We start from the raw sequence: 51,614 nt of genomic DNA on the forward strand, positions 1-51,614 counted from the left end.
TTCATCGGGGATGATTCCGTTGCCATGGTGCTCGGCGACAACATCTTCTTCGGACACGGTCTGAACAAACGCCTGAAAGCAGCAGTAGAAAACGCTGAGACCGGAAAAGGCGCAACCGTATTCGGCTATTATGTAGATGATCCGGAGCGTTTCGGGATCGTAGAATTTGACTCCGAGGGAAAAGCCATCTCCATCGAAGAGAAACCGGAGAAACCGAAATCAAACTATTGTGTTACAGGTCTGTACTTCTATGACAACAAAGTCGTAGAGTATGCAAAGAACCTGAAACCGTCACCGCGCGGAGAGCTTGAGATCACCGACCTGAACCGGATCTATCTGGAAGACGGCAGTCTGAACGTTGAGCTTCTCGGACAGGGCTTCACCTGGCTGGATACCGGTACACATGAGAGTCTGGTAGAGGCAACCAACTTCGTAAAAACCATCGAGACGCATCAGCACCGCAAGATTGCGTGCCTGGAGGAGATCGGTTACCTGAACGGCTGGATCGGCAAAGACCAGCTTCTGACCGACATCGAACCACTGAAGAAAAATCAGTACGGCCAGTATCTGATGGATGTGATGAACGGAAAATATATCGACAAATAAAAGCGAACAGCGTTGAAGAAAACTGCCCCGGAAGAAAAATCCGGGGCAGTTTTTGAAAAAAAATGCTTGACCATGACATAACGTCATCCTTTATACTCATGGTACAAACAGAAAATCAGACTGAAAAACAAGAGACAGACAAAACATAACGATAACAAAATCAGAAAAAAGGAGAACCATTATGAGAGTATTTGTAACAGGTGTAAAAGGCCAGCTCGGCCATGACGTCATGAATGAACTTGCAAAACGCGGTCATGAAGGAATCGGCGTTGATATTGAAGAAATGGATATCACCGATGCAGAAAGCGTAAGAAAAGTCATTACCGAAGCAAACCCGGATGTCGTAATCCACTGTGCAGCATGGACCGCTGTAGACCTTGCTGAGGATGATGACAAAAAAGAAAAAGTACATCAGGTCAATGCAGTCGGAACCGAGAACATCGCAAAAGTCTGCCATGACCTTGACTGCAAAATGATCTACATCTCCACCGACTACGTATTCGACGGCCAGGGCACCCGCCCGTGGGAGCCGGATGATGAGCGTCATCCGCTGAACGTATACGGCCAGACGAAATACGAGGGAGAGCTCGCGGTAGAGAAATGGGTGAAAAAATTCTACATCGTCCGCATCGCATGGGTATTCGGCGTGAACGGAAAGAACTTCATCAAGACCATGCTGAACCTTGGAAAGACACACGATCATCTGACTGTTGTAGATGATCAGGTAGGAAGCCCGACCTACACCTACGACCTGTCCCGCCTGCTTGTCGACATGGCAGAGAAAGAGAACTATGGCCGCTACCATGCAACAAACGAGGGACTCTGCTCCTGGTATGAGTTCGCCTGCGAGATTTTCAAACAGGCCGCTGAGATCGATCCGGCTTACGGAAAAGTAAGTGTATCACCGGTAAGCTCTGACCAGTACCCGGCAAAAGCAAAACGTCCGTCCAACAGCCGCATGAGCAAAGAGAAACTGACCGAGAACGGATTCGAAAAACTGCCGACCTGGCAGGATGCGCTGCACAGATATCTGCGCGAGATCGAATTCTGATAGCAAACCCCGAAAATAACGCAAAAAGCAGTTCTGAATTTTTTTATCCTCTTCCGGCAAGAAGACACGTTCTGCGGTGGGAGATGAATTTGGTTTCTGAGATTGCTATAAACATTTCCAATAGGCGGAGCCCCAGGTAAAACGGGGGCTCCTTTTTCTTATGCAAAACCCATGCATTCAACAGGGAGAATCCCCCTTTTTCTTTTGTGAATATTGACAGAAAATGCCGTTAAATTTCTCACATCGGATCCGAGTATTTCTGTTGACATTTGAACATGAAATTGCCATTATGAGAGCAGAATCTTTACGTATCCGGCGGGGGCAGGAACGTGAAGACAACAGAAGAAGGTATGGGGGATTAAACAATGAAAAAGAGTCTGTTTTATCGGGTAAAAAAGATGCCGCCATCTGCGCAGACCATGCTGCTGTTTGCCGTCGAGGGTGTATTTCTGCAATATATCACATCGATCAACGGTTTCGGCCTGAATCTGTATGCGACAAACATGGGTGCAACCGACAGTCAGATCGGCATTATCCAGATGGTGCCGAACATTGTAGCGTGTGCAGCACTGCTGCCGCTTGGAATTCTGGCGGATCGTCTGAAGTCGACAAAGACGATACCGATGCTTACGCTTCTTGTGATGTGTGCCGGCTATGCATTTCTTGGAAGTGTACCGGCACTCGGCGAGAGACGTATGGAGCTGTTTTTTGTATCACTGGCATTTACTGCGGGGGCACTTGCTATTTACAATGCGCAGTGGCAGGCAATGTTCGGTGCTGCGGTTTCACTGCGGCAGCGAAACGATGTCTATGCCTTTCGGAATCAGTTCATGTTTGTGATTGGCATTCTTGCACCGGTGATCTGCGGGATTCTGATGGGAAGATGCCACACGGCCGATGGAAAACTTCTGGTACTCCGAAGCTTTTTTTATCTGTGTGCTGTCTGTGTTTTGTTGCAGGCCGCTGCAATCAAAAAAATTCCGGTGGAACAGCAGGAGGAGGGCAAAGCTCCGGCAGAAGCGGGGAAGGCATCCTCACGTTTTTCTGTTTCTGATCTGCTGGAGGCGATCACAAGCGTGGGGAAAAATAAAGCATTGCGCTGGTTTTTCGTGCCGGTGGTCTTTTTCTATATCACCTGGCAGCTTGACTGGAGCATGTGGTATTTAGGACAGGTCAAATATTGCAAAATGTCAGAGATGACACTTTCCATCTGCAACGGTGTTTTCAATATTGGTCAGCTTGCGGCAGTTGGAATGATTGCGAAGGTTGTCCGGAAAAAATCGCCGGATTTTGCACTGATTTTCGCCGGGATCGGTCTTTGCTTCTGTCCGGTTATTATGATTCTGGTTCCACATTTACCGCTGGCGTACCGCGGGGTTACTTTTATTGTTCTGATGACGGTTCTGAATGCTCCGCAGTGTGCCGTCGCACTTTGTACGATACAGATTCTCTTAAATGCCGCGCCGGAAAAGAACCGTTCGCTTTTGATCAGCCTCTTTACGATGATTACAACGCTGACCAACAGTGTTCTGCCGCTGCTCGGTGTCCGGTTGTATACGGCACTTGGGGCAGACCTTACGGCACTGTACCGGTTCAACCTGATAGATCTTGGGGTTCGCATTTTATCCACACTCGGGCTGGTATGGCGTTATCAGAAGGCGAAAAAAGATGGCTTTCTGACAAAGATTTCGGATTGAGACGGGCCGTAAAAGCCGAAAATAACATTTACAACAGGAACGATATCGTGTATGATAAATGTGGCTTTCTTTGCACGTATGGAAAAGAGAAGCGCAAAAAGGAGTTTAAACAATGAAATGGAATAAATTTACATTAAAAACAAGATCGGAAGTGGAAGACATTGTGATCTCCACTCTGGCCGATGTGGGAATCGAAGGCGTGGAAATTCAGGACAAACAGCCTTTGACCGAGAGCGACAAACAGCAGATGTTCGTGGATATCATGCCGGATATTCCGGATGACGACGGCATTGCCTACCTGAATTTTTACCTCGATGTGGATGAGGACAAGGAGAAGGTTCTTGCAGATGTCCGCGCGGCACTTGCAGAAATGCAGGAGTTCCTGGACCTTGGAGAGTGCACCATCACAGAGTCTGAGACAGAGGACAAGGACTGGATCAACAACTGGAAACAGTATTTCAAACAGTTCTATGTGGACGACATTCTGATCATCCCGTCCTGGGAGGAAGTAAAGCCGGAAGACCGGGATAAAATGATCATCCATATCGATCCGGGCACAGCCTTTGGAACGGGTATGCATGAGACAACACAGCTTTGCATCCGTCAGTTAAAGAAATATGTGACAAAGGATACCGAGCTGCTTGATGTCGGAACCGGAAGCGGTATTCTTTCGATTATTGCACTGAAGCTTGGTGCGCGTCATGCGGTCGGAACAGACCTCGATCCGTGTGCGGTTCCTGCGGTTGAGGAAAACAAAGAAGTCAATGGAATTCCGGTAGAAGCTTTTGATATGATGATCGGAAATATCATTGATGACAAAGAAGTACAGGACAGAGTCGGATACGAGAAATACGATATCGTTACCGCCAATATTCTTGCAGATGTTCTCGTTCCGCTGACGCCGGTAATCGTACACCAGATGAAGCCGGGCGCTGTTTATATCACATCCGGCATTCTCGATGTGAAAGAGGAAGTTGTCAAAGAGGCAGTCGTTGCTGCGGGACTTGAAGTAGTTGAAGTTACACATCAGGGCGAATGGGTTTCTGTTACAGCAAGAAAACCGATGTAAATTAAGAAAAGCGAAACACCAGAAGAGAAAGAGAACAGATTCATGTACCGTTTTTTTGTAGAAGAAAGTCAGATTTATGACGGCACTGTCCACATCACGGGCAGTGACGTTAATCACATCAAAAATGTGCTCCGCATGCGGCCGGGCGAAAAAATACTGGTCAGTACCGGAGGCGAAAAGGAATATCATTGTGCCGTTTCGGATTTCCCGGAAGGTGAGGTTCTTGCCGCAGTAGAAGAAGTCACAGCAGCAGACAGAGAACTCCCGTCCGGAATTGTACTGTTTCAGGGTCTGCCAAAAGGTGACAAAATGGAACTGATCATCCAAAAAGCAGTGGAACTTGGTGCGACGGAAATTGTTCCGGTGGAGATGAAACGCTGCGTTGTGAAGCTGGACCGGAAAAAGGCGGAAAAGAAAGCAGAGCGTTGGCAGACGATCGCGCTTGGTGCTGCAAAGCAGTCCAAACGGATGCAGATTCCGACGGTACACATGCCTGTTACATTTCAGCAGGCGCTTGCAATGATGGCAGAATCAGACGTCCGCCTGATGCCGTATGAGAACGCAGAGGGGATGGAAGGAACGAGAAGAATTCTGGAATCCATTGAACCGGGTGAATCTATTGCGGTCCTGATCGGACCGGAGGGCGGCATCGACGAAGCGGAAGTGGAAATGGCCATGAAGGAAAAGGTAGAGCCGATTACGCTCGGAAAGCGCATTCTGCGCACGGAAACGGCCGGAATGACCGTACTTTCCATTCTGGTGTATCTTTTAGAAGGAAGGGAACGAACAAGATAATGGAAGCATATCTGGACAATTCCGCAACCACCTGTGTTTATCAGGAAACCGCAGATCTCGTCTGTGATCTGATGGTAAATCATTATGGAAATCCGTCTGCGATGCATCAAAAAGGGGTAGAAGCAGAACAATATATCAGAACCGCCCAGGAAACGCTGGCAAAGATTCTGAAAGTCAAAGAAAAAGAAATTTTCTTTACTTCCGGTGGCACAGAGTCCGACAACTGGGCGCTCGTCGGAACAGCAATGGCAAATAAGAGAACGGGAAACCACATCATCACAAGCGCGATCGAGCACCCGGCCGTGTCGGCACCGCTGGCATTTCTGGAGGAGCAGGGATTCCGTATTACGCGCCTGCCGGTAAATAAAGAAGGCCTTGTGGATGTGAACGAACTCGAAGAAGCGATCACGCCGGAGACGATTCTCGTTTCGATTATGTATGTCAACAATGAGATCGGTTCTGTTGAGCCAATCGGGGAGATCGGACGCAGAATCAAGGCGAAAAATCCGAAAACGTATTTTCATGTCGATGCGATCCAGGCGTTCGGCAAATACCGGATTTATCCGAAACGGATGGGCATCGACATGCTCTCCGTGAGCGGCCACAAGATCCACGGACCGAAGGGAAGCGGCTTTTTATATATTGATGAGAAAGCAAAAATCCGTCCGCTGATCTTAGGCGGCGGCCAGCAGAACGGCATGCGTTCCGGAACCGACAATGTGCCGGGCGTCGCAGGCCTTGCGAAATCCGCTGAGATCGTTTACAGGCATTTTGACGAGCAGACTGCGCAGATGCGTGCCTGCAAACACCGTCTGATCGAAGGCTTGCGGGAGCTGGACGATGTGGTCATCCATGGCATGCCGGAAGAAGCGGGTGCGCCGCAGATTGTCAATGCATCATTCTTAAATGTGCGCAGTGAAGTGCTGCTGCACACGATGGAGGACCGCCAGATCTACGTTTCCGCCGGAAGCGCCTGCTCATCACACAAGAGAGCCGGAAGCCCGACGCTGACTGCCATCGGCGCATCGAAAGCCGAGATGGAGTCTGCCGTGCGGTTCAGCTTCAGCGAATTTACGACACTGGAACAGATTGATTACACCCTGGATACGCTGCGCGAGGTACTGCCGATGCTGCGCAGATTTACCAGGAAATAATAGAAAGAGGAAAATTATGATTACAATACAGCCGGAAATTGAAATCCTGAGCACCGAATCCTACGAGGATATGCTGCGCCGGATCGAGAAAATCGGAAGAGTCTGCTACAAGAGCGAGGAGCGCATTGGAGAAGGCACTGCAGAGAAATTCATCGCAGGCATCATCAAACGTGGCCATGAATCCGTCATTGAGCACGGCTCCATCACCGTAAAAGTAACGTGCGACCGCGGCGTGACCCATGAGATCGTCCGCCACCGTATCGCAAGCTACAGCCAGGAGAGCACCCGCTACTGTAACTATTCGAAAGATAAATTTGGAAACCAGATCACCTGTATCGATCTGGCAACCGGATTTTCCTATGATCTGGACGACGAGAACGACCGTAAAAAATACGAGGTATGGCAGAAAGCAATGGAAGCTGCAGAGCAGTATTACTTCCAGATGCTCGAACTCGGAGCAAAGCCGGAGGAGGCAAGAAGCATTCTTCCGAACTCCCTGAAAACCGAGATCGTCATGACCATGAACTTAAGAGAGTGGCGCCACTTTATCCGGCTTCGAAGCGCCAACGCCGCACATCCGCAGATGCGTCAGGTATCTGACCTGATCCTGAAGAAATTTTCTGAGGAATATCCTCTGTTCTTCCGCGATCTGGCTGAGAAAAAAGGAGAATAAAAAACGATGATGTACAAAGCATTTCTGGTAAAATATGCCGAGATCGGCATTAAAGGAAAGAACCGTCATCTGTTCGAGAAAGCGCTCTGCGTACAGATGGAGCACGCGCTTGCCCCGGTAGACGGAAATTTCCAGGTCACCCGTGAGATGGGACGAATCTATGTCAACACCGAAGGAGACTTTGATTACGAGGGCGCTGTCGATGCGCTGACAAGAGTTTTCGGTATCGCCGAGATCTGCCCGGTTGTCATTTTAGAGGACACCGGCTTTGAAGATCTGGCAGAGGCAGTGGTTTCCTACGTGAAAGAGCTGTACCCGACCGAGGAGAAAACCTTTAAGGTATGCGCACGCCGTGCGAACAAAAACTATCCGATGCACACAATGGAAGTCAACTGTGAGCTGGGCGGCCGCATCCTCGATGTCTGCCCGAACCTCAAAGTAGACGTTCACGAGCCGGATATCTATCTGAACGTCGAGCTGCGTCAGAAGATTTATCTGTACTGCGAGAGCATCGCAGGTCCTGGCGGTATGCCGGTCGGCACAAACGGACAGGCCATGCTGCTGCTTTCCGGCGGTATCGACAGCCCGGTTGCCGGATACATGATCGCAAAACGCGGTGTTAAGATTGATGCCGTTTACTTCCACGCTCCGCCGTACACCAGCGAGAGAGCTAAACAGAAGGTTGTGGATCTTGCAAAACTCGTTGCACGCTACAGCGGCCCGATCCGTCTGCATGTGGTCAACTTCACCGAGATCCAGCTTGCAATCTACGAAAAATGCCCGCACGACGAGCTGACCATCATCATGCGCCGTTATATGATGAAGATCGCAGAAGCGTTTGCACGTCAGGACAAATGCCTTGGCCTGATCACCGGAGAGAGTATCGGACAGGTGGCAAGCCAGACGATGCATTCCCTCGCCGTTACCAACGAAGTCTGCACCATGCCGGTCTTCCGTCCGCTGATCGGTTTCGACAAACAGGAGATCGTCGATATTTCCGAAAAAATCGGTACGTACGAGACATCCGTTCTGCCGTATGAGGACTGCTGCACGATCTTCGTTGCAAAGCATCCGGTGACAAAACCGAACCTGAATGTCATCAAATGCTCCGAGCGCCATCTGGACGACGTGATCGATGAGATGATGGAACGCGCAGTTTCTACCGCAGAGACGATCGAGGTCTGCTAAGGAAAACTTGCTTTAAAGAACAAAAAGGCCGGATCTTGTTTTGGGGGTTCTGAAAAACAAGATCCGGTCCTGATGATAAACAAAGACAAAAAAAGAGCCGCGGCGAGTGCGCGGCCCTTATGTTCTATCGTAATTATACAATGTACGGAGCAAGAACATCAAGTACGGTCTGAAGAGCATCTCCATCAGCATGGACGTTCAGGTCGATCGGTTTGGAAAGGTCGAGGCTGAAGATTCCCATGATGGATTTTGCGTCGATTACGTATCTTCCGGATACCAGATCGAAATCAAAATCGAATTTGGAAATGTCGTTGACGAAAGATTTTACTTTGTCGATAGAATTAAGAGAAATCTGTACTGTTTTCATGTTTGTAATCCTCCCTGTTATTTGGTTAACATTATTTATTACCCTCATTTAACAGCTTTATCTTACCGTCTGGAGGGGAAAAAGTCAATGCGAAAACATACAAAGATAAAGTGGAATCTTCGTGATTTTTAATAATAAAGATGAAGAAGAAAGGAGTATGGCATGAAAAAAACGGTAGCTTTGCATAATCTTGGGTGTAAAGTGAACGCATATGAGCTGGAAGCCATCCAGCAGCTCCTCGAAAACAGAGGGTACGAGATCGTGCCTTTTGCACCGGGAGCGGATGTTTACATTATCAATACGTGTACCGTGACGAACATTGCGGACCGGAAATCGCGGCAGATGCTGCACAAAGCGAAAAAGATGAATCCCGATGCGGTTGTCGTGGCCTGCGGCTGTTATGTGCAGGCGGCTGGGGAAAAACTCGAAGAGGATACGGCGATTGATCTGATCATCGGAAATAATAAGAAGAAAGATCTTGTGGATATTCTGGAAAACTTTCTGGCAGAACGTGAGGACGGTGGAAAACCATCCAACGCGGAGTGTAAGAGCTTCCTCGTGGATATGACACACAACCGTGAGTACGAGACACTCTCGATCAGCAAAACGGCGGAGCACACCCGCGCATTCCTGAAAGTACAGGATGGATGCAATCAGTTCTGTACTTATTGTATCATTCCGTACGCACGCGGCCGAGTCAGAAGCCGCCGCCAGAGTGATGTGGTGGAAGAAGTAAAACGTCTGGCAGAGGCCGGTTATCAGGAAGTAGTGCTGACGGGTATCCACCTTTCCTCCTACGGACTCGATTTCCCGGAGGGCGAAAAAGAGACGCTGCTCGACCTCATCCGTGCTGTTGATGCAGTGGACGGCATCAGAAGAATCCGTCTCGGATCCCTGGAGCCGGGCATCATCACCGAAGAGTTTGCAGAGGCGATCGCCGCAATGCCGAAGGTGTGCCCGCATTTCCATCTTTCGCTGCAGAGCGGAAGCAATGGAACACTGAAGCGGATGAACCGGAAATATACCGCAGAAGAATACAAACACAAATGCGATCTGCTGCGTAAGGTATATGGAAATCCGGCGCTGACGACCGATGTGATTGTCGGTTTCCCGCAGGAGAGTGAGGAGGAGTTTGAAGAGTCGCGCGCCTTTGTCGAGGACATTCATTTCTTCGAGACTCACATCTTCAAGTATTCGCGAAGAGAAGGCACCCGCGCCGCAGCGATGGCAGGCCAGATTCCGGAGCAGGAGAAGACGAAGCGCAGCCACGTTCTGCTGGAACTGGACGAGAGACGGAGACAGGAATATATGGAAGGCTTCCTCGGAAAAGAGCTGGAAGTGCTCATGGAAGAAGAAGTCGAGATCGACGGCGTCCATTACTGGACGGGACACACGAGAGAATATCTGCGCGTTGCTGTTCTTTCAGAAGAAAATCTCATGAATCAGATGGTGCTTGTCACCCCGGCGAGAATCCATGGAAAAGACTGTCTGATGTAGGAAATGATACCAATCCGGAAGATCTGATAGAAAAAAGAGCCGGAACGAAAAAGTTCGTTGCACTTTTTGAGGGTTCGTGGTAGAATACCCCGTGAGCCTGCAAAAAGGCGGGCAGACGAAGAAGAAAAACAGCGGCTGGCAGAACGAACGAAGAAGTGAGGGATGTCGGCTGCTTTCGCGTCTAAAAAAAGTATAATCTGTAATTCGTAGTAATTCGTAATGAAATGTTCGGCCGCAGATGCGGCAAAGGGTAAAAATCGTGATCAAAGAAGAGATTGTCAGAGAACTTTATGCAATTGCAGGGGAAGATGCGGTACAGACCGCAGAACCGATGAAAAATCATACGACCTTCCGCGTGGGCGGTCCGGCAGATTATTTCGTCGCTCCTCATACAGAAGAAGAAATTAGAAAAATCGTGGCTCTCTGCGAAGAAAAAGAGATCCCGTGGTTCGTCACCGGAAACGGCAGCAATCTCGTTGTAAGTGACGAGGGCTACCACGGTGTGATTCTTTCGGTTTACAAAAACTTTCAGGGAATCGAAGTGGAAGGAAACAGAATCCGGGCGAAAGCTGGAAGCATGCTCGTATCCATCAGCCGGGCGGCAAGAGAAGCCGGTCTTTCCGGTATGGAGTTTGCCTCCGGAATCCCTGGAACTTTAGGCGGCGGCGTCCGTATGAACGCGGGAGCCTACGGCGGAGAGATGAAGGATATTGTACAGAATGTCACTGTACTCACAAGAGAAGGTGAGATCCGGGAACTGGAAAAAGAAGAGCTCGGCTTCGGCTACCGTGCCAGCGTCATCAAAGACAGAGGCTACGTCGTACTTGGAGCAGAACTTATGCTTGTTCCGGGAGATAAAGAAGAAATTCTTGCCCGCATGCAGGAATTGAAAAACAAGCGGGTAGAGAAACAGCCGCTCGAGTATCCGAGCGCCGGCAGCGCATTCAAGCGGCCGGAAGGCTATTTCGCAGGCAAGCTTGTGATGGATGCCGGACTTTCCGGCTATGCAGTCGGCGGTGCAAAAGTATCGGAAAAACACTGCGGCTTTCTGATCAATGCAGGCGGTGCAACCGCATCGGATGTGATGGAACTGATCCGTCAGATCCAGGCAAAAGTAAAAGAACAGTTTGGCGTACAGCTTGAGCCGGAAATCCAGTTCCTCGGGGAATTCTGATTTTCGTTATCCACCAAAGGAGAAAAAACATGCGTTTTGTAATTGTGACCGGCATGTCCGGTGCGGGAAAAAGTACAGCGTTGAAAATGCTGGAGGACGCGGAATATTTCTGCGTCGATAACCTTCCGATCCCGCTGGTTGAAAAATTTGCACAGCTTACCGCCGACGGTACTTCCGGAGAAATCCAGAAAGTGGCAGTCGGAATCGATATCCGAAGCGGCCAGGCGCTCCCGGACCTGCAGAGTGTTCTGGAGTGGATGAGCATCAACGGAATCTGCTATGAGATCCTGTTTCTGGACGCGTCCGATGACGTGCTGGTCAAACGATACAAAGAGACGAGAAGAACGCACCCGCTGGCAGGTCTTGGACGGGTGGATGAGGGAATTAGAAAAGAGCGCAAAGCACTTGAGTTCCTGAAAAAAGATGCGGACTACATTCTCGATACGAGCCAGCTTCTCACAAGAGAGCTGAAAGCGGAGCTCGATAAGATTTTCGTGCAGGATCAGAAATTCAAAAATCTGATGATTACTGTGCTCTCATTTGGATTCAAATACGGAATCCCGGCGGATTCGGACCTTGTTTTCGATGTGCGGTTCCTGCCGAATCCCTACTACGTAGAAGGCATGCGCCCGCTCTCCGGCAACGATGCTCCGGTGCGGGATTATGTGATGGGATTTGAGACAGCGCAGGTGTTTGCGGAAAAATTAGAGGATATGATCCGTTTTCTGATTCCGAATTATATTTCCGAGGGCAAGCATCAGCTCATTATCAGCATCGGCTGCACCGGCGGAAAACACCGTTCCGTAACCCTTGCCAACGAGCTGTACCGGCGTCTTTCCAACGCGAAGGACTATGGAATCCGGATTGAGCACCGGGATCTGGAAAAAGACGCCATCCGAAAAGGAATTTAGAGGTGGAAGGATGTCATTCTCAAGCGAGGTAAAAGAGGAATTATCGAGACATCTTCCGACGGCACGCCACTGCCAGATTGCGGAAACAGCGGCGATCCTGTCACTCTGCGGACAGATTTCCGAGAAGGACGGGACGATACGGATTCAGACAGAGAATGCGTATGTGGCAAGAAAGTACTTTACTTTATTGAAAAAAACATTTAATATAGAGGCAGAGCTTGCAGTTAAGCTGAATCAGAAGGAAAATACGTATCTGATCCGCGTAAATGACAGGGAAGAAACCCGTCAGATTCTGCAGGCAGTGAAGTTACACGAGACAGACCGGCAGTTAGCAATGCCGATTCCGGCTGTTGTGGTACAGCGTCAGTGCTGCAAACGGGCATTTCTGCGGGGCGCATTTTTAGCGTCCGGTTCCATCAGCGATCCCAACCGGTTTTACCATCTCGAAATTGTCTGCCCCGATGCGCCGAGAGCAGAACAGGTGCAGGAACTTCTGAAAAGCTTTGGAATTGATGCACGGATCGTTCTCCGGAAAAACCACCATGTGGTTTATATGAAAGAAGGCGCACAGATTGTGGAGATGCTTGGCATCATGGAAGCCAACATCGCACTTATGAATCTGGAAAACGTGCGGATCTTAAAAGAAATGCGCGGCAGTGTCAACCGAAAGGTAAACTGTGAAACTGCCAACATCAACAAAACGGTCAGCGCGGCGATCCGCCAGATCGAAGATATCCGGTATATCGAAGAAACCACAGGCTTTTCTTCTCTGCCGGAACCGCTGGAGCAGATGGCAAGGCTCCGCTTACAATACCCGGAAGCATCGCTTCTGGAACTGGGCAAGATGTTAACGCCGGTTGTTGGTAAATCCGGAGTTAATCATAGATTAAGGAAACTAAAAGAGATTGCAGAAGATTTGCGAAGGAAACAAGGAGGAGAAGTATTATGATTAAGAAACCAATCACAATTCGTCTTTCAAGCGGCCTGGAGGCGAGACCAGTTGCCATGCTGGTACAGGTAGCGAGCCAGTACGAAAGTGAAATCTACGTCGAGAGCGGCAGAAAAAAAGTAAATGCGAAGAGCATTATGGGTATGATGACACTTGGTCTGGACAATGGCGAGGAAGTTACCGTGACCGCAAACGGAAAAGACGAGAGTGAAGCCATGGACGGCGTTGAAAAATATTTAAGCAGTCCTTCTGCTGAATAATCTTACTGCACTTATAGCATAAACATAGAGCAAAACGGCATGTCAGAAAATTTTGACATGCCGTTTTGCTATGCTTTTTTATGTAAAATCAGACGAAAATCAGACCACGTTCTTCGCGCGGAACCAGTAGGTATAGAGATAGGAAAAACCGAGCGATTTATACAGTGTGATCGCAGGCGTGTTTCCCTCGACAACCTGAAGATACGCTTTCGTTGCACCGAGCCGGATTCCCTCGGAGAGGATTGTGCGGCAGATCGAGGAAGCGTAGTGGCGGTGGCGGTACGCAGGATGCACATGGATGGCATAGACACCGACGTAATCGCGGTCGCGGATGCCAAGGCCGGTGGCAACGATCGTTCCGGTTTCATCCTGGATGGAGGTACAGATGGTTTCTTTTGGAATGGCGCGGTACATCGAAGGAACGACCATGCGGTGCATCACGTTCGTCGTGCTCTTTAAAGCAAAGAGGCTGTCAATCCATTTCGGCGGGATAAAGCTGCTGACGGTCACGGCAACGGCAGGATCCTTTTTGGCAAAGTTCGCCAGATCCATTGTCATGACGTGCGTCGTGTGCTGGACTACATAGCCGCGGTCGGCGAGCATTGCATCAAAGCCGGGATTGACAAGCGGACTGATCTTGAAAATTGCCGGTGTACCCCAGCGACGGTAGATCTCCTCACAGTACTGCACTTTTTCCTCCACCGGAATCGTGGACGGCCCGATCTGCTCGACGCTGTTGGTCCGGTGTGTATAAAAATAAGAAAAACGAAGAATCCATCCGTCGTACAGCTCGATCTGGTGAGACGGCCATGCGTTCAGGGAAAGATCTTCGATGGTTTTGATCAGTGTATTCATATGAAAGTATTCCCCCTTTGGTTATGCATATAGTATAGAAGAAACAGGACAGATCTTCAAGAAAAAATCGAAAAATTCGACACGCGGAACCGGGCGGCCGGGACACGATGCGTAACGTTTTCTTGCATAATCGAAGAAAAGGGGTTATAATAGGGGGCAAAGACTGAGAATACAAGGAGAATTGAATATGTCAAAATTACTGAAGGTAATTGTGAATACGCTGCTTCTGCTTGCAATCCTGTCAGCAGGCGCACTGGTGATTCCGCCGTTTGCCGGCATCACGACACTTGTCTCAGACGGGATGGGAAATACCAACATTTCCCGCGGCGCTGTTACGTACGCAAAGAAGACAGATACGTCATCGGTTGCGACGGGAGACAAAATCCTGGTTGATGACAATTCCGGAAAGTATATCTATACGATACAGTCCCTCGACATCGCTGCCGGAACCGCATCCGTAAAAAATGTGATCAGTGGAGACACAACGGAAATTACCGTGAGAGCAACCGTGAGCAAAGTGATCATCACGATTCCGGTGATCGGCTTTCTGTCGATGGCGGCGCAGAGCAGAGAGGGAATCATGATCATCGGACTTGCCATTCTGTTTCTGGTCATTCTGTTCATCCTTTCCGAGGTATGGAAACGTGATGAAGAAGAGGATGAGGAAGAAGAGGAAGAAGACGAAGACGAGGACGATGAGAAAGTGTCCGAAGAGCTTCGCAGCAGAAAGAAAGCTGCTCTGGAAGAAAAAAAGAAACGGGAAGAACAGGAAATGATCGAACAGTTGAGAGCAGCCGACCAGAAAACGGCAGAAGAAGAGAAACAGGACGAATTTGAAATTCCGGATCTGGAAGAAGAAGAAACGGAGCAGGTGTCCTTTAATACCGTCGATCTGCAGAACCTTGTAAGAGGAGAAGAAACCGAAGAAATTCCGGAAGCCGTGGAAGAAACGGAAATCGTCGAAGAAGCTGCCGCAGAAGAAACAGCGGAAGAAGTGACAGAAGAAACCGAAGAAACGGAATCAGCAGAGCCGGAAACTGTGGAAGAAATCGAAGAGTTTGAAGAAACCATCGAAGAGCCGGAAGAAGAGCCGGAACCGGAACCGTCCGAACCGATCGAACTTGCCATGCCGGTTTACACGGCGGAAGAACTCCTCCAGAAGGCCCACGCAGCCGGAGATGACCCGAAAGTCATTGAAGATCCTGCAACCGGCATCACAATCTTAGATTATTCCGACATTCTGTAACTATTCAGAGCCATGCGAACGAAAAGAACGCGAATCATGCTTGCATGAATGGACGTTCTTTTCTTTTTGTTCATATGGCAAGAAGCCACATCGAGATGCATCGCAGCGGAATCGAGATGGGGCTCTGAATAGTTGGAAAACGTCAAAAAAGAGAGAGATATAGGAAAAGTGCACAACACGGCACCCCTGTATTTCTCTTTTTGCATAAAAACGGATAAATCGAAAAAAATAAAAAAAAACCTTGATTTTTCGCGTGCTTTCTTGTATACTAACAACTGTTGTGACATTGATAGCGTTGAAGCGCGAGGTTGCCGCTGAGAAACAGCGGGTTTTCCGTGGAGCGAATGTCAAGTTAAAGAAACTGGCGACAAGTCACTGTACCCACAATTAAGTCCACCTGTAAGAGTGGAAACGACCGTGTGCAAACATCAGGACACACACGGGTAAGTGTACAGTCACCGCTTGTCGTACTCGTAAAAGTGCGAAAAGGAGGCGACTTTTTTTATGGCAAGTCAAGTAATGAGAATTACACTGAAAGCGTATGATCATCAGTTAGTAGATGCATCTGCACAGAAAATTATCGAAACTGTAAAGAAGAACGGAGCAACGGTGAGCGGACCAGTACCGCTTCCAACGAAGAAAGAGGTAGTAACTATCCTTCGTGCCGTTCATAAGTACAAAGATTCCCGTGAGCAGTTCGAGCAGAGAACCCACAAGAGACTGATTGATATCATCGCACCTACCCAGAAAACAGTGGATGCATTATCAAGACTGGAAATGCCGGCTGGTGTTTACATCGACATCAAGATGAAAAACAAATAAGATCAGCTGCAAAAAGTCCGGGATCAGCCCCCGGCCATCAATTAAGCAAGCAATAGATGATATAGAAGCAACACTCATTCGAAGGAATCAACATCCCTAAGGGTCATAGTGTTCCACTTATATCAACTGTTCGCTAGAATGAACTTCTTTATAATAGGAAGTTCCGCTGTAGATAAAACAGGAGGTAAAAGGAATGAAGAAAGCAATTTTAGCTACAAAAGTCGGAATGACTCAGATCTTCGACGAAAACGGTGTTTTAGTACCGGTAACTGTATTGCAGGCAGGTCCGTGTGTTGTAACACAGGTGAAAACCGCAGACAACGACGGGTACAGTGCGATTCAGGTAGGCTTCGGCGAGAAGAAAGAAAACCGTGTGAACAAACCGATGAAAGGCCAGTTCGCAAAAGCAGGTGTTTCCTGCAAGAGATATCTGAAAGAGTTCAGATTTGAAGATGCCGAAACCTATACATTAGGACAGGAAATCAAGGCCGATATCTTTGGCGCAGGCGACAAAATCGACGCTACTGCAACAAGCAAAGGTAAAGGATTCCAGGGTGCCATCAAGAGACATGGTCAGTCCAGAGGACCTATGGCTCATGGTTCCAAATATCATCGTCACGCAGGTTCCAATGGTGCTTGCTCCGATCCGAGTAAGGTATTCAAAGGAAAAAGAATGCCAGGACAGATGGGTGGAAAGAAAATCACCGTACAGAACCTGGAAATCGTAAAAGTTGACGTAGAGAACAATTTACTGTTAGTCAAAGGTGCTGTACCAGGACCGAAGAAATCCATGGTTACCATCAAAGAGACAGTAAAATGCGGTAAATAAGTTCGTTGAAAGGAGGAACACACGTAATGGCTAACGTATCTGTATTAAATATGGAAGGCAAAGAAGTTGGCAGCATGGAGCTTAATGATGCAGTGTTCGGTGTAGAAATCAACGAGCATCTGGTACATCAGGCTGTAGTGCTTCAGCTTGCAAATAATCGTCAGGGAACTCAGAAAGCTAAAACCCGTTCCGAAGTAAGCGGTGGCGGAAGAAAACCGTGGAGACAGAAAGGAACAGGTCACGCAAGACAGGGTTCAACAAGAGCTCCTCAGTGGACAGGCGGCGGAGTTGTATTCGCTCCAGTACCAAGAGATTACTCTTTCAAAATGAACAAGAAAGAGAAAAGAGCTGCATTAAAATCCGTTCTGACAAGCAAAGTTCAGGAGAACAAATTCATCGTTCTTGATGAGCTGAAACTTGCAGAGGTTAAAACAAAAGAGATGAAGAAAGTGCTTGATAACCTCAAAGTAAACAACGCACTGGTAATCATCGGAGATGACAGCGAAAACGTAGCACTTTCCGCAAGAAATATTGCTGGCGTTCAGACTGCATCTGTTAATACCATCAATGTATTCGACATGCTGAAATACAACACCATCATCGCAACCAAGAGCAGTGTTGCATCTATCGAGGAGGTGTACGCATAATGGCAGATATCAGATATTACGACGTAATCCTGAAACCAATCGTAACTGAGAAGAGCATGAACGCTATGGGCGAGAAGAAATACACATTTATGGTTCACCCGGAAGCAAACAAATCTCAGATTAAAGAAGCAGTTGAGAAAATGTTCGAAGGAACAAAAGTAAAAAGCGTAAACACCATGAACATGGACGGAAAGAACAAACGTCGTGGAATGGTAGTTGGAAAAACTGCAAAGAGCAAGAAGGCAATCGTTGCTCTGACCGAGGACAGCAAAGACATCGAAATCTTCGAAGGACTTTAATTAGCAGCTGTTCGAAATATGCACACATAAGTGCGATACGAAATGAAAGGAGAACAAAGTAATGGGAATCAAAAGCTTTAACCCATATACACCTTCCAGAAGACACATGACCTCCTCTGATTTCAACGAAATCACGAAGAGCACACCGGAGAAATCTCTGGTAGTGTCCCTGAAGAAAAACGCTGGTCGTAACAACCAGGGTAAAATCACTGTAAGACACCGCGGAGGCGGAAGCAGAAGAAAATACAGAATCATCGACTTCAAGAGAAGAAAAGATGATGTTCCGGCAATCGTTAAATCGATCGAGTACGATCCGAACAGAACAGCAAACATCGCTCTGATCTGCTATGCAGACGGCGAGAAAGCATACATCCTGGCTCCGGAAGGACTGAAAGTTGGCATGAAGGTTATGAGCGGCGCTAATGCCGAGGTAAGACCTGGAAACTGCCTGCCGCTGTCCGAGATTCCGGTTGGTACCATGGTTCACAACGTAGAGCTTCATGCAGGCAAAGGCGGACAGCTTGTTCGTGCAGCTGGTAATGGCGCTCAGCTGATGGCTAAAGAAGGTAAATACGCAACCCTTCGTCTTCCGTCTGGAGAGATGAGAATGGTTCCGATCAACTGCCGTGCATCCATCGGTGTTGTTGGAAATGGCGAGCACAGCCTGATCAACATTGGTAAAGCAGGACGGAAACGTAACATGGGTATCCGCCCGACTGTACGTGGTTCTGTCATGAACCCGAATGACCATCCACATGGTGGTGGAGAAGGAAAGACCGGTATCGGACGTCCGGGCCCGTCTACTCCTTGGGGAAAACCGGCTCTTGGCCTGAAGACCAGAGCAAAGAACAAGCAGTCTAACAAGTACATCGTAAGAAGACGCGATGGAAAAGCTTTATCGAAATAAGGAGGTAAACGATGTCTCGTTCATTAAAAAAAGGACCATTTGCAGATGAAAGCCTGTTAAAGAAAGTTGACGCTGCAAACGCTTCAGGAGATAAAACAGTCATTAAAACCTGGTCACGTCGTTCTACAATCTTCCCGTCATTCGTTGGACACACAATCGCTGTTCATGACGGAAGAAAACATGTGCCGGTATACGTTACAGAGGATATGGTTGGACACAAACTCGGTGAGTTCGTAGCAACCAGAACCTACAGAGGTCACGGCAAGGACGAGAAGAAATCCGGCGTCCGCTAAGTAGAATGATTTGAGAGAGGAGGTTTTTTAGCAATGGCTAAAGGACATAGAAGTCAGATTAAAAGAGCAAGAAATGCTAACAAAGATACCAGACCGTCTGCAAAGTTATCCTACGCTAGAATGTCTGCGCAGAAAGCTGGATTTGTTTTAGATGCAATCCGCGGTAAAGACGTAACAACCGCACTTGGTATTGTAACTTATAACCCGAGATATGCCTCCAGCGTAGTGAAAAAACTGCTGGAGTCCGCAATCGCAAACGCTGAGAACAACAACGGTCTTTCCAGAGAAAACCTGTATGTAGCTGAGTGCTTCGCTAACAAGGCTCCGACCATGAAGAGAATTCATCCGAGAGCACAGGGCAGAGCTTACAGAATCCTGAAGAGAAACAGCCACATCACGATTGTGTTAGACGAGAAATAAGGAGGACATGTCATGGGACAGAAAGTTAATCCACACGGCCTGAGAGTCGGTGTTATTAAAGACTGGGATTCCAAATGGTATGCCGAGGGTGATTTCGCAGATAACCTCGTAGAGGACTACAACATCCGCACATACCTGAAGAAGAAACTGTACAGCGCAGGTGTTTCCAAGATCGAAATCGAAAGAGCATCTGACAGAGTAAAAGTTATCATCTACACCGCAAAACCGGGCGTTGTTATCGGTAAAGGCGGAGCAGAGATCGAGAAAGTAAAAGCTGAAGTTCAGAAACTGACTGACAAAAAGCTTATCGTAGATATCAAAGAAGTAAAAAGACCGGACCGCGATGCACAGCTCGTTGCTGAGAACATTGCATTACAGCTGGAAAACCGTATTTCCTTCCGTCGTGCTATGAAGTCTACCATGCAGCGTACGATGAGAGCTGGCGCTAAGGGAATCAAAACATCTGTATCCGGACGTCTTGGTGGAGCTGATATGGCTCGTACCGAGTTCTACAGCGAGGGAACTATTCCGCTGCAGACCCTGCGTGCCGATATCGATTATGGATTCGCTGAAGCAGATACCACTTACGGTAAAGTTGGCGTAAAAGCATGGATCTACAATGGCGAAGTACTTCCAACCAGAACTAAAAAGGAAGGGAGCGAGAATTAATTATGTTAATGCCGAAGAGAGTAAAACGTCGTAAACAGTTCCGTGGTTCCATGAAGGGTAAAGCCCTCAGAGGAAACAAAATTAACTACGGTGAATTTGGTCTCGTAGCCCTTGAGCCATGCTGGATCAAATCCAACCAGATCGAGGCAGCCCGTATCGCCATGACACGTTACATCAAACGTGGTGGTAAAGTTTGGATCAAAATTTTCCCGGACAAACCAGTAACCGCACAGCCGGCTGAAACCCGAATGGGTTCCGGAAAAGGTTCTCTGGAGTACTGGGTAGCAGTAGTAAAACCAGGCCGTGTAATGTTCGAAATCGCAGGTGTTCCGGAAGAAACAGCCCGCGAGGCATTACGTCTTGCCATGCATAAGTTACCATGTAAATGCAAAGTTGTTTCTCGTGCAGACTTAGAAGGCGGTGATAACAGTGAAAACTAACGAATTTGTAAAAGATTTAAATACAAAGAGCGCAGCTGAGCTGAATGACGAATTAGTAGCTGCTAAAAAGGAACTCTTCAATTTAAGATTCCAGAATGCAACCAACCAGCTTGACAATACAAGCCGAATCAAAGAGGTTCGCAAAAATATTGCAAGAATCCAGACTGTTATTGCCCAGAAGGCAAACGCAGCTGAGTAATTAGGAGGAAAATATCGTGGAAGAAAGAAATCTTAGAAAAACTCGCGTGGGCAAAGTTGTCAGCGATAAGATGGATAAGACTATCGTGGTTGCCATCGAAGACCATGTAAAACATCCTCTGTACAAGAAAATTGTAAAAAGCACATATAAGCTGAAAGCACACGATGCAAACAACGAGTGCCATGTAGGTGATACCGTACGAGTTATGGAAACAAGACCTTTATCCAAAGATAAGAGATGGAGACTTGTGGAGATCGTTGAGAAAGCGAAATAAATAAGAGATCAGAATGCTAAAGGAGGAATACCAGCATGATTCAGCAGGAAACTAGACTGAAAGTCGCTGACAACACCGGTGCAAAAGAAATCTTATGCATTCGTGTTATGGGCGGTTCTACAAGAAGATATGCCAACATTGGTGATGTAATCGTTGCTTCGGTCAAAGATGCAACACCAGGCGGCGTTGTTAAAAAAGGTGACGTAGTAAAAGCTGTTGTTGTAAGAAGCGTAAAAGGCGCTCGTCGTAAAGACGGTTCTTACATCAAATTTGATGAGAACGCAGCAGTTATTATCAAAGATGACAAAACTCCAAAAGGAACCCGTATTTTTGGACCAGTAGCCAGAGAGCTTCGTGAGAAACAGTTCATGAAGATTGTTTCCTTAGCTCCGGAAGTATTATAGGAGGACAGCTATGTCAATGAAGATTAAAAAAGGCGATACCGTAAAGGTAATCGCCGGCAAAGATAAAGACAAAACCGGCAAAGTAGTCAGCGTTGACGTAAAGAACAACCGTGTTGTTGTTGAAGGCGTAAACATGATTACAAAGCATGAGAAACCGTCTATGAGCAATCAGCAGGGCGGAATCGTTAACAAAGAAGCTCCTATCGATGCATCCAACGTAATGCTGGTTGTAAAAGGAGTTCCGACCCGCGTTGGAATCAAAGTTGAGATGGTTGAGAAAAACGGCAAAACAAAAGCTGTTAGAACCCGCGTTGCAAAAGCAAAAGAGCTGAACGGCGCAGTAATTGATTAAGGAAGAGAGGAGGCAAAACCGTGAGTAGACTGAAAGATCTTTACAACGAGCAGATCGTTGATGCAATGACCAAAAAATTTGGATACAAAAACGTGATGGAAGTGCCGAAGCTCTCCAAAATCGTAATCAACATGGGTGTTGGTGAAGCTAAGGAGAACGCTAAACTTCTGGACGCTGCAATCAGTGATATGGAAGCTATCACCGGACAGAAAGCAGTTACCACCAAAGCGAAAAATTCCGTAGCAAACTTTAAAATCCGTGAGGGTATGCCGATCGGATGCAAAGTTACCCTTCGTGGCGAGAAAATGTACGAGTTCGCAGACCGCCTGATCAACCTGGCACTGCCTCGTGTACGTGACTTCCGCGGCGTAAATCCGAACGCTTTCGATGGCAGAGGAAACTATGCTCTTGGTATCAAAGAGCAGCTGATTTTCCCAGAGATCGAGTATGATAAAGTTGATAAAGTCAGAGGTATGGACATTATCTTCGTTACCACTGCTAACACAGATGAAGAAGCTCGTGAATTACTGACATTATTCAACATGCCATTCGCAAAGTAATAGGAGGAATTGATTCATGGCTAAAACAGCAATGAAAATCAAACAGCAGCGCAAAGCTAAATTCTCTACAAGAGAATACAATCGTTGCAGAATTTGTGGCCGTCCACACGCATATTTAAGAAAATACGGAATCTGCAGAATCTGCTTCCGTGAATTAGCATACAAAGGCCAGATTCCTGGCGTTAAGAAAGCTAGTTGGTAAAATTTTAGAAGGAGGCAAATTCAAATGAGTATGAGTGATCCGATTGCAGATATGCTTACAAGAATCCGTAACGCTAACACTGCAAAACATGATACAGTAGATGTTCCGGCATCCAAAATGAAAATCGCAATCGCTGATATCCTGGTAAACGAGGGATACATTGCAAAATATGAACTCAGCGATGAGGGTGCATTCCAGAATATGCACATCACCCTGAAATACGGCGCTGACAAAAACGAGAAGATCATCACCGGTCTGAAGAGAATCTCCAAACCGGGTCTGAGAATCTATGTTGGCAAAGATGAGCTGCCGAGAGTACTTGGCGGACTTGGAATCGCTATTCTTTCCACAAACCAGGGTGTTATCACCGATAAAGAAGCTCGTAAGCTGCAGGTCGGCGGCGAGGTTCTGGCATTCGTTTGGTAATAGAAACGAAACAAAGCAACTGAAAACAGAGAGAGCGTAAGGCTCTCTCCGAAAATCTAAGTTAATAGGAGGAAATTGGTATGTCACGTATTGGAAGACTGCCAGTGGCAATTCCTGCAGGTGTAACAGTAGACATCCAGGAAAACAACCACGTTGTAGTAAAAGGACCAAAAGGAACATTAGAGAGAACTCTCCCGTCTGAAATGACCATCAAACTGGAAGACGGACACGTAGTAGTTACAAGACCGAACGATCTGAAGAAAATGAAAGCTCTTCATGGTCTGACCAGAACTCTGATCCACAACATGGTAATTGGTGTTAGCGAAGGCTATACCAAAACACTGGAAGTAAACGGTGTAGGTTACAGAGCTGCAAAACAGGGCAACAAATTAGTTCTGTCTCTTGGATATTCTCATCCGGTAGAGATGATCGATCCGGAAGGACTCTCCTCCGCTGTAGACGGCAACAAGATCATTGTTTCCGGTATCAGCAAAGAGAAAGTTGGCCAGTATGCCGCTGAAATCAGAGACAAGAGAAGACCTGAGCCATACAAGGGCAAGGGAATCAAGTATGCTGATGAAGTGATCAGACGTAAAGTTGGTAAGACTGGTAAGAAATAATTAAGGAGAGTGTGAACATGATTAGTAAAGTATCAAGAGCGCAGATGCGCCAGAAAAAGCATAGAAGATTACGTAATCATATCGTAGGTACTGCACAGCGTCCGCGTCTGTGTGTATTCCGCAGCAATAACCATATGTATGCTCAGATTATCGACGATACGATTGGAAATACTTTAGTTTCTGCTTCTACTCTTCAGAAAGATGTTAAAGCAGAGCTTGAGAAAACCAACAATGTAGATGCAGCAGCATATCTTGGAACCGTTCTTGGAAAGAAAGCTGTAGAAGCAGGTATTACTGAAGTTGTATTTGACCGTGGCGGATTCATCTACCAGGGAAAAATCCAGGCATTCGCAGACGCAGCTAGAGAAGCTGGGCTGGTATTCTAAGAAAGGAAGGAAAAGAACACATGAAGCATACAATTATTGATGCAAGCCAGTTCGAACTGGAAGAAAAAGTCGTATCAATTAAGCGTGTTACAAAAGTTGTTAAAGGTGGTCGTAACTTCCGTTTCACAGCTTTAGTAGTTGTCGGCGACGGCAATGGACACGTAGGCGCAGGCCTTGGAAAAGCAGCCGAGATTCCGGAAGCTATCCGCAAAGGTAAAGAAGACGCTATGAAGAAACTGGTAAGCGTAGCAATCAATGAGAACGGAAGTATCACTCATGACTACGTAGGTAAATTCGGAAGCGCAGAGGTTCTGTTAAAGAAAGCTCCTGAAGGTACTGGTGTCATCGCTGGTGGCCCAGCCCGTGCCGTAATCGAGTTAGCTGGTATTAAGAACATCCGTACAAAATCCCTTGGATCCAGAAATAAGCAGAACGTAGTTCTGGCTACCATCGCTGGTCTGTCTGAGCTGAAGACTCCAGAAGAAGTAGCAAGACTTCGCGGCAAATCTACAAACGAGATCTTTGCTTAAGGAGGATGTGAAAAATGGCAGATAAATTAAAAGTAACACTGGTGAAATCCCCGATCGGATGTGTTCCGAAACACAGAAGAACCGTGGAAGCACTGGGTCTGAAAAAAGTTAACAAGACGGTAGAACTGCCGGATAACGCAGCAGTTCGCGGCATGGTTAATCAGGTTTCTTACCTGGTTAAAGTAGAAGAAGCATAAGGAGGTACCGTAATGGACTTATCTAATTTACAGCCGGCTGAAGGTTCCAGACAGAACGATAACTTCCGCAGAGGCCGTGGACATGGTTCAGGAAATGGTAAAACAGCAGGTAAAGGCCACAAAGGACAGAAAGCACGTTCCGGAGCACCGAGACCGGGATTTGAAGGTGGTCAGATGCCTTTATACAGACGTCTTCCGAAGAGAGGTTTCAAAAACAGAAACTCCAAGGAAATCGTTGGAATCAATGTAGATGCTCTGAATCGTTATGAGGACGGAGCTGTTGTAACCGTAGAAACTATGATTGAGACTGGTCTTGTTTCCAATCCGAGAGATGGCGTAAAAATCCTTGGAAACGGTGAAGTCACCAAAAAACTCACTGTAAAAGCAAATGCTTTCAGCGAGAGCGCAAAGGCAAAAATTGAAGCGGCAGGTGGAACAGTCGAGGTGATCTAATGTTTAAGACCTTTATCAATGCATTTAAGGTCAAAGATGTTCGTCGCAAAATATTTTATGTGCTTATGATGCTTGTTGTCATCCGGTTAGGCTCTCAGATGCCTGTACCGGGTGTCAATACAAGCTTTTTTGCGAATTATTTTGCAAATAATACGAATGAGGCATTCAGTTTCCTGAATGCATTCACGGGCGGCGGTTTCGACCGTTTCTCCATCTTTGCTCTGAGTATTACACCGTACATTACTTCTTCCATCATTATTCAGCTGCTCACCATTGCAATTCCACGACTTGAGGAAATGCAGCGTGACGGCGAAGAGGGAAGAAAGAAAATGACTGCGATTACTCGTTATGTGACAGTAGGTCTTGCATTGTTTGAGTCTGTTGCCATGGCAGTAGGCTTTGGACGCCAGGGACTCCTCACCACTTTTAACGCAGTTAATGTGATTGTTGTAGTGGCAGCTCTGACAGCCGGTTCTGCCTTCCTTATGTGGGTGGGAGAACAGATCAACGACAAGGGCGTTGGAAATGGTATTTCTATGGTCCTGTTAATCAACATCCTTTCCAGAATCCCGCAGGATATGGTAACCCTTTACGAAACCTTCGTAAAAGGCAAAACCATCGCGCGTGGTCTGCTGATGTGGATTATCATCGCTGTTGTGATCATCGCTGTTGTTGTGCTGGTACTGATCCTGAATGGCGCTGAGAGAAGAATTCCGGTACAGTATTCCAAGAAAATGGCCGGAAGAAAAATGGTTGGCGGACAGTCATCCAATATTCCGCTAAAGGTAAATACAGCGGGCGTTATCCCGATCATCTTTGCATCATCCATCATGTCTTTCCCATCGATTATCCTGTCGTTTGTCGGAAAGTCGGATATCAAAGGTATCGGCGGAACGCTGATCAAGATGCTGAATTCCAACAACTGGTTTGACAAAACCAATCCAGTTGCTTCGCTGGGCCTGATTCTCTACATTGTCCTTGTTATTTTCTTCGCTTATTTCTATACCTCCATCACCTTCAACCCGATGGAAGTTGCAGATAACATGAAAAAACAGGGCGGCTTTATCCCAGGCATCCGCCCGGGTAAATCCACGGTAGATTATCTGAACAATCTGCTCAGCTATATTATTTTTATCGGTGCAGCAGGTCTTACCATTGTTGCAGTGATTCCATTTTTCTTTAATGGATTTTTCAAAGCGAATGTATCCTTTGGAGGTACTTCTCTGATCATTATTGCCAGCGTAATTCTGGAAACCTTAAAACAGATTGAATCCATGATGCTGGTACGCAATTACAAAGGATTCTTAAACGATTAAGGCATAAGAGGGACTGTCTGGATAAGACAGGCCCTTTCTTTTGTTTAAAGCGCTTTTAAAGAGGCTTTAACAGAGAAAATTTTTGCTATTGTGGTTTATTTTATGGTATAATAAGGTAAATTACACGCAGTGGATTGCTGCAAATTCAAACATGGGAGGAAAAGTGCATGAAAATTATTATGTTGGGGGCACCTGGTGCCGGAAAAGGTACACAGGCAAAACAGATCGCTGCAAAATATGAGATTCCTCATATCTCTACCGGCGATATCTTCCGCGCAAACATCAAAGAAGGAACCGAGCTTGGAAAGAAAGCGAAAGCATTCATGGATAAAGGAGAACTCGTTCCGGACGAGCTGACCTGCGACCTGGTTGTAGACCGTATCTCCAAACCGGACGCAGCAAAGGGCTACGTACTGGATGGTTTCCCAAGAACGATTCCGCAGGCAGAGGCACTGACCAAAGCCCTGGAAGCACGCGGAGAGAAAATTGACTACGCAATCAATGTAGAAGTACCGGATGAAAATATCGTTCACCGTATGGGCGGACGCCGTGCCTGCATCGGATGCGGAGCAACGTATCATGTAGAATTTAATGCACCAAAGGTAGAAGATGTATGCGATACCTGCGGCGGCGAGCTGGTTCTTCGTGATGACGATAAACCTGAGACCGTACAGAAGAGACTGTCTGTATACCATGCTCAGACACAGCCTCTGATTGACTACTATAAGAAAGCCAATGTTCTGGTGGAAGTTGACGGAACCCAGGATATCAACGTGGTATTTCAGGATATAGTAAAGATTTTAGGAGCGTAAAGGATGTCCATATCAATTAAAACTGCCCGGGAAATTGAAAAAATGCGCCGTGCCGGTGAACTGCTGGAGAAGGTACACGATGAATTAGGCCGCGCCATCCATCCGGGAATGTCAACCTGGGAAATCAACAAGCTCGGAGAAGAGATGATCCGCAGCTTCGGATGCACTCCCAACTTTTTAAACTATAATGGGTATCCGGCTTCGATCTGCGTTTCTGTGAACGAAGAAGTGGTTCACGGAATCCCAAGTAAAAAACGGATTCTGAAAGAGGGCGACATTGTCAGCCTGGATGCGGGACTTATCTATGAAGGATACCATTCCGACGCAGCCCGCACACACGCGGTCGGTGAGATCTCGCCGGAGGCAAGAAAACTGGTGGAAGTAACACGCCAGGCCTTTTTTGAAGGAATCAAATACGCAAAAGCAGGCCATCATCTTCATGAGATTTCGGCGGCGATCGGTGCATACGCAGAGAGCTTCGGCTACGGCGTTGTCCGCGACCTGGTAGGCCACGGCATCGGAACGCACCTGCACGAAGATCCGGCAGTGCCGAACTTCGCACAGCCAAGCCGCGGCGTCCGTCTGCAGCCTGGCATGACGCTCGCCATCGAGCCGATGATCACAGCCGGAGGCTATGCAGTCAGATGGCTGGATGATGACTGGACCGTTGTGACAGAAGACGGCTCTCTTGCCGCACATTATGAGAACACGATTCTGATTACGGAGGGAGAACCGGAAATTCTGACACTTTCGCATACGGAGGAGGATTTATGAAACCGATTGTGAAAGGAATGTTTGCCAGAAGCCTGGCCGGCCACGATAAAGGAAAGCTGTATGTGATTTCGGATGTACAGGAGCCATACGTATTCTTGGTGGACGGAAAAATCCGTACCGCCAACCGGCCGAAAAAGAAGAAGCTGATTCACGTACAGCCGGATTACGAAATGACGGATGCGGTTCGTGATGAAGATATCCGTAAGGCATTAAAAGAAAAAAGTTGCAAAGAGTTGAAGGAGGATTAATCAATGTCTAAGGCAGATGTAATTGAAGTAGAGGGAACTGTCCTCGAGAAATTACCAAACGCAATGTTTAAAGTAGAACTGGAAAATAAACACGTTGTACTGGCTCATATCAGCGGAAAGCTGCGTATGAACTTTATCCGTATTCTTCCGGGAGACAAAGTAACCATCGAGCTGTCCCCATACGATCTGGACAAGGGACGTATTATCTGGAGAGATAAATAAGAAATACGATAAAAAAAGCCATCCGGCATGCCGGATGGCTTTTTCTCTGTATGTGTTTCTCTGTATTCATCCCCAATAACAGTAACCGTTCTACAGAACAAAGATTTCGATCACCGGCCTTCAGATTTCTGACAGCCACAAAGCAAGCACCAGTCTGCAAACCCTGCAGCATCCGCGGCGGCGGGCATCTGAATTTCTTTTCAGTCCCTTTTGAAACCTTCCAGATGTATTATGCAATATTTTAATAGAAAAAGCAATGAAAAAAGTATAAAATTTTATGAAAACTTTTTGTAAAAACCAGGAGAATTTGTGCACTTTTGAAACAAAATTTTTAAACCGTCAGAAAAAAAAGAAAAAGTGAAAAGACAGGAGAAAAGAGCGGCCGGAAAACCGTGAAAATGACAGATGAGGGCTCGAAAGCGACAGAAGAATATATGTTTGTGAATTCTGTGTGAAGTTGAAATATTTGGTTGAATTCTCAAAATAATGTGATACAATGCAATAGAGAAACTTTACGGAGAAATTTTACCGGGAAGGATCTCCTGTGCGGTGCGGTAAAATCCATGTACCGGCAGAAATCAGGGAAACATTTTATGAAACAGCAGGCTGCAGTCTGAAAAAAATTCGGATCTGCAGCAATGGCATCGCTGCTCCTTACAGATAACAGGAAAGGAAAATGTGCAATGACAAAAAGGGGAAAGAAAAAAGGCCTTGTTGCAGCATTGAGCGTAGTTGCAGTGATTGTTTTACTTGCCGCTGCATATGGAATCTTCTGTCTGATCATCGAGGATGACAAAATCTGGGCAGATGCTTCTATTAACGGAGTAAACATTCAGGGAATGAGCAAAAAAGAAGCTGCACAGACAGTGGAACAGAAGTTTGAAGAAGATTATAAAGATACAGCTGTTACCGTTGAGCTGGATGGTCAGCAGTATACGATGAACGTATTTCCAATGCTGGGGATGGATGCTTCCGCAGAAATTGAAAAAGCATATGAAAAAGGCCATGGAAATCTTCTGGTTCGCGGTCTGGAGTGGGTCGAGATGAAACGGGGAAAGGCAGAGAAACTTTCCTATGATGTGCAGCCGACTGTGGCCCATCCAGATGAGGTGGAAGGAATTGTACAGGCATCCGGCATTCAGGATTACAACTCCATGCAGGATACTACATATGAAGTAACAGATACCGGCCTGATCGTGCATAAAGGCATTTCAGGAACCAGACCGGATGTGGATGCTTTAAAACAGCAGATCCAGACGAATGTGACAGCAATGAATTTCCAGGATGTAATTTCCTGCCCGACGGCAGAAAATCAGCTGACGGAGCCGGATTTTGCCGGAATTGCAAGCCAGATTTATACCGAGCCGGTCAATGCGACGCTGGATCCGGACAACGGATATTCCGTTGTGGCATCGAAAAACGGAACCTCAATGGATGCGGACAGTGCGAAAGCCGAGTATGAGAGTGCAGAAGAAAATACGGATATCACGATTCCGTTTACCTTTACCGAGCCGGAGATTACAACCGAGAAGATGAACGCAAATCTGTTTAAAGACACGCTTGGAAGTTACAGCTCCAGCGCAGCAGGTGGAACGAGCGGAAGAATTCACAACGTCGGACTTACGGCATCTATCTGCAACGGACAGATCGTTCTGCCGGGAGAAACCTTCTCTTTTAATGGTGTCGTAGGTGATACAACGGCGGAAAAAGGATACCAGGAGGCAGCAGGCTATCAGGATGGCAAAGTCGTCCAGGTACTTGGAGGAGGCGAATGCCAGGTGTCTTCCACACTGTTTTCCGCTATTTTGTATACAGACCTTGATGTGTTGGAAAGAGCCAACCATTCGATGCCGGTACATTATGTGCCGTCAGGAATGGATGCAACCGTATTCTGGGATTCACCGGATTTCAAATTTGAAAATAATCATAAGTATCCGGTGAAAATTGTGATGAATATGGACAGCAGTGATACACTGACCGTAAAAATTCTCGGAACAAAAGAAAACGACTATACCATTGAGCCAAGGGTAGAGCAGATCGATGAGATGAGTAATGTAACGTATCGTGATTATAAAGATGCAAGCGGAAATGTAGTAAAATCAGAATCCGTATGCGCAAGCAAATACAAACCGCTGAACTCAGGATCATGATGCAAAAAAAGATGTTACCTGTAAAAAACAGGCGGGACAGAGAAGAGAAATCTGTCCCACCTGTTTTTTTCTTACCGGTGGGAGAGATGAAAAAATGCACAGAAAAAGAGCAAAAAAAAATGAAAAAATATGTAAAAAATTTCTTGCATTTCCGGGAACAAAATGCTATACTATAAAACGAACTTTTGCGCGTGGACTTTTTTCTAACCCACAAAAAGAAAACGCATTCCAAAAGTTTACAACAGAAAATTCCCCTACACGGGGCGCTAGGAGCAAAGAAAGGAGGATTCATCATGAAGGTTAGATCTTCTGTAAAACCGATCTGCGAGAAATGCAAAGTTATCAAAAGAAAAGGTAGCATCAGAATCATTTGTGAGAATCCAAAGCACAAACAGCGCCAGGGCTAATCCGTCATTAGGCTTGATCGTAATTGTGCAGATTTTAAGTGCGGCTGCAGCGAGGACGCGCGTGAATGCGTTGTTCTGCTGTTAATATTATAAAGTGAGACACCTGGCAAGTTGCAGCCAGGACACCTCCGGCGGGTGGACGCGCGGAGCGCAGACATCCCTTATAATATTGCTTAATACTCCGATCTGTCAGGTGGCAGAAGGAGAAAGGTCGTGCGAACACGGCTGGATACACGCATACCTGTATCCCAATTAGGAAAATATTAATGTTTTAGAAAAATGGAGGACAAAGTACATGGCTCGTATAGCTGGTGTAGACTTACCAAGAGACAAACGTGTTGAGATTGGTCTGACCTATATCTACGGAATCGGTAGAACAAGTGCAGATCGTATCTTAAAAGAAGCTGGAGTAAATCCGGACACACGCTGCAGAGATTTGACAGACGATGAAGTAAAGAGACTCAGCGCAGTTATCGATGAGAGTCAGGTTGTAGAAGGAGATCTTCGTAGAGAAATCGCTATGAACATCAAACGTCTGCAGGAGATCGGATGCTACAGAGGTATCCGTCATCGTAAAGGCCTTCCGGTTCGTGGTCAGAAAACAAAGACCAACGCAAGAACCCGCAAAGGTCCTAAGAGAACTGTTGCAAATAAGAAGAAATAATTTAACCAGTAGTCCAATATAAGATTAAGAAAGTGTAGGTTAGTTTTAAAATGGCAAAAGTGACAAAGAAAACGACAAAACGTCGTGTCAGAAAAAACGTTGAACACGGACAGGCACATATCCAGTCTTCCTTCAATAATACAATCGTAACACTGACTGATGCAGAAGGAAATGCTCTTTCTTGGGCAAGTGCCGGCGGTCTGGGATTTAGAGGTTCAAGAAAATCTACTCCATACGCAGCTCAGATGGCTGCAGAAACTGCTACCAAAGCAGCGCTGGTTCATGGCTTAAAGACTGTTGACGTTATGGTAAAAGGACCAGGATCAGGTCGTGAAGCTGCAATCCGTGCCCTTCAGGCATGCGGTCTTGAAGTTACAAGCATCCGCGACGTAACACCGGTTCCGCACAACGGATGCCGCCCACCAAAACGTAGAAGAGTCTGATTAGGAGGTTAAGAACATGGCAGTAAATAGAGTACCAGTCCTGAAAAGATGCAGATCCCTCGGAATGGATCCTGTATATCTTGGAATTGATAAGAAGTCCACAAGACAGCTGAAAAGAGCAAACAGAAAAATGTCTGAGTATGGTCTTCAGTTAAGAGAAAAACAGAAAGCAAAATTCATCTACGGCGTTCTGGAGAAACCTTTTGTTAACTATTACAAAAAGGCTGACAGAATGGAAGGACAGACTGGTGAGAACCTGATGATCCTTCTTGAGCTCCGTCTGGACAACGTTCTGTTCCGTATGGGAATGGCTAGAACCAGAAAAGAAGCACGTCAGATCGTTGACCACAAACACGTTCTGGTTAACGGCAAACAGGTAAATATCCCGTCTTACCTTGTAAGCGCTGGTGATACCATCGAAATCAAAGAGGGTAAAAAATCCTCTCAGAGATATAAAGACATCGTAGAGGTTACAGGCGGCCGTCTGACTCCGGAATGGATCGAGGCTGATCTTGAGGCACTCAAAGGTGTTGTAAAAGAGCGTCCTACCCGCGAAATGATCGATGTTCCGGTTGACGAAGTGCAGATCGTCGAGCTGTATTCTAAATAAAGAATCGCCATACGCGGAAGGCTTTATTCCCATGAGTAATGAGCCAACCAATTTAAAAGGAGGGGCTTTCGAGTGTTTGATTTTAACAAACCGAAAATTGAAATTACTGAGATTTCTGATGACAAGAAGTACGGCAGATTTGTGGTTGAACCTCTGGAAAGAGGCTACGGTATCACATTAGGTAATTCTCTTCGCAGAATTATGCTTTCTTCCCTCCCTGGAGCAGCAGTAAGCCAGGTTAAAATCGAGGGCGTTCTTCATGAATTCAGCTCCATCCCTGGAGTAAAAGAAGACGTTACAGAAATCATCATGAACCTGAAGAGCCTTGCAATCCGCAATAACAGCGAAACCAACGAAGCAAAAGTTGCTTATATTGAGTTCGAGGGCGAGGGAGTTGTAAGAGCATCCGATATTCAGGTAGATCAGGATATTGAGATCATGAATCCGGATCAGGTAATCGCAACCCTGAACGGCGGCCCGGACAGCAAGCTGTACATGGAGCTGACGATCACAAAAGGCCGCGGTTATATCAGTGCTGACAAAGGCAAGAGCGATGACATGCCGATCGGCGTTCTCGCTGTGGATGCTATCTATACACCGGTTGAGCGTGTAAACCTCAAAGTGGAGAACACCCGTGTAGGTCAGATTACCGATTACGATAAACTGACACTGGATGTTTACACCAGAGGAACACTGGATCCGGACGAGGCAGTCAGCCTGGCAGCTAAGGTTTTAAGCGAGCATCTGAAACTCTTCATCGATCTGTCTGAGAATGCGAAGACAGCAGAAGTTATGATCGAGAAAGAGGACAATGAGAAAGAGAAAGTTCTGGAGATGAACATCGACGAGCTTGAGCTTTCCGTGCGTTCCTATAACTGCTTGAAACGTGCCGGTATCAATACCGTAGAAGAGCTGTGCAACAAAACTTCCGAAGACATGATGAAGGTTCGTAACCTGGGCCGCAAGTCTCTGGAAGAGGTACTTGCAAAGCTGAAAGAACTGGGACTGTCACTGAGTCCTGGGGACGGAGAATAAATCACAGCGATTTATCTTTCCGTTTGATTTGTAGACGAAAACCCCCTGTCAGTAAGTCCGAGGCAGCATGACTTGCGGGTTCCACAAATGGAGGAAAATTTAAAATGGCAAAATATAGAAAACTTGGCAGAACATCTGACCAGAGAAAAGCATTATTAAGAAACCAGGTAACCAACCTTCTGTATCACGGAAAAATCGTTACCACTGAGACCAAAGCGAAAGAGATCCGCAAGATCGCTGAAAGCATGATCGCACTGGCTGTAAAAGAGAAAGATAACTTTGAGACCGTTACCGTTACTGCTAAAGTAGCTCGCAAAGATGCTGATGGCAAACGTGTGAAAGAAGTAAAAGACGGCAAAAAAGTTACCGTATACGATGAAGTTCAGAAAGAGATCAAAAAAGATCTTCCGTCCAGACTTCACGCTAGACGTCAGATGGCAAGCTTCTTCTATCCTGTAACAGAGGTTCCGACCGAAGCAGCAGGACGCAAGAAAAACACCAAGTCCATCGATATGCCACAGAAAATGTTCGATGAGATCGCTCCGAAATATGCAGACCGTAACGGCGGATATACCCGTATCATCAAGATCGGACCGCGTAAAGGTGATGCAGCTATGGAAGTTGTAATCGAGCTGGTTTAATCTGTAAATAGTTTTGAAATTCGCAGGGGCTGCCTCTTAGTAGGTGGCTCCTGTTTTGTTGTATATCATATTTTATATGACACAATTGCGAAATTGTGGCAATGTACGGGGTTGCATCTGCTTTGCGAATAAGGTACAATACAGAATACAGAACAGCTAAAATGGGATACAAAGGAGAGCATTTGCATGGAGAGCAAGAAAAAAATGTTGTTTATTTTTAATCCGTTTTCCGGAAAAGCACAGATTAAAAGTAAACTGTTTGAAATTATCGATGTTTTTGTAAAAGGCGGATATGAAGTCATTGTCCACCCGACGCAGGCAGTCGGAGATGGTTTCGAAAAGACAAAGGAGCTTGCGCCGCAGGTGGATCTCGTTGTCTGCAGCGGGGGCGACGGAACACTGGATGAAGTTGTCAGCGGTCTGATGGAAGTGGATCAGCGCGTTCCGATCGGTTATATTCCGGCCGGAAGCACCAATGACTTTGCAAACAGTCTTTCTATTTCGAAAGATATGGTACAGGCGGCAAAGGATATCATCGAGGGAAACCTGTATTCCTGTGATGTGGGAGCGTTCAACAACGACAGCTTTGTCTACATCGCTGCATTCGGCCTTTTCACGGATGTTTCCTATGAGACAGATCAGCACATGAAAAACATTCTCGGCCATCTGGCATACCTGCTGGAGGGATCCAAACGGATCTGGAATGTGCCGACGTACTGGATTAAAGTCGAGGCAAACGGGGAAACCTTTGAGGGAGAGTATATCTACGGTATGGTGACGAATGCCAAGTCCGTCGGCGGCTTCAAAAACCTGCCGGGACAGGATGTACGCCTGGATGACGGACTCTTCGAGGTAACCCTGATCAAACGCCCGAAAAACCCGCTGGAACTGAATGAGATCATTGCGTCCCTGCTGATGCAGGAGGATCACACAGACCTCATCGATTCGTTCAAGACCGACCGCATCATCATCGAGTCCAACCAGGAGATTTCCTGGACTCTGGACGGCGAATACGGCGGAGATCACGGCTATGTCTGCATCGAAGCGCGCAAACATGCCATGGAACTGGTTCTGAACAATAAGTAGGCACGGCTTTTTGATAAGTTTTTCACAAAAAAGTGCAAAAAAATGGATTTCGCTACGAAAACCATTTGGCATTTGCAGAAAGATGTTGTATAATAAAACCAGTTATGAAAGTAACAAGTATGCCGTAAGCCTGAAAACGGTACACGGCACAATTACAGACACAGGAGGTCATTTGAGCTATGTTAGTATCAGCAAAAGAAATGTTGGACAAAGCAAAAGCTGGCCACTATGCAGTTGGTCAGTTTAACATCAACAACCTGGAGTGGACAAAATCCATCCTTCTTACCGCACAGGAGATGAATTCTCCAGTTATCCTTGGTGTATCTGAGGGTGCAGGAAAATACATGACAGGTTTCAAAACTGTAGCTGCTATGGTAAAAGCTATGATCGAAGAACTGAACATCACTGTTCCGGTTGCTCTGCATCTGGACCACGGAACCTACGAAGGATGCTACAAATGCATCGAAGCAGGTTTCTCATCCATCATGTTTGACGGATCTCATTATCCGATCGAAGAGAACGTTGCAAAAACAAAAGAACTGGTAGCTGTTTGCAAAGAGAAAGGAATGTCTCTGGAAGCAGAAGTTGGTTCTATCGGTGGAGAAGAAGATGGTGTTGTAGGTATGGGCGAATGCGCTGATCCAAACGAGTGCAAGATGATTGCAGACCTCGGTGTAGATATGCTTGCAGCAGGTATCGGCAATATCCACGGTGTATACCCGGCTAACTGGCAGGGACTGAGCTTTGAGACTCTGGCAGCTGTACAGGAGCTGACAGGAACTATGCCGCTCGTTCTTCACGGTGGTACAGGTATCCCGGATGACATGATCAAGAAAGCCATTGACCTTGGCGTTTCCAAAATCAATGTAAATACAGAGTGCCAGCTTGCATTCGCAGCAGCTACACGTAAATACATCGAAGAGGGCAAAGATCAGCAGGGTAAAGGATTTGATCCTCGTAAACTGCTTGCTCCGGGCGCAGAAGCTATCAAAGCTACTGTAAGAGAGAAAATCGAACTGTTCGGTTCTGCAAACAAAGCCTGAGTTTAAGCACGAAAATGCTGTGCAGGATTCCTGGGGGACTTCCACCTCAGGGTCCGCACAGTATTTTTTTTCGCGAGCAACGAGTCAAAGTCCGTGCTTGTACGAGACCTTGACGACTGCCGCGAAAGCTTTCATCGAATCCGCTAATTTTTTCGCCTGAATTAGGAAAGTTTTGTAAAATAATACGAAAAAGGGACTGAGTTCAAAAAAGCACTTGCGTTTTTGGGGTTTTTGAGTTATTTTAGTATCAGTTGGAAATCAAATCCATATGCGAATGTAAAACAAGGGCGTTCTACAAAAAATATAGCTTTTTTAGCTACCTTTTTGAGAACTCCTTTTTCTTGTATTAGGATCTTTTTAGAATCCGGCGGGAAGGTCGCATCGCAAAATTCACAAATGGAAAGGAAGAAAGAAAATGGGAGAATATGTAAATCCAGCCAAAATTTTTGGCGAAAATGTATTCAATGACACTGTAATGCAGGAACGTCTTCCAAAAAATGTTTACAAGAAGCTGAAAAAGATCATCGAAGAAGGCGGTGAGCTGGATCTTGCTACTGCAGATACGATTGCACATGAGATGAAAGAATGGGCAATTGAAAAAGGAGCAACACACTATACACACTGGTTCCAGCCGCTGACCGGTGCAACTGCAGAAAAGCACGATTCTTTTATCACAGCACCGATGCCGAACGGCAAAGTACTGATGAGCTTCTCCGGTAAAGAGCTGATCAAAGGCGAGCCGGATGCATCTTCTTTCCCGTCCGGTGGACTGCGTGCTACCTTTGAGGCAAGAGGATATACAGCATGGGACTGCACCTCACCGGCTTTCGTTCGTCAGGACGCAGCAGGCGCAACCCTCTGCATTCCGACTGCATTCTGCTCCTACACAGGAGAGGCGCTTGACCAGAAAACACCGCTTCTTCGTTCCATGGAAGCTCTGAATGTACAGTCCCTGCGTCTGTTAAAACTGTTCGGAAACACCACTTCCAAGAAAGTAACTCCTTCCGTAGGACCGGAGCAGGAATACTTCCTGGTAGATGCAGAGAAATTCCTGCAGAGAAAAGACCTGATCTACACCGGACGTACCCTGTTTGGCGCAATGCCTCCAAAAGGACAGGAGATGGACGATCACTATTTCGGAACCATCCGTCAGAGAATTGCTTCCTTTATGAAGGATGTCAACATTGAGCTGTGGAAAATGGGTGTTACAGCAAAGACACAGCACAATGAGGTTGCACCGGCACAGCACGAGCTGGCTTCCATTTATTCCGAGGCAAACGTAGCAGTTGACAACAACCAGCTCGTTATGCAGACTTTAAAGAGAGTTGCATGCCAGCACGGACTGAAATGCCTGCTGCATGAGAAACCGTTCGCAGGTGTCAACGGTTCCGGTAAACACGACAACTGGTCCATCACCACAGATGACGGCATCAACCTTCTTGAGCCGGGCAAAACACCGCACGAGAACATTCAGTTCCTGCTCGTATTAAGCTGCGTTCTGAAAGCCGTTGATGTTCACGCAGATCTGCTTCGTGAGTCCGCAGCCGATCCGGGAAACGATCACAGACTGGGAGCTAACGAGGCGCCGCCAGCTATTATTTCTGTATTCCTTGGCGAGCAGCTGGAGGATGTTGTAGAGCAGCTCATCAGCACCGGAAATGCAACCAAGAGTAAAAAAGAGGGCGTTCTGGAGACTGGTGTTAAGACACTTCCGGATCTCAAGAAAGACGCTACCGACCGTAACAGAACCTCACCGTTCGCCTTCACCGGAAACAAATTCGAGTTCCGTATGGTTGGTTCCCGTGACTCCGTTGCAGCTCCGAACATCGTACTGAACACCATCGTTGCAGAAGCATTCCGCGATGCATGCGATGTACTGGAAGGCGCTGAAAACTTCGAGGACGCTGTCCATGATCTGATCAAGAAGAACTTAAGTGAGCATCAGAGAATCATCTTCAATGGCGACGGATATGCAGATGAGTGGTTAGCTGAGGCAGAGAGAAGAGGACTTCCGAACATCAAATCCATGGTGTACGCAATCCCGGCACTGACCACTGATACCGCAATCAAACTGTTCGGCGATTTCAAAGTATTCACCGAGGCAGAGCTGGTATCCCGTGCAGAAGTTAAATTCGAGAACTATGCAAAGACCATCAACATCGAAGCAAAGACCATGATCGACATGGCAAGCAAACAGATCATCCCGGCAGTCATCAAATATGCGACTTCCCTGGCTGGATCTATCAACACCATCACCGCAGCAGGTGTTACAGCAGTTGGTGTACAGAAGAATCTGCTGAACGAGACAAGTGCACTGCTTGAGGAAACCCAGAAAGCACTCGACGAGCTGATCGCAATCGAGAATGCAGGATGCGAGATGGAAGACGGCGAAGCAAAAGCAAAATACTACTACGAGAAAGTTGCTCCGGCTATGGAGGCACTCCGTGCACCGGTTGACAAACTGGAGATGATCGTAGACAAAGAGATGTGGCCGATGCCGTCCTACGGCGATCTGATGTTTGAGGTTTAATCCGCAGACGGTCTGATAAATTGTAAAAATTCTGTGAAAACAGGGCAGAAAAAGAGGCTGTTTTTGACAACAGCCTCTTTTTTTAGTATAATGAAGATTAGCTGTTGCCAGAAGAAAAAGGCGGACAGCGCTGCCGGAAGAAACGGCAGGAAAACATGGAGGAAACGCTTCTGGATTTCGAAGGAAAACAGAAGTATACAGAACAATGAATGCAGAACTGGAAATTTTAGGTGTGAAGCTGAAACATTACCGCGTCGATGCGGCGATGGAGATTGCAGAGGAATACCTCTCAAACGATAAGCTGAACACCATCGGGATTGTTACGATGCAGATGCTGATGCAGGCGAGCAAGGAACCGACGTGGAAACAGTATATCGAAGATCTGGATCTGACGGTCATCGGGGAAACCGAGGTGCTGGAGGCAGCAGGAATTGACCCGGAGACGCCGTCCTATGAGGAAGTGGAGACGAACGAGTTCATCGCACGCTTTTTCTGGGGACTGATTCAGAAGAAAAGCCGGATTTTCGTACTGGGCGACACTGGGGAAGAACTGCAGACACTGCAGAAATATCTGACAGAAACGTATCCCGGCATTGAGATCGGAGGCGGTGCTGTCGTCGAGACGCTGGAGGAATCCGCGTTTGACAGCCTGGTCAACGAGATCAACAGCCAGACGACGGACGTGATTGTGAGCGGCCTTGCGGGAACGCGGCAGGATCGTTTCGTTCTGGAAAACAGCAGCAAAATCAGCGCAAAAATCTGGCTGAGCCTTGGCGAGCATTCGACGCTGCAGAACGAGGCCGGTATAAAAACGAGCTGGTGGGGAACTCTGCTAAAGAAGAATACGTTCAAGTGGATGGTAACAAAATATAACAGCGAAAAGGACGGTTGAAGTTCATGAACTGGATACGGAACAAACAGCAGTGGAGAGATTATCTGCTGATTACGCTGGGAACCGCGGTCATGGCGGTTGCGACCAGCTCGATTTACGACCCGGCGGGGCTTGTTACCGGAGGATTTTCCGGTCTTGCAATCGTCATCAAACAACTGAGCCAGATGCTGTTCGGAAAAGGAGTTCCGCTCTGGGTGACGAACCTTGTGCTGAACATTCCGCTCTTTCTGTTCGGAATCCGCATGAGCCGCGATTTTCTGGTGAAAACCATCTTCGGAACCCTGATGAATACGTTCTGGATTGCCGTTCTCCCGGTGCTGCAGCTGGTGCCGGATGACAGGATGCTTTCCGCACTGTTCGGCGGCGTTCTGATGGGAGCAGGCATCGGCCTCGTCTTCATCGGAAACGGTACGACGGGCGGAACGGATATGATGGCGGCTCTGATCCAGAGAAAGCTGCGCCACTATTCCGTTGCACAGGTTATGCAGGTGCTTGATGGAATCATCGTCATCGCCGGTATTTTTGTCTTCGGTATCCACGCTTCGCTCTATGCGATCGTGGCAATCTACGTGACGACGAAAATGACGGATGCCCTGATGGAAGGTATGAATTATGCGAAATCCGCGTTTATCATTACCGCGCATCCGGAGCAGGTAGCCGATGAGCTCATGAAAGAACTCGACCGCGGCGCGTCCGGCATCCACATCAAGGGAATGTACACGGGCGAAGAGCGTATGATGGTATTCTGTGTTGTGGGCAAAAAACAGATCCCGCAGCTCAAACAGATCGTAGGAACGATCGATCCGGACGCGTTTGTCGTTGTGTCGGATGCAAGAGAGGTCTTAGGAGAGGGCTTCCAGACGGATTTCTCCTGACCTTTTTACGTATTTTGTGGTATAAATGTTGTGTTTTCTCTTCCTTTTTTGTCTATTTTGTATTAAAATAAGTATATCTGTGAGGTACTTTGCATCAGGCGCAGAACCATAGGGGTGTGGATATGCCTGGCAATGAAAGCGGGTGCAGCCGGAGACAAACTATAGGATGAAAGAGGGAAGAAAATATGATTTCAAATCAGATTTTACAGAGTACCATTGAGGGAATCAAAAATATTTCGCGTGTCGAACTCTGCGTGACTGATGTAGAAGGAAAAGTTCTGGTAACGACGTTTCCGGAGGTTGAGATCAGCCAGAATGATATTGTAACGTTTGCGCAGTCTCAGGCAGATTCCCAGACCATGAAAAATTATCAGTTTTTTAAAGTATACGATGAACACCAGCTGGAGTACATTCTGGTTGTAAAAGGCGGAAACGATGACATTCACCTGATCGGGAAAATGGTTACCTTCCAGATTCAGGGCCTCCTTACCGCCTACAAGGAGCGCTTCGATAAAGACAACTTTATCAAGAATCTGCTGCTCGACAACCTGCTGCTGGTCGACATCTACAACAGGGCGAAGAAGTTACATATTGAAGTGGAAGCACGCCGCCTTGTATTTATTCTTGAGACAAATCCGGATAAAAACAGCGGGGCGCTCGAGAGCGTCAAGAGTCTGCTCGGTACCAAATCCGGTGACTTTATAACTGCAGTTGATGAGAAAAACATCATCATCGTAAAAGAACTTGCTCCAGGTGAGGATTATGCCCAGATGAACAAAGTGGCAGCCACCATTCTGGAAGCAGCAGGAAGAGATGAGGAGGGGAAAACCCACGTTGCTTACGGTACCATTGTCAAGGAGATCAAAGAAGTATCGCGTTCCTATAAAGAAGCCAGAATGGCGATGGACGTCGGAAAAATTTTCTCCGCTGAGAATGATATCTATGCATACAGCTCACTGGGCATCGGCCGTCTGATTTACCAGCTTCCGATCCCACTGTGCAAAATGTTCATCAAAGAAATTTTCGGCAACAAATCGCCGGATGACTTTGATGAGGAGACACTGACAACGATCAATAAATTCTTTGAAAATTCTCTGAATGTCTCGGAAACCTCGAGACAGCTTTATATACACCGAAATACCCTTGTCTATCGGCTGGATAAGCTGCAGAAGAGCACGGGACTCGATCTTAGAGTTTTTGAAGATGCGATCACATTCAAGATTGCGCTTATGGTTGTGCAGTACATGAAATACATGGAAACGCTCGATTATTAAGCGAGAACCCTTGAAGGAGGAATTGCATGATAACATTGGATAGTGTAAGTAAGAGTTACGCGAAAGGCCAGCCGGCCGTCAACAACGTATCCTTACACATCGAGAAGGGGGAATTCGTCTTTATCGTGGGAAACAGCGGTTCTGGAAAATCGACGCTGATCAAGCTCCTTTTGAAAGAACTCGAGCCCACATCCGGTACCATTAAGGTAAACGGACAGATCTTAAATAAAATGAAACGCTGGAGAGTGCCGAAATACCGCCGCGGTGTCGGCGTCGTATTCCAGGATTTCCGCCTTTTAAAAGACCGGAATGTCTATGAAAACGTAGCATTCGCACAGCGTGTCATCGAGAAACCGAACCGCGTCATCAAAAAGCGCGTGCCGGAAGTCCTGACGCTGGTCGGACTGGCAGAGAAGTACAAATCCTTCCCGAAGGAGCTTTCCGGAGGAGAGCAGCAGCGAGTTGCCGTGGCAAGAGCCATTGTCAACCGGCCTGACATTCTTCTGGCGGACGAGCCGACCGGAAACCTGGACCCGGGAAACTCCATGGAGATTATGAAGCTCCTGGAGGAAATCAACAACAGAGGAACGACCGTTCTTGTGGTAACCCACAACCGTGAGATCGTCAACTCCATGAAAAAACGCGTTATTACCATGCGAAAAGGCGTGGTAGTCAGCGATGAGAAGGAGGGCGAGTACCATGAGGTTTAGTACACTGGGCTACAGCATCAAACAGGGTGTCAAAAACATCTGGAGAAACAAGATGTTCTCGCTGGCATCCATCGCAACCATGGGAGCCTGTATCTTTCTGTTCGGTATCTTCTTTGCGGTTGTCATCAACTTTAACTATATCGTAAAAAATGCCGAGACAGACGTATCCATGACCGTCTTCTTCAACGAAGATGTGGATCAGGCGACGATCGATGAGATCGGAACGGAGATCAAGGCCAAGACCGATGTGGTCAAGGAATGTAAGTATGTTTCCGCGGATGAGACGTGGGAAAACTTTGCAAAACAGTATTTCGAAGGAAAAGAGGAATACAAGGACGGCTTTAAGCCAAACGACAACCCGCTCGCAACTTCTGCTCACTACGAGGTTTACGTATACCAGGTAGAGACGCAGGATGCACTGGCTGAGTATATCCGCTCGCTGGACGGTGTCCGTGAGGTTAAACAGGCCGAGGGTGCAACAACAACGTTGACGACGATGAACCGTGTCATTGGCTACGTTTCCATCGCGATCATCCTGATTCTTCTTGCCGTATCTGTTTTCCTGATCAGCAATACCGTCACGATCGGTATTTCGGTCCGGAAAGAGGAGATCGGTATCATGAAGCTGATCGGTGCGACGAACCTGTTTGTAAGGGCTCCGTTCCTGATCGAGGGTATCCTGATCGGTCTCGTCGGAGCAGCGATTCCGCTGGGGCTGCTGTACGTTGTATACAACAGAGTCATCAGCTACGTTATGACGGAGTTCAGCGTACTGTCGAACTTTATGGCATTCATGCCGGTATCGGCCGTATTCCGGATTCTGCTTCCGGTCGGACTCATTCTCGGTATGGGAATCGGACTTGTCGGCAGTATCTTTACGATTCGAAAACACTTGAAAGTCTGATAGGATTAGACAATATAATAAAGTAAAAATAAGTCCCGGAATCCGTCAAAAGATTCCGGGATCTTTCGATTGGGAGGCATATTTTGGAAGAACTGATGAAGGAAGAAAAAGAGGGCGTAAAAGCGGCAGAGCAGGAAAAACCGAAAAAGCGCAGAAACAGAAAGAAAAACCGAAAAAATGAGATGCGGAAGAGCTACTTTGCGGGCATGATTTCCATGCTGGCGCTTGTAATGATCGTGCTTGTCGGAACAACGTTTCTTTGGCCGGGAAGCAGTGCGGACCACCCCGGCGGCTTCTGGTCGTGGCGGAAGACGGCGGCGATCAAAGCGATGATCAGCCAGCTTTACGCGGGCGATGTGGATGACACAGAGCTGTCGGATGCGATGTATAAAGGGATGATCAGCGGCCTCGGCGACAAGTATTCTACGTATTACACGAGAGAGGAATACGAAGCGATCAAGACAGCGCAGGAGGGCTACTATCAGGGTATCGGTGTTACGGTGACGCTGGACGGCGATAAGCTGCAGGTCACCGGCGTACAGGACGATACCCCGGCGGCGAAGGCCGGTATTCAGGCGGATGACCGCATTGTAAAGATTGACGGGCAGACACTCGAAGGCTTAAGCCTCAACGATGCGGTCGGTCTTCTGAAAAACAGCGAGAACGATACCGTGACGCTTTCCATCGAGCGGGAAGGCGAGGCGGATCTGATTGAAACGGAAGTCAAAAAAGAGAAGCTTGCGGCGATTGTGGCAGACGGTAAAATGCTGGACGACAAGATCGGCTATCTGGCCATCAGCGAGTTTACAGGGCTTACCTCCGAGCAGTTCCAGAAAGCATACCAGTCACTGCAGGATCAGGGCATGGAGCGCCTGATCATCGATCTGCGCGGCAATCCGGGCGGCCTCGTGACGGCAGTCTGTGACACCCTGCGCCAGATCCTGCCGGAGGGACTCATCGTGTATACCGAGGATAAAAATGGAAAACGGGAAGAGTATACCTGCGACGGCGATACCCCGATTTCGATTCCACTCGTCGTGTTGGTCAATGAAAATACGGCAAGTGCGGCAGAAATCTTCACGGGAGCAGTCAAAGATTACGGCATCGGAACGATTGTCGGAACGACGACATTCGGAAAAGGCATTGTCCAGAATACATTCCAGCTCTCGGACGGCAGCGTGGTGAAACTGACGATTGCCCATTATTACACGCCGCTCGGAAACGACATCCACAAGGTCGGCATTACGCCGGATGTCGAGGTGGAGCTGCCGGATGACGCGACGAGCGATGTGCAGCTCGAAAAAGCGTTGGAAGTTGTCAAAGGACTGGAAAGTGCGGAATAAAATAAGAATTTTTACAGAAAAGCAGGAAAAAGGTAGGAAAAAAAGCACGAACGTGTTATCTTAGTAGAGGAGCCGAAAACAGATCTTGGCAGGCTCTAAAAGAAAGTGAGGAAAGACAGATGAACTTTACAGAAAGAAGAAAACAGGTTTTTGATAAAATGGACCAGGATTCCGCACTGCTTTTGTTTTCTGGAATCGAGCTGCATGTCAGCGCAGACGAATATCTGCCGTTTGAAGCAAACCGCAACTTTTTCTATCTGACCGGCCTTCGCAGAGATCACATGATCCTGATGATGAAAAAGACCGCAAAAGAGGAGAAATCCATTCTGTTTATCGAGAAAGCGGATCCGAGCCAGGAGAGATGGTTTGGAAGAAAAGTAACCGTATCCGAGGCACAGGAGATTACCGGAATCGACGACGTTCGTTTCCTGGATTCCTTTGAGGGTATGGTAAACCGTCTGATGGCACGCGAAGACATCGGAACACTGTATTTCGACTGCTACCGCTATCAGTTCGAGGATCTGCCGGACTACAACATGGTAAAGGCAGAGGAGTTTGCAAAGAAATTCCCGGGCAGACCGATCAAAGACATTGCGCCTGTCATCGCGGCACTGCGTATGCAGAAGGATGCGGATGAGATCGCACTTGTCCGCCAGGCAATCAAAATCACGGATGATGCGCTGAAATTTGTAATGAAAAACCTGAAACCGGGCTGCACCGAGTATCAGGCACAGGCTGATTTCGAGTACAAGATTTTCCACGAGGGAGCAGACGGAACCGCATTCCCGACGATCGCAGGAAGCGGTGCAAACGGAACGATGCTGCACTACGACACCAACCGTGACGTGTGCGAGGATGAGACCCTGCTTCTGATGGACCTCGGAGCAAAATTCCAGGGCTACTGCGCAGATATCACCAGAACGTATCCAGTCAACGGAAAATATACGGACCGTCAGAGACAGGTTTACGACGTTGTTCTGGCAGCAAACCGCGCCGTTGCAAAAGCAGCAAAACCGGGTATGACATTAAAAGAGCTCGACGATATCGCAAAGGATGTTCTCGGCGAGGGCTGTGTGAAACTTGGCCTGATCGAGAAGAAAGAGGAGGTCGGAACCTATTACATGCACGGCGTTTCCCATCACCTCGGCATCGATGTACACGATGTGACCGCGGCATGGAACGACAAGCTGCGTCCAGGCGCTATCATCACCGATGAGCCGGGTCTTTATATTGACGAGTGGGAGATCGGAATCCGGATCGAGGATGATATCCTGATTACAGAGGACGGATGCGAGGTTCTTTCCGAGAATCTGATGCGTGATCCAGACCAGATTGAAGCCTTTATGCAGGAAAAAGAGGCGTAAGAAAAAACTACGGAGGATTTAGTTAGATGAAAATTGCAGTTACATACGATAACGGGAATATTTTCCAGCATTTTGGAAAAACAGAGAATTTTAAGGTTTACGAAGTAGAAGACAATCAGGTGGTTTCCAGCGAAGTGATCGGATCCAACGGAACCGGCCACGGCGCACTGGCAGGCCTTCTTTCCGAGCAGGGCGTGGATGTTCTGATCTGCGGCGGCATCGGCGGCGGTGCACAGGCTGCTCTTGCTGAGGCAGGCGTAGAGCTCTGCTCCGGAGCGGAGGGAGATGTGGATGCAGCGGTGGAAGCTTACTTAAACGGAACGCTCACATCTGCGGGTGCAACCTGCGATCACCACGATCACGAGGAAGGCCATTCCTGCGGCGACCACTGCGGAAGCCATGAGGAAGAGGAGAGCTCCTGCGGCGGTTCCTGCGGAACCTGCGGCGGCGGATGCGGTGCACCGACTCCGGTTATGGAAGGTAAGAATGTCGGAAAAACCTGCCGTACCCACTACAGAGGAACCTTCAACGATGGAACCCAGTTTGATTCTTCCTACGACCGCGGCGAACCGCTCGAGTTCATCTGCGGTGTGGGGCAGATGATCCGCGGCTTCGATGCAGCCGTTGCAGAGATGGAAGTCGGCGAAAAAGTCAACATCCATCTGATGCCGGAGGAGGCTTACGGAATGCCGGATCCGAACGCAATTTTCACCGTTGCGATCGCACAGCTTCCGGGAGCAGAGGAAGTAGAGATCGGACAGCAGGTTTATCTGCAGAACCAGTACGGCCAGCCGTTCCCGGTAAAAGTTACTGCAAAAGACGAGACCAATATCACGTTTGATGCCAACCATGAGATGGCTGGAAAAGAGCTGAATTTTGAGATTGAGCTGGTTGAAGTGAAATAAAAAAATGCATAAAAAAGAGTGTCAGGACGAAGGAGCCAGGCACTCTTTTTTGATGCGCAGAAAAATCAACGATTCCCATTTCCGATTTCCGTTATTTTTTGTAAAAGTAAACAAAAAATGACCAAAATTCATTTTTCACCATTTCAAATATTGACTAATAGTCATTTAAGTTGTAAGATGTGGTACTAGAAAAACAAGTTAAAAATGAATCAGAGGAGATGAATGAAAATGGTTAAAGTTGGCAAATGGATTGCCAAGCACAGGATTCTGATGCTGATCATTGGATTTCTGCTGATTATTCCGTCAGTCATCGGAATGGCAGCAACGAAAGTAAACTATGATCTGCTCAGCTATCTGCCGGAGCATCTGGAAACTGTAAAAGGACAGGACATTCTGGTAGATGAATACGGCATGGGTGCGTTCTCCATGGTTGTCGTGGAAAACATGGAAATGAAGGACGTACAGAAACTCGAAGAAAAATTCGAGCAGGTAAACCACGTAAAAGAAGTTTTATGGTATGACGATGTGGCAGACATCAGCGTGCCGGTTGAGATGATCCCGGAAAAACTCCGGAAAGCATTCTACAATGGGGATGCAACCATGATGCTCGTTCTGTTCGATAATACGACTTCTTCCGATGACTCCATGGAGGCAATCGAGGATCTTCGTAAAATTGCGAACGAGCAGTGCTTCATCGGCGGTATGACCGGTGTTGTTACCGATATCAAAAACGTAGCATTAAAAGAGCTGCCGGTTTACGTTGTCATCGCCGCAGTTTTGAGCCTCGTTGTCATCGAGCTGACATCGACTTCCTTCGTTGTTCCGATCCTGTTCCTGTTAAGTATCGGACTTGCAATCCTTTACAACCTGGGAAGCAACGTGTTCCTTGGTGAGACTTCCTACATCACAAAAGCGCTGACCGCCGTGCTGCAGCTTGGTGTTACGATGGACTACTCCATCTTCCTGCTGAACAGTTTCGAGGAGAATAAAAAGCGTTTCCCGGATGACAAAGAGCGTGCGATGGGCCATGCAATCGCCAACACGTTCAAATCCGTAGCCGGAAGCTCCGTTACCACCGTAGCCGGTTTCCTGGCACTGTGTGTTATGACCTTTGCCCTTGGCCGCGACCTTGGTATCGTTATGGCAAAAGGTGTTTTGATCGGCGTTGTCTGCTGTGTCACCGTCCTGCCGGCCATGGTTCTGGTATTTGACAAGGCAATTGAGAAAACGAGACACAAACCGCTGGTAAAAAGCCTGGATAAACCGTCCGCCTTTATCACCAAACATTATAAAGTATGGGTTGTGATCTTCCTGGTTCTGCTGTTCCCGTCGATCTACGGAAACAATCATACCCAGATTTATTACAACATCGCACGTTCCCTTCCATCTACCCTGGACTGTAACGTGGCAAACGATGAAGTAAAAGCGCAGTTCAACGTCAGCAACATGCACATCGTCATGATGGACCGCGATATGGATTCCAAACAGAAAAAGAAAATGATGGAGGAGATCGGCAACGTAAAAGGTGTCAAATCGACCATCAGCATGAGTTCCCTGCTTGGACCGACGATTCCGGAATCCATGATCCCGGAAAATCTCCGAAGCATGCTGCAGAGCGATGAGTATGAGCTTGCATTTGTGAGCTCTGAATATGAGTCCGCAACAGATGAAGTAAACGAACAGGTCAAAGCGATTGACAAAATCGTAAAATCCTACGATAAAAATGGAATGGTCATCGGTGAAGCACCGTTGATGAAAGACCTGCAGGATGTTACCGATGCTGACCTTGTCAACGTAAACGTGCTTTCCATTGGTGCAATCTTTATCATCATTCTGCTGATCTTCAAATCGATTTCTCTGCCGATTATTCTGGTAGCAGTCATCGAGTTTGCAATTATGCTGAATATGGCAATCCCGTATTATCAGGGAACCAGCCTTCCATTCGTGGCCAGCATCGTAATCGGAGCGATTCAGCTCGGTGCAACCGTGGACTACGCGATCCTGATGACAACCCGTTATCAGAAAGAGCGCCAGAATGGAAAAGACAAGAAGGAAGCTATCAGTATTGCCCATAAGACCAGTATGCCGTCCATCATCAGCAGTGGTCTGAGCTTCTTTGCCGCAACCTTCGGTGTGGCCTGCTACTCTCAGGTTGAGATGATCGGTTCCATCTGTACTCTGCTTGCACGGGGCGCGATCATCAGTATGGTCGTTGTTATCCTGATTCTGCCGGCAATGTTTATGATTTTCGATAAACTGATCTGTAAGACATCGATTGGATTTTTAAAGAAGAAAACAAAATAAAGTATGACAAATCCCCTGTACCGGAAGTAGCTGGTGCGGGGGAATTTTTTTGCTTTGCGTTCAAATTTCTGATGTGACGGATAAGATTCTGCCACGGATTGAAGACTGGAAGAACCGGCCACTGGACGAGGTCTATCCTATTCTCCACATCGATGCAATCCATTATTCCGTAAGGGATAATGGCGTGATCCGAAAGCTTGCTGCTTATCCAATGCGTCGTAAAACCCCTTGCTGTGGGGAGTGTCAAATGGAAGAAGTATACCGGAAAAGAAGAAGGATAATATGGAAAATCTGAAAAGATAAAAACTACTCTTTATGAAGCGTATTCTCATAGTGACAGATCACTGGATGATATCCTGGCGTTTATTGAAAACTGCGCGTCGCATTCTCGTTACTTCAGTGATGAGTTAGACGCGCAAAATTTGCACCAAAAAAAGGAACAAATGTTTGATATATTCCTATGCATATGGTATACTATTTTTATGAAGAAAGATATGTTTACAATTAATAAAAATGGTCTTTCCTATGGTAGAGGATATGTGTACTCTCTGCAGTATCATCTGGTCTGGTGTACAAAGTACAGAAAAAAGGTTTTAAAAGACGGAATTGATGTGGAATGCAAAGAAATGCTGGAAAGTCTTGCACAGGAATATAAATTTCAAATTCTGGCTATGGAGGTTATGCCGGACCATGTTCATCTGCTTGTAGACTGCAGACCACAGTTTTATATTTCAGACATGATCAAAATCATGAAGGGGAATCTTGCACGCCAGATGTTCCTTTTGCATCCAGAGCTAAAGAAAGAGTTGTGGGGAGGGCATTTGTGGAATTCGTCTTATTGTGCAGTAACGGTCAGTGACCGAAGCCGTGAACAGGTACTTGCTTACATAGAAGGTCAGAAGGAAAAATCCAGTTAAAGCCAGAAAGGGGAAGAACGATGAAAATCATATCCAGTTATGGTGTAGAATTACGAAAACAGAATATTCCGATCCGCCAGACACTGGAGATTTACCGTTCTGCTGTCTGCTATCTGATCAACGCGTATGAATCTGTATGGGAAGAACTGGCAAAAATTGAGAACAGTAAGAAACGTTTCAATGCAGCGGAACATCTGGTGCATACAACGAAACGGAATCCGGCCCGGTTTGATTTTGATTTCTGCTTTCCCAAGATGCCATCCTATTTCAGACGGGCGGCAGTCCAGCATGCGCTTGGGAGTGTATCTTCTTATCAGACGCGTCTGGAACACTGGAAAGCAGAGGGGCAGAAAAAGGGAAAGCCGTATCTGGAAAGTAAACAGTATGCGATGCCTGTTTTTTACCACGATGTCATGTACCGTAAAAATACAGAAGAGAAAGATGCGGCGTTTTTAAAACTATACGATGGCCGCGACTGGAAATGGTTTGCTGTGCGGATGAAACATACGGATATGGAATACTTAAGAAAACATTGGTCCGGGGAAAAGGCTTCGGCCCCAATACTGGAGAAAAAGCACCACAAATATTTTCTGCGTTTTACGTATACGGAAGAGGTATCTTTAAACAAAACACCTGTCAAAGAACAGACGATCTGCAGTGTGGATCTCGGAATCAATACGGATGCGGTCTGTACCATCATGCGTCCAGACGGAACTATCCTGGG

At 47.1% G+C, this 51,614-nt stretch carries 63 protein-coding genes and 2 pseudogenes (1 of these 65 cut by a window edge); 63 read left to right on the top strand and 2 right to left on the bottom strand.

Annotated elements, in window-relative coordinates; all coding sequences use genetic code 11:
* The 8 genes from rfbA to thiI form a co-directional block, all read left to right on the top strand.
* Nucleotides 1–606 carry the 3' portion of a glucose-1-phosphate thymidylyltransferase RfbA gene (gene rfbA, locus DXD02_RS08385; RefSeq protein WP_022461852.1) on the top strand. It extends 285 nt beyond the left edge of the window, so the window shows 606 of its 891 coding nt (coding positions 286–891); its start codon lies off the left edge, out of view; its stop codon occupies nt 604–606.
* Nucleotides 607–787: 181 nt separating this feature from the next.
* Nucleotides 788–1,657 (top strand): dTDP-4-dehydrorhamnose reductase, encoded by an 870-nt coding sequence (rfbD, locus tag DXD02_RS08390; RefSeq protein ID WP_022461851.1) that lies wholly within the window; start codon nt 788–790, stop codon nt 1,655–1,657.
* A gap of 365 nt (nt 1,658–2,022) precedes the next feature.
* Entirely contained in the window at nt 2,023–3,354 is a 1,332-nt protein-coding gene (locus tag DXD02_RS08395) for an MFS transporter (RefSeq protein WP_118666728.1), read from the top strand.
* Nucleotides 3,355–3,466: 112 nt separating this feature from the next.
* Complete coding sequence (gene prmA / locus DXD02_RS08400; RefSeq protein WP_022461849.1) at nt 3,467–4,423, top strand: 50S ribosomal protein L11 methyltransferase; 957 nt, start codon at nt 3,467–3,469, stop codon at nt 4,421–4,423.
* Nucleotides 4,424–4,465: 42 nt separating this feature from the next.
* Nucleotides 4,466–5,218 carry a 16S rRNA (uracil(1498)-N(3))-methyltransferase gene (locus DXD02_RS08405; protein WP_118666729.1) on the top strand — a complete coding sequence of 251 codons (753 nt, stop codon included), beginning with the start codon at nt 4,466–4,468 and terminating at the stop codon, nt 5,216–5,218.
* Nucleotides 5,218–6,372, top strand: coding sequence for a cysteine desulfurase family protein (locus DXD02_RS08410; RefSeq protein ID WP_118666730.1), 1,155 nt, complete (start codon nt 5,218–5,220; stop codon nt 6,370–6,372). Before DXD02_RS08405 ends, DXD02_RS08410 begins: the two co-directional genes overlap by 1 nt.
* Before the next feature lie 16 nt (nt 6,373–6,388).
* The gene (gene thyX / locus DXD02_RS08415; protein WP_022461846.1) at nt 6,389–7,045 is read left to right on the top strand and encodes an FAD-dependent thymidylate synthase; all 657 of its coding nucleotides are present in this window, start codon (nt 6,389–6,391) and stop codon (nt 7,043–7,045) included.
* Between the two features lie 9 nt (nt 7,046–7,054).
* On the top strand, nt 7,055–8,233 hold the full coding sequence (gene thiI / locus DXD02_RS08420; protein ID WP_082424694.1) for a tRNA uracil 4-sulfurtransferase ThiI: 1,179 nt from the start codon (nt 7,055–7,057) through the stop codon (nt 8,231–8,233).
* Between the two features lie 133 nt (nt 8,234–8,366).
* Here the strand turns inward: thiI and DXD02_RS08425 are convergent, their stop codons facing one another.
* The gene (locus DXD02_RS08425; RefSeq protein ID WP_022461844.1) at nt 8,367–8,600 is read right to left on the bottom strand and encodes an HPr family phosphocarrier protein; all 234 of its coding nucleotides are present in this window, start codon (nt 8,598–8,600) and stop codon (nt 8,367–8,369) included.
* A gap of 162 nt (nt 8,601–8,762) precedes the next feature.
* On the opposite strand from DXD02_RS08425, the gene mtaB reads away from it, so the two are divergent.
* The 5 genes from mtaB (at nt 8,763) to DXD02_RS08450 (ending at nt 13,391) form a co-directional block, all read left to right on the top strand.
* A complete protein-coding gene (gene mtaB, locus DXD02_RS08430) occupies nt 8,763–10,097 on the top strand; it encodes a tRNA (N(6)-L-threonylcarbamoyladenosine(37)-C(2))-methylthiotransferase MtaB (protein WP_118666731.1) in 1,335 nt (444 codons plus the stop codon).
* 262 nt (nt 10,098–10,359) lie between these two features.
* Complete coding sequence (murB, locus tag DXD02_RS08435) at nt 10,360–11,271, top strand: UDP-N-acetylmuramate dehydrogenase (protein WP_416822166.1); 912 nt, start codon at nt 10,360–10,362, stop codon at nt 11,269–11,271.
* 29 nt (nt 11,272–11,300) lie between these two features.
* A complete protein-coding gene (gene rapZ / locus DXD02_RS08440) occupies nt 11,301–12,182 on the top strand; it encodes an RNase adapter RapZ (RefSeq protein ID WP_055227737.1) in 882 nt (293 codons plus the stop codon).
* 10 nt (nt 12,183–12,192) lie between these two features.
* The gene (gene whiA, locus DXD02_RS08445) at nt 12,193–13,131 is read left to right on the top strand and encodes a DNA-binding protein WhiA (RefSeq protein ID WP_055220767.1); all 939 of its coding nucleotides are present in this window, start codon (nt 12,193–12,195) and stop codon (nt 13,129–13,131) included.
* Nucleotides 13,128–13,391 carry an HPr family phosphocarrier protein gene (locus tag DXD02_RS08450; protein WP_055227733.1) on the top strand — a complete coding sequence of 88 codons (264 nt, stop codon included), beginning with the start codon at nt 13,128–13,130 and terminating at the stop codon, nt 13,389–13,391. Before whiA ends, DXD02_RS08450 begins: the two co-directional genes overlap by 4 nt.
* A gap of 99 nt (nt 13,392–13,490) precedes the next feature.
* On the opposite strand, the gene DXD02_RS08455 is transcribed toward DXD02_RS08450, so the two are convergent.
* On the bottom strand, nt 13,491–14,246 hold the full coding sequence (locus tag DXD02_RS08455; protein WP_118666732.1) for a GNAT family N-acetyltransferase: 756 nt from the start codon (nt 14,244–14,246) through the stop codon (nt 13,491–13,493).
* 187 nt (nt 14,247–14,433) lie between these two features.
* Here DXD02_RS08455 and DXD02_RS08460 point away from each other — a divergent pair, with 187 nt between their 5' ends.
* From DXD02_RS08460 to DXD02_RS08705, 50 genes and pseudogenes are all read left to right on the top strand, one after another.
* Entirely contained in the window at nt 14,434–15,492 is a 1,059-nt protein-coding gene (locus DXD02_RS08460; protein WP_118666733.1) for a hypothetical protein, read from the top strand.
* Nucleotides 15,493–15,996: 504 nt separating this feature from the next.
* Nucleotides 15,997–16,314, top strand: a complete 318-nt coding sequence (gene rpsJ / locus DXD02_RS08465) for a 30S ribosomal protein S10 (protein WP_117510469.1) — start codon at nt 15,997–15,999, stop codon at nt 16,312–16,314.
* Between the two features lie 193 nt (nt 16,315–16,507).
* Nucleotides 16,508–17,143 carry a 50S ribosomal protein L3 gene (rplC, locus tag DXD02_RS08470; RefSeq protein ID WP_022461666.1) on the top strand — a complete coding sequence of 212 codons (636 nt, stop codon included), beginning with the start codon at nt 16,508–16,510 and terminating at the stop codon, nt 17,141–17,143.
* A 26-nt stretch (nt 17,144–17,169) separates the two neighbouring features.
* Nucleotides 17,170–17,790 (top strand): 50S ribosomal protein L4, encoded by a 621-nt coding sequence (gene rplD, locus DXD02_RS08475; protein WP_022461665.1) that lies wholly within the window; start codon nt 17,170–17,172, stop codon nt 17,788–17,790.
* On the top strand, nt 17,790–18,089 hold the full coding sequence (gene rplW / locus DXD02_RS08480) for a 50S ribosomal protein L23 (protein ID WP_022461664.1): 300 nt from the start codon (nt 17,790–17,792) through the stop codon (nt 18,087–18,089). Before rplD ends, rplW begins: the two co-directional genes overlap by 1 nt.
* A 61-nt stretch (nt 18,090–18,150) precedes the next feature.
* Nucleotides 18,151–18,996, top strand: coding sequence for a 50S ribosomal protein L2 (gene rplB, locus DXD02_RS08485; RefSeq protein WP_118666734.1), 846 nt, complete (start codon nt 18,151–18,153; stop codon nt 18,994–18,996).
* Between the two features lie 11 nt (nt 18,997–19,007).
* Nucleotides 19,008–19,289 (top strand): 30S ribosomal protein S19, encoded by a 282-nt coding sequence (rpsS, locus tag DXD02_RS08490; RefSeq protein ID WP_022461662.1) that lies wholly within the window; start codon nt 19,008–19,010, stop codon nt 19,287–19,289.
* Between the two features lie 33 nt (nt 19,290–19,322).
* Entirely contained in the window at nt 19,323–19,709 is a 387-nt protein-coding gene (gene rplV, locus DXD02_RS08495; protein ID WP_022461661.1) for a 50S ribosomal protein L22, read from the top strand.
* Between the two features lie 12 nt (nt 19,710–19,721).
* Nucleotides 19,722–20,378 carry a 30S ribosomal protein S3 gene (rpsC, locus tag DXD02_RS08500; protein WP_022461660.1) on the top strand — a complete coding sequence of 219 codons (657 nt, stop codon included), beginning with the start codon at nt 19,722–19,724 and terminating at the stop codon, nt 20,376–20,378.
* A 2-nt stretch (nt 20,379–20,380) separates the two neighbouring features.
* A complete protein-coding gene (gene rplP, locus DXD02_RS08505; RefSeq protein ID WP_022461659.1) occupies nt 20,381–20,818 on the top strand; it encodes a 50S ribosomal protein L16 in 438 nt (145 codons plus the stop codon).
* Nucleotides 20,808–21,017: a 50S ribosomal protein L29 gene (gene rpmC, locus DXD02_RS08510; RefSeq protein ID WP_022461658.1), complete on the top strand. Its 210-nt coding sequence runs from the start codon at nt 20,808–20,810 to the stop codon at nt 21,015–21,017. The genes rplP and rpmC overlap by 11 nt, the downstream gene beginning before the upstream one ends.
* A gap of 16 nt (nt 21,018–21,033) precedes the next feature.
* Entirely contained in the window at nt 21,034–21,291 is a 258-nt protein-coding gene (gene rpsQ, locus DXD02_RS08515) for a 30S ribosomal protein S17 (protein WP_022461657.1), read from the top strand.
* A gap of 35 nt (nt 21,292–21,326) precedes the next feature.
* On the top strand, nt 21,327–21,695 hold the full coding sequence (gene rplN, locus DXD02_RS08520) for a 50S ribosomal protein L14 (protein WP_022461656.1): 369 nt from the start codon (nt 21,327–21,329) through the stop codon (nt 21,693–21,695).
* Between the two features lie 10 nt (nt 21,696–21,705).
* Entirely contained in the window at nt 21,706–22,047 is a 342-nt protein-coding gene (gene rplX, locus DXD02_RS08525) for a 50S ribosomal protein L24 (RefSeq protein WP_022461655.1), read from the top strand.
* Between the two features lie 20 nt (nt 22,048–22,067).
* The gene (gene rplE, locus DXD02_RS08530; RefSeq protein WP_022461654.1) at nt 22,068–22,607 is read left to right on the top strand and encodes a 50S ribosomal protein L5; all 540 of its coding nucleotides are present in this window, start codon (nt 22,068–22,070) and stop codon (nt 22,605–22,607) included.
* A gap of 16 nt (nt 22,608–22,623) precedes the next feature.
* Nucleotides 22,624–22,809: a type Z 30S ribosomal protein S14 gene (locus DXD02_RS08535; RefSeq protein ID WP_022461653.1), complete on the top strand. Its 186-nt coding sequence runs from the start codon at nt 22,624–22,626 to the stop codon at nt 22,807–22,809.
* 24 nt (nt 22,810–22,833) lie between these two features.
* The gene (rpsH, locus tag DXD02_RS08540) at nt 22,834–23,235 is read left to right on the top strand and encodes a 30S ribosomal protein S8 (protein ID WP_022461652.1); all 402 of its coding nucleotides are present in this window, start codon (nt 22,834–22,836) and stop codon (nt 23,233–23,235) included.
* 80 nt (nt 23,236–23,315) lie between these two features.
* Nucleotides 23,316–23,855 carry a 50S ribosomal protein L6 gene (gene rplF, locus DXD02_RS08545; protein WP_022461651.1) on the top strand — a complete coding sequence of 180 codons (540 nt, stop codon included), beginning with the start codon at nt 23,316–23,318 and terminating at the stop codon, nt 23,853–23,855.
* Nucleotides 23,856–23,872: 17 nt separating this feature from the next.
* Nucleotides 23,873–24,241: a 50S ribosomal protein L18 gene (gene rplR / locus DXD02_RS08550; RefSeq protein ID WP_022461650.1), complete on the top strand. Its 369-nt coding sequence runs from the start codon at nt 23,873–23,875 to the stop codon at nt 24,239–24,241.
* Between the two features lie 20 nt (nt 24,242–24,261).
* Entirely contained in the window at nt 24,262–24,771 is a 510-nt protein-coding gene (rpsE, locus tag DXD02_RS08555; protein WP_022461649.1) for a 30S ribosomal protein S5, read from the top strand.
* A 14-nt stretch (nt 24,772–24,785) separates the two neighbouring features.
* Nucleotides 24,786–24,968, top strand: a complete 183-nt coding sequence (rpmD, locus tag DXD02_RS08560; RefSeq protein WP_022461648.1) for a 50S ribosomal protein L30 — start codon at nt 24,786–24,788, stop codon at nt 24,966–24,968.
* 12 nt (nt 24,969–24,980) lie between these two features.
* On the top strand, nt 24,981–25,421 hold the full coding sequence (gene rplO / locus DXD02_RS08565; protein WP_022461647.1) for a 50S ribosomal protein L15: 441 nt from the start codon (nt 24,981–24,983) through the stop codon (nt 25,419–25,421).
* Nucleotides 25,421–26,737, top strand: a complete 1,317-nt coding sequence (gene secY / locus DXD02_RS08570; RefSeq protein WP_022461646.1) for a preprotein translocase subunit SecY — start codon at nt 25,421–25,423, stop codon at nt 26,735–26,737. The genes rplO and secY overlap by 1 nt, the downstream gene beginning before the upstream one ends.
* Before the next feature lie 167 nt (nt 26,738–26,904).
* The gene (locus DXD02_RS08575) at nt 26,905–27,549 is read left to right on the top strand and encodes an adenylate kinase (protein ID WP_022461645.1); all 645 of its coding nucleotides are present in this window, start codon (nt 26,905–26,907) and stop codon (nt 27,547–27,549) included.
* A gap of 3 nt (nt 27,550–27,552) precedes the next feature.
* Nucleotides 27,553–28,323: a type I methionyl aminopeptidase gene (gene map, locus DXD02_RS08580; RefSeq protein WP_022461644.1), complete on the top strand. Its 771-nt coding sequence runs from the start codon at nt 27,553–27,555 to the stop codon at nt 28,321–28,323.
* A complete protein-coding gene (locus DXD02_RS08585; protein ID WP_022461643.1) occupies nt 28,320–28,571 on the top strand; it encodes a KOW domain-containing RNA-binding protein in 252 nt (83 codons plus the stop codon). Before map ends, DXD02_RS08585 begins: the two co-directional genes overlap by 4 nt.
* A 3-nt stretch (nt 28,572–28,574) precedes the next feature.
* Complete coding sequence (infA, locus tag DXD02_RS08590; protein ID WP_022461642.1) at nt 28,575–28,793, top strand: translation initiation factor IF-1; 219 nt, start codon at nt 28,575–28,577, stop codon at nt 28,791–28,793.
* A gap of 683 nt (nt 28,794–29,476) precedes the next feature.
* Nucleotides 29,477–30,943 carry a VanW family protein gene (locus DXD02_RS08595; protein WP_158581216.1) on the top strand — a complete coding sequence of 489 codons (1,467 nt, stop codon included), beginning with the start codon at nt 29,477–29,479 and terminating at the stop codon, nt 30,941–30,943.
* A 94-nt stretch (nt 30,944–31,037) separates the two neighbouring features.
* Complete coding sequence (locus tag DXD02_RS15430) at nt 31,038–31,247, top strand: hypothetical protein (RefSeq protein ID WP_055266982.1); 210 nt, start codon at nt 31,038–31,040, stop codon at nt 31,245–31,247.
* The gene (rpmJ, locus tag DXD02_RS08605; RefSeq protein ID WP_003022746.1) at nt 31,237–31,350 is read left to right on the top strand and encodes a 50S ribosomal protein L36; all 114 of its coding nucleotides are present in this window, start codon (nt 31,237–31,239) and stop codon (nt 31,348–31,350) included. Before DXD02_RS15430 ends, rpmJ begins: the two co-directional genes overlap by 11 nt.
* Nucleotides 31,351–31,645: 295 nt before the next feature.
* Nucleotides 31,646–32,014, top strand: a complete 369-nt coding sequence (rpsM, locus tag DXD02_RS08610; protein ID WP_022461573.1) for a 30S ribosomal protein S13 — start codon at nt 31,646–31,648, stop codon at nt 32,012–32,014.
* 50 nt (nt 32,015–32,064) lie between these two features.
* Nucleotides 32,065–32,457, top strand: coding sequence for a 30S ribosomal protein S11 (gene rpsK, locus DXD02_RS08615; protein WP_022461574.1), 393 nt, complete (start codon nt 32,065–32,067; stop codon nt 32,455–32,457).
* A 16-nt stretch (nt 32,458–32,473) separates the two neighbouring features.
* Complete coding sequence (gene rpsD / locus DXD02_RS08620) at nt 32,474–33,067, top strand: 30S ribosomal protein S4 (protein ID WP_022461575.1); 594 nt, start codon at nt 32,474–32,476, stop codon at nt 33,065–33,067.
* Nucleotides 33,068–33,139: 72 nt separating this feature from the next.
* Nucleotides 33,140–34,102 carry a DNA-directed RNA polymerase subunit alpha gene (locus DXD02_RS08625; protein ID WP_022461576.1) on the top strand — a complete coding sequence of 321 codons (963 nt, stop codon included), beginning with the start codon at nt 33,140–33,142 and terminating at the stop codon, nt 34,100–34,102.
* A 104-nt stretch (nt 34,103–34,206) separates the two neighbouring features.
* Nucleotides 34,207–34,743 carry a bL17 family ribosomal protein gene (locus tag DXD02_RS08630; protein WP_022461577.1) on the top strand — a complete coding sequence of 179 codons (537 nt, stop codon included), beginning with the start codon at nt 34,207–34,209 and terminating at the stop codon, nt 34,741–34,743.
* A gap of 186 nt (nt 34,744–34,929) precedes the next feature.
* Entirely contained in the window at nt 34,930–35,829 is a 900-nt protein-coding gene (locus DXD02_RS08635; RefSeq protein WP_022461578.1) for a diacylglycerol/lipid kinase family protein, read from the top strand.
* Between the two features lie 179 nt (nt 35,830–36,008).
* On the top strand, nt 36,009–36,872 hold the full coding sequence (fba, locus tag DXD02_RS08640) for a class II fructose-1,6-bisphosphate aldolase (RefSeq protein WP_022461579.1): 864 nt from the start codon (nt 36,009–36,011) through the stop codon (nt 36,870–36,872).
* 415 nt (nt 36,873–37,287) lie between these two features.
* Nucleotides 37,288–39,402 (top strand): glutamine synthetase III family protein, encoded by a 2,115-nt coding sequence (locus tag DXD02_RS08645; protein WP_117761415.1) that lies wholly within the window; start codon nt 37,288–37,290, stop codon nt 39,400–39,402.
* Nucleotides 39,403–39,607: 205 nt separating this feature from the next.
* Nucleotides 39,608–40,294, top strand: coding sequence for a WecB/TagA/CpsF family glycosyltransferase (locus tag DXD02_RS08650; RefSeq protein ID WP_117510477.1), 687 nt, complete (start codon nt 39,608–39,610; stop codon nt 40,292–40,294).
* A 5-nt stretch (nt 40,295–40,299) separates the two neighbouring features.
* Nucleotides 40,300–41,169 (top strand): YitT family protein, encoded by an 870-nt coding sequence (locus DXD02_RS08655; RefSeq protein WP_117510478.1) that lies wholly within the window; start codon nt 40,300–40,302, stop codon nt 41,167–41,169.
* A gap of 185 nt (nt 41,170–41,354) precedes the next feature.
* Nucleotides 41,355–42,443: a PucR family transcriptional regulator gene (locus DXD02_RS08660; protein ID WP_117510479.1), complete on the top strand. Its 1,089-nt coding sequence runs from the start codon at nt 41,355–41,357 to the stop codon at nt 42,441–42,443.
* Nucleotides 42,444–42,469: 26 nt separating this feature from the next.
* Nucleotides 42,470–43,153: a cell division ATP-binding protein FtsE gene (gene ftsE, locus DXD02_RS08665; protein ID WP_022461638.1), complete on the top strand. Its 684-nt coding sequence runs from the start codon at nt 42,470–42,472 to the stop codon at nt 43,151–43,153.
* Nucleotides 43,143–44,057 carry a permease-like cell division protein FtsX gene (ftsX, locus tag DXD02_RS08670; RefSeq protein ID WP_022461639.1) on the top strand — a complete coding sequence of 305 codons (915 nt, stop codon included), beginning with the start codon at nt 43,143–43,145 and terminating at the stop codon, nt 44,055–44,057. Before ftsE ends, ftsX begins: the two co-directional genes overlap by 11 nt.
* Before the next feature lie 83 nt (nt 44,058–44,140).
* Nucleotides 44,141–45,400 (top strand): S41 family peptidase, encoded by a 1,260-nt coding sequence (locus DXD02_RS08675; protein WP_243106412.1) that lies wholly within the window; start codon nt 44,141–44,143, stop codon nt 45,398–45,400.
* 119 nt (nt 45,401–45,519) lie between these two features.
* Complete coding sequence (locus DXD02_RS08680; protein ID WP_118666737.1) at nt 45,520–46,764, top strand: aminopeptidase P N-terminal domain-containing protein; 1,245 nt, start codon at nt 45,520–45,522, stop codon at nt 46,762–46,764.
* A 26-nt stretch (nt 46,765–46,790) separates the two neighbouring features.
* Entirely contained in the window at nt 46,791–47,669 is an 879-nt protein-coding gene (locus DXD02_RS08685; RefSeq protein WP_117804619.1) for a NifB/NifX family molybdenum-iron cluster-binding protein, read from the top strand.
* A 228-nt stretch (nt 47,670–47,897) separates the two neighbouring features.
* Nucleotides 47,898–49,973 carry an efflux RND transporter permease subunit gene (locus DXD02_RS08690; protein WP_117804618.1) on the top strand — a complete coding sequence of 692 codons (2,076 nt, stop codon included), beginning with the start codon at nt 47,898–47,900 and terminating at the stop codon, nt 49,971–49,973.
* 64 nt (nt 49,974–50,037) lie between these two features.
* Nucleotides 50,038–50,181: pseudogene (locus DXD02_RS08695) on the top strand (transposase); the annotation flags it as partial.
* A 274-nt stretch (nt 50,182–50,455) separates the two neighbouring features.
* Nucleotides 50,456–50,890 carry an IS200/IS605 family transposase gene (tnpA, locus tag DXD02_RS08700; protein ID WP_118666740.1) on the top strand — a complete coding sequence of 145 codons (435 nt, stop codon included), beginning with the start codon at nt 50,456–50,458 and terminating at the stop codon, nt 50,888–50,890.
* A 20-nt stretch (nt 50,891–50,910) separates the two neighbouring features.
* Nucleotides 50,911–51,614 (top strand): annotated as a pseudogene (locus DXD02_RS08705) (IS200/IS605 family accessory protein TnpB-related protein); the annotation flags it as partial.

This window comes from Blautia sp. TF10-30 (assembly GCF_003481245.1).
GTDB lineage: Bacteria > Bacillota > Clostridia > Lachnospirales > Lachnospiraceae > Fusicatenibacter > Fusicatenibacter saccharivorans.

Excerpts from the sequence above, each read along its gene's own strand:
- DXD02_RS08660 (WP_117510479.1), top strand. The coding sequence starts at position 41,355 with ATGATTTCAAATCAGATTTTACAGAGTACCATTGAGGGAATCAAAAAT.
- DXD02_RS08680 (WP_118666737.1), top strand. The coding sequence starts at position 45,520 with ATGAACTTTACAGAAAGAAGAAAACAGGTTTTTGATAAAATGGACCAG.
- DXD02_RS08410 (WP_118666730.1), top strand. The coding sequence starts at position 5,218 with ATGGAAGCATATCTGGACAATTCCGCAACCACCTGTGTTTATCAGGAA.
- DXD02_RS08425 (WP_022461844.1), bottom strand. The coding sequence starts at position 8,600 with ATGAAAACAGTACAGATTTCTCTTAATTCTATCGACAAAGTAAAATCT.
- DXD02_RS08535 (WP_022461653.1), top strand. The coding sequence starts at position 22,624 with ATGGCTAAAACAGCAATGAAAATCAAACAGCAGCGCAAAGCTAAATTC.
- DXD02_RS08655 (WP_117510478.1), top strand. The coding sequence starts at position 40,300 with ATGAACTGGATACGGAACAAACAGCAGTGGAGAGATTATCTGCTGATT.
- rfbD (WP_022461851.1), top strand. The coding sequence starts at position 788 with ATGAGAGTATTTGTAACAGGTGTAAAAGGCCAGCTCGGCCATGACGTC.
- rplP (WP_022461659.1), top strand. The coding sequence starts at position 20,381 with ATGTTAATGCCGAAGAGAGTAAAACGTCGTAAACAGTTCCGTGGTTCC.
- DXD02_RS08575 (WP_022461645.1), top strand. The coding sequence starts at position 26,905 with ATGAAAATTATTATGTTGGGGGCACCTGGTGCCGGAAAAGGTACACAG.
- prmA (WP_022461849.1), top strand. The coding sequence starts at position 3,467 with ATGAAATGGAATAAATTTACATTAAAAACAAGATCGGAAGTGGAAGAC.
- rplR (WP_022461650.1), top strand. The coding sequence starts at position 23,873 with ATGATTAGTAAAGTATCAAGAGCGCAGATGCGCCAGAAAAAGCATAGA.
- DXD02_RS08460 (WP_118666733.1), top strand. The coding sequence starts at position 14,434 with ATGTCAAAATTACTGAAGGTAATTGTGAATACGCTGCTTCTGCTTGCA.
- rplW (WP_022461664.1), top strand. The coding sequence starts at position 17,790 with ATGGCAGATATCAGATATTACGACGTAATCCTGAAACCAATCGTAACT.
- infA (WP_022461642.1), top strand. The coding sequence starts at position 28,575 with ATGTCTAAGGCAGATGTAATTGAAGTAGAGGGAACTGTCCTCGAGAAA.
- rpsC (WP_022461660.1), top strand. The coding sequence starts at position 19,722 with ATGGGACAGAAAGTTAATCCACACGGCCTGAGAGTCGGTGTTATTAAA.
- rplO (WP_022461647.1), top strand. The coding sequence starts at position 24,981 with ATGGACTTATCTAATTTACAGCCGGCTGAAGGTTCCAGACAGAACGAT.
- DXD02_RS08650 (WP_117510477.1), top strand. The coding sequence starts at position 39,608 with ATGAATGCAGAACTGGAAATTTTAGGTGTGAAGCTGAAACATTACCGC.
- DXD02_RS08405 (WP_118666729.1), top strand. The coding sequence starts at position 4,466 with ATGTACCGTTTTTTTGTAGAAGAAAGTCAGATTTATGACGGCACTGTC.
- DXD02_RS08630 (WP_022461577.1), top strand. The coding sequence starts at position 34,207 with ATGGCAAAATATAGAAAACTTGGCAGAACATCTGACCAGAGAAAAGCA.
- rpmD (WP_022461648.1), top strand. The coding sequence starts at position 24,786 with ATGGCAGATAAATTAAAAGTAACACTGGTGAAATCCCCGATCGGATGT.
- DXD02_RS08635 (WP_022461578.1), top strand. The coding sequence starts at position 34,930 with ATGGAGAGCAAGAAAAAAATGTTGTTTATTTTTAATCCGTTTTCCGGA.
- rpsM (WP_022461573.1), top strand. The coding sequence starts at position 31,646 with ATGGCTCGTATAGCTGGTGTAGACTTACCAAGAGACAAACGTGTTGAG.
- DXD02_RS08690 (WP_117804618.1), top strand. The coding sequence starts at position 47,898 with ATGGTTAAAGTTGGCAAATGGATTGCCAAGCACAGGATTCTGATGCTG.
- whiA (WP_055220767.1), top strand. The coding sequence starts at position 12,193 with ATGTCATTCTCAAGCGAGGTAAAAGAGGAATTATCGAGACATCTTCCG.
- rpsD (WP_022461575.1), top strand. The coding sequence starts at position 32,474 with ATGGCAGTAAATAGAGTACCAGTCCTGAAAAGATGCAGATCCCTCGGA.
- rpsK (WP_022461574.1), top strand. The coding sequence starts at position 32,065 with ATGGCAAAAGTGACAAAGAAAACGACAAAACGTCGTGTCAGAAAAAAC.
- thyX (WP_022461846.1), top strand. The coding sequence starts at position 6,389 with ATGATTACAATACAGCCGGAAATTGAAATCCTGAGCACCGAATCCTAC.
- rpsS (WP_022461662.1), top strand. The coding sequence starts at position 19,008 with ATGTCTCGTTCATTAAAAAAAGGACCATTTGCAGATGAAAGCCTGTTA.
- mtaB (WP_118666731.1), top strand. The coding sequence starts at position 8,763 with ATGAAAAAAACGGTAGCTTTGCATAATCTTGGGTGTAAAGTGAACGCA.
- tnpA (WP_118666740.1), top strand. The coding sequence starts at position 50,456 with ATGAAGAAAGATATGTTTACAATTAATAAAAATGGTCTTTCCTATGGT.
- rpsE (WP_022461649.1), top strand. The coding sequence starts at position 24,262 with ATGAAGCATACAATTATTGATGCAAGCCAGTTCGAACTGGAAGAAAAA.
- fba (WP_022461579.1), top strand. The coding sequence starts at position 36,009 with ATGTTAGTATCAGCAAAAGAAATGTTGGACAAAGCAAAAGCTGGCCAC.
- rpsJ (WP_117510469.1), top strand. The coding sequence starts at position 15,997 with ATGGCAAGTCAAGTAATGAGAATTACACTGAAAGCGTATGATCATCAG.
- ftsX (WP_022461639.1), top strand. The coding sequence starts at position 43,143 with ATGAGGTTTAGTACACTGGGCTACAGCATCAAACAGGGTGTCAAAAAC.
- map (WP_022461644.1), top strand. The coding sequence starts at position 27,553 with ATGTCCATATCAATTAAAACTGCCCGGGAAATTGAAAAAATGCGCCGT.
- rpsH (WP_022461652.1), top strand. The coding sequence starts at position 22,834 with ATGAGTATGAGTGATCCGATTGCAGATATGCTTACAAGAATCCGTAAC.
- rplN (WP_022461656.1), top strand. The coding sequence starts at position 21,327 with ATGATTCAGCAGGAAACTAGACTGAAAGTCGCTGACAACACCGGTGCA.
- ftsE (WP_022461638.1), top strand. The coding sequence starts at position 42,470 with ATGATAACATTGGATAGTGTAAGTAAGAGTTACGCGAAAGGCCAGCCG.
- DXD02_RS08645 (WP_117761415.1), top strand. The coding sequence starts at position 37,288 with ATGGGAGAATATGTAAATCCAGCCAAAATTTTTGGCGAAAATGTATTC.
- DXD02_RS08585 (WP_022461643.1), top strand. The coding sequence starts at position 28,320 with ATGAAACCGATTGTGAAAGGAATGTTTGCCAGAAGCCTGGCCGGCCAC.
- DXD02_RS08455 (WP_118666732.1), bottom strand. The coding sequence starts at position 14,246 with ATGAATACACTGATCAAAACCATCGAAGATCTTTCCCTGAACGCATGG.
- rplB (WP_118666734.1), top strand. The coding sequence starts at position 18,151 with ATGGGAATCAAAAGCTTTAACCCATATACACCTTCCAGAAGACACATG.
- rplD (WP_022461665.1), top strand. The coding sequence starts at position 17,170 with ATGGCTAACGTATCTGTATTAAATATGGAAGGCAAAGAAGTTGGCAGC.
- thiI (WP_082424694.1), top strand. The coding sequence starts at position 7,055 with ATGTACAAAGCATTTCTGGTAAAATATGCCGAGATCGGCATTAAAGGA.
- rplC (WP_022461666.1), top strand. The coding sequence starts at position 16,508 with ATGAAGAAAGCAATTTTAGCTACAAAAGTCGGAATGACTCAGATCTTC.
- secY (WP_022461646.1), top strand. The coding sequence starts at position 25,421 with ATGTTTAAGACCTTTATCAATGCATTTAAGGTCAAAGATGTTCGTCGC.
- DXD02_RS08595 (WP_158581216.1), top strand. The coding sequence starts at position 29,477 with ATGACAAAAAGGGGAAAGAAAAAAGGCCTTGTTGCAGCATTGAGCGTA.
- rplV (WP_022461661.1), top strand. The coding sequence starts at position 19,323 with ATGGCTAAAGGACATAGAAGTCAGATTAAAAGAGCAAGAAATGCTAAC.
- rplX (WP_022461655.1), top strand. The coding sequence starts at position 21,706 with ATGTCAATGAAGATTAAAAAAGGCGATACCGTAAAGGTAATCGCCGGC.
- rapZ (WP_055227737.1), top strand. The coding sequence starts at position 11,301 with ATGCGTTTTGTAATTGTGACCGGCATGTCCGGTGCGGGAAAAAGTACA.
- DXD02_RS08395 (WP_118666728.1), top strand. The coding sequence starts at position 2,023 with ATGAAAAAGAGTCTGTTTTATCGGGTAAAAAAGATGCCGCCATCTGCG.
- rpmJ (WP_003022746.1), top strand. The coding sequence starts at position 31,237 with ATGAAGGTTAGATCTTCTGTAAAACCGATCTGCGAGAAATGCAAAGTT.
- DXD02_RS08450 (WP_055227733.1), top strand. The coding sequence starts at position 13,128 with ATGATTAAGAAACCAATCACAATTCGTCTTTCAAGCGGCCTGGAGGCG.
- rplF (WP_022461651.1), top strand. The coding sequence starts at position 23,316 with ATGTCACGTATTGGAAGACTGCCAGTGGCAATTCCTGCAGGTGTAACA.
- DXD02_RS08685 (WP_117804619.1), top strand. The coding sequence starts at position 46,791 with ATGAAAATTGCAGTTACATACGATAACGGGAATATTTTCCAGCATTTT.
- DXD02_RS15430 (WP_055266982.1), top strand. The coding sequence starts at position 31,038 with ATGCACAGAAAAAGAGCAAAAAAAAATGAAAAAATATGTAAAAAATTT.